The organism is Hahella sp. HN01, from assembly GCF_018986435.1.
GTDB lineage: Bacteria > Pseudomonadota > Gammaproteobacteria > Pseudomonadales > Oleiphilaceae > Hahella.
On sequence record NZ_JAHMIN010000006.1, the window covers coordinates 57,486 to 115,156 of the forward strand.

A 57,671-nucleotide genomic window follows, 5' to 3' on the forward strand; every position below is an offset into this window, starting at 1 on the left:
GTGGACCTGACCGATGCCGCTTTCGCGCAGATTTCACCCCTGGAGGCGGGGCGCATTCCCATTAGCTGGGATTATGTGGCCTGTGATTACCCCTCGCTGCAGTTGTATTTCATGGAAGGATCGAGCCAGTGGTGGACGGCGGTACAGGTGCGCGAACAACGGTATCCTGTAACCAGTCTGGCGTATCGGGAAAGCGGCTCAACCAGCGCCTATAAGGAGATCGGCAGAGAGGACTACAACTACTTTGTCGAACGTTCAGGCATGGGGACGGGTCCTTTTGATTTTCGCATCACGGATATATACGGACACGTGTTGGAATTGGGCGACATCGCGCTGCAACCCGGCGCGCCTATCAACACTCAGCAGCAGTTTCCCAGCAATGAAGTAAAAGGCATCGTATCCAGAGCGGGCAGGGGACAGTCGTTTTCCAAGTAAGATGAATTGGGTTCTGAAACCTAGCCGTTGAGTTGTCGCCAGGGCGTTTTCTCATTGGAAGGCGGCGTCCTGGCGGAACGCCGGTGTTGGATACAAACACCGGCTGGATTTATACGACGCATTGCATTAGTATGCGCGGCGTCACTGGGGAGTAGCCTCTCTTCACCCTGAAGAGGTTTGCGTCAACACACTTGGCCCACAGGCCATGGCGCAAACGGTTCCATAACTTGGCAAGACCTTTGACTATGCCGCACCGGTTGGGCCGGGGCGTGGCGTAGTCATATGGTTAATCCGGCCCAGGAGATATCCCGAATGCAAGCTTTCCTGATTTCCACCGGCATCGTCGCCCTCGCAGAGATTGGCGACAAGACTCAATTATTGGCGTTTATTCTCGCCGCCAAATTCCGCAAGCCGGTCCCCATTATCCTTGGCATTTTCGTGGCCACCATCGTCAATCACGCCTTTGCCGGTGCGCTGGGCTCCTGGGTCACTTCTCTGATGACGCCGGAGATACTGCGCTGGGTGCTGGGCGTGTCGTTCATCGCCATGGCGGGGTGGATGCTGGTTCCTGACAAGTTCGATGAAAGTGAAGCCAAATTCGCCAAACTGGGCGTGTTCGGCACGACAGTCATCGCCTTCTTCCTGGCGGAGATGGGGGATAAAACCCAAGTGGCCACCGTCGCGCTGGCGGCGCAATACTCCTCTTTCTTCTGGGTGGTGGCCGGTACGACTTTAGGGATGATGATCGCCAACGCTCCCGCCGTACTGCTTGGCGACCGCATCGCCCATCGCATGCCGGTGCGGCTGGTGCACGGCGTTGCGGCGTTGATCTTTGTTGCGTTGGGGATTGCGACGTTGCTGGGCGCCGGCGCCAGCCTGGGCTTCTGAAGCGCCTGAAAGCATCAATTTGTGCGCAGGCTCACTCCCTGCAGTGATCCAGGTTGTGAAAAACGCGTAAATGAGATTGAATTGCATTTCGTGCGGGCTAAAATTTAAGCAGGACCAACGCCCGCACGCGCATCACGTGCTTCGTACTTTGTTTTCATGAAATAAGGAATGTTTTATGAACGCTCACACTGCACCCATCCGGCGTCATCGCTTGCCGTTACGCGCGGCTCTTCCAGATAGCCTGCGCTATTGCGGCTCATTCTTTTACTTCATATATCGCTGCGGCTCATTGTCCGTTAAGAAAGGTCTCACCGGCGGGCTATCGCCGTCATAGCGGGTCTCCCGGTGTTCGACTCCCGGAATGTCATGCGCTTGCAACAGCAAACCTCTAGGCTGCTTGCCGTCCGGCAATGCAGGCTCGCCTGTTGATTTCACTCGATTGGACTATGCAGGAAAGGCAATTGTCGCGGCGGCGTTCGGGTTCTAGGATGAAAAGTCCTTATTCGACAATGATTTATATTGAAGTAACGCTATTGATAGTCACATTTAATTACGCATCTCCTTAAGCCCATTCCTGACAGCGGGCGGAGTGCATTAAACCGATAACAACAGAAACTACAATGATCTTTCCCGCATCTCATTGGTTACGCGTTTTACTTCACCTCTGTGCGATCTCTTTGTTTACCGTCAGTCTGGCCAGCGGCATGCGTCTGGCGGCGGATGGCGACTGGCCATTGCAACAGTATTGGACGGCTCTTGCGCCGCAAGGCGACATGATTTCCTGGCATCTTGGCTCTGCGCTTGGATGGCTGGCCGTCAGTCTTACCGTTTTATTCGCCTGGATTAAAAATCGCGCTGGCGTAGCTCCAACCCGTCCTAAAGGGCTACTGATACGAGCGTTGTATCTCACCTTGCCGGTGCAGCTTCTCAGTGGAGCCGTGTTCTATCTGGGCGTCGGCGTGGGCGTGCTGGACTGGGTCCTGGCGATTCATTACTGGGGTGCGCTGGCGCTGCTGATCCTGATTGCCGCTCACCTGACGGAGCAACTGGCGTTGCGAGGCGGGCGGTTTTTGCCTGCGGTCTTTATCCCTCGCAAATTCTCTCAGGGTCTGGGACTGCTGGCTGTTTCCTGCGCTGCAGGCGCAGCGATTTGGTGGGGCGGCGGCGCGGACAGTCAGGAACTGGTGGTGGCGCCCTTAGCGGAAAAAGAGCGTATTCAGATTGACGGATCGCCGGATGAAGCCGCCTGGGCGACTGCTGAGCCAGTGACGGTCACTACCTATCAAGGCAACGACTACCATACAGCCGTCCCGGTTGAAGTGCGCGCCCTGGCGAATCCTTACACGGTGTATTTCTCTATTAGCTGGCCGGATGCTCATGCCGATTACAGTCATCTTCCCCTGCAAAAGACGGAGACCGGCTGGAAGGCGCTGCATGCGGGGTTCGAGAAAGATGACGAGCGCGTCTATTACGAAGACAAGCTGGCGGTGATGCTATCCAACGGCGGCGGATTTGGCGGCGATAACAGCATTCATCTGGGCGGACATCCTCTGGAGGGCTATCCGGCCAGTCGCTCCGGGCGCGGTTATCACTACACGACGGACGGCTCCATTCGCGATGTCTGGCACTGGAAGGCGGTGCGCGGGGGCGACATGGCGGTGCTGGATGATGATCACTTCGGTAAACCGGAAGCGGCCTGCGCATTTTGTCCCCGTTACAAGGCGGGTTATCAACCCGATCCGGTGGAAGACGGCGGCGTGCGTCAGAACTGGGACTGGTTCCGCACCAGCGGCGTGACGCCTCTGCGCATTCCGCGAGAAGGACCGGGCGTTACCAAGGAGGATAACGCCATGACCTGGTATGGCTCGCGCACCTACCGGGCGGAACGAGACGAGACGCCGGTGGGCGGCAGTCTGCCCTCGGTGCTGTGGATGAGCCATTACGAAGGCGACCGGGGAGATGTGCGCGGCCGCGCGCAATGGAAGGGCGGACGCTGGTATCTGGAGCTGGCGCGCGCCCGCGAGACGGGGTCGCCCTTTGATATTCCCATTGAGGATGGCGTGTTTATGTGGGTGGCGCCTTTTGATCATGCGCAAACCCGCCATGCCTATCACCATCGACCCATTCGCTTGAGGGTGCGGCCATGAGTCAACGACAGCGCACCCAGATAATTTCCGCCATTGGCGTCAGCATCCTGGCGCCGGCGGCGATGATCGTGGCCATGACCGTTAACGGCGGGCAGGACGCCGGCGCTTCCAGCGAACATGCGCAACGTCGCATACAGGCGGAACTGGCGCGTTGGCGCAAGCTGGATGCAAACGGCGCGGAGGTGGCGCCCAAGGTGGGGCCTTGGGCATGTGTGGCGGACGCCCGCAATAACGTGATTTGGGAAGTGAAGAGCTGGCAGGAAAATGTCCATCACTACAAATCCAGTTTTTCCTGGCGGTTGAATGACCGCGGCGAAACGGGGCGGGGCAGTTGCATTCTCGGCGACCATATTCAGCCTTGCGACACCGATGATCTGATTGCGGCGCTGAATCGGGTTCGATACTGCGGCGTCGCCTCCTGGCGTTTGCCGACCATTGAGGAATTGCGCTCCTTGATGGACCGGGAAACCTATCCCGGCCAMCCCATGATTAACGCCTACTTGTTTCCCCGAACCGCCGTTGGGCCCTATTGGTCCTCCACGATGCGGGATGGAGAGGGTAGCGATTTCAGCGTCATGACATTCAATTTTTATCAGGGAAGTGAACAGGCCTTGCCTCCGCGTACGGCTGCGTGGGCGAGACTGGTGTCTTCCATGGAGCAGTAGCGGAGATGAGCAAGGGAGCGACGTGGGGAATATCCGGCTGCGGCAGGCCGGACGTCGCGATGTCTTAAACTACCTGGAGAAATCTACAACCGATGAATAACGATAAACCCATAATCGCCGTGCTCGCCGGTTTAACCCTGGCGGCGACCGGGTCCACTGCGTTGGCCGCGCCGACGCAGATTCGCGTGGTCTGGGACCACGATCCCGCCCATGAAGCCATTGTCGCTTTTTCCGAGGGTTCTGGCGGATCACCCTATCTTCTGTGGGGCGACAGCACGGATGAGAACAGCTGGGAGAATACTGCTTACCAGAAGAACTATACCTTCGATGGTAGCCTGCGCAGTTATTTCGTGCGTCTGACGAACCTGCAGCCCGACTCTAACTACTATTTTCGCGCCTGTGACAGTAAAGGTTGCGGCGAGCGTTTCTGGTTTACCACGGCGTCGGACAACGCGTCGGACCTGACCTTTATCGCCGGCGGCGACTCCCGCAGTAACCCGACGGCGCGCCGTCAGGGTAACCGTCTGGTTAGTAAAGTGCGCCCTCAGTTCGTGCTTTTTGGGGGCGACCTTACCGACGACAATCGCGCCAGCGAAGTGGACGAATGGCTGGATAACTGGACCGAAACTTACTCCAACGATGTCATCGACGGGGTGGATTACAAACGGGTGTATCCGTTGGTTCCAACAGTTGGCAACCACGAGGATAACGATCAGACCTTTATCTGTAAGGTGTTCGGCGTGGACGCCAACAAAGATGGTTCCTGCTCTCTCGACGATACCTACTTCGCTTTCACCATCGGCGGCGGACAAGCTCGTTTCTACACGCTTAACACGGAGTTTCGGAACTCTGGATATGAAGCGGAATGGCGCGAGCAGATGGACTGGTTGAAGGCGGATCTGGCCTCCGACGGCTCCAGCGTGACCTGGCGCATGACCCAGTACCACAAACCGATGTTTCCTCGCACGACATCGAAGCCGTCCAAATACGACAAGATGTACGAATGGGCGCAACCGTTTTACGCCTACAAGATGAACCTGTCTTTCGAGTCGGACAGCCACCTGGTGAAATACACCTGGCCGGTGGTTCCGGACAATGGCGGTTATGCGCAGGCGTCCGCCGGCACCTTGTATGTGGGCGAGGGCAGTTGGGGCGCGCCCACGAGGTCTGCGGATCGTTATGCAAACTGGATTATCGATCAGGACAGTTTCGCGCAACTGAAAATCGTGCAGTTCTCTGGCGACGAGGTGCTGGTGCGCACAGCGCGTTTTTCCGGAGAGGGCGATGTGACGGTGCTCTCCAAGGCGCAGCGGGACGCCGACCCTCTGGCGCTACCATCCGGTCTTAACCTGTGGAAGCCGCAGAACGTCGGTGAAATCATGACGTTAACGCGGTCCGGCGACGGCCTTACCCAGGTCAAGGGCGGCGGAGATGATCCTGGTCCGGGCGACCCAGGCGATGGCGATTCCACAACCTTGGCCGCGACGCAAGACGTGACCGTAGGCAGTAACGGCTTCCATAACAACGGCGATGAAGTCTACGCAGACGGCTCCGACAGCGGTCAGGAACTGCGCGCGCTGTTGTCCTGGGACTTGAGCGCGATACCTGCCGACTCCAGTGTAGACTCCGTGGAGCTGGCCCTGCAGGTGGTCAATAGCTCAGGCGGTGAATATGGCGTTTACGCTGGCTCCGCGTCCTGGTCGGAAAATGGCGCGGACTGGAATGACGCCTCTACCGGCGTCAAAGTAGGAAGCGTTACGCCTTCCAGCAAAGGCGGCGTGAGCATTAGTCTGAACGAGGAAGGCCGTCGCCTGGTGGAGGGCTGGATCAACGGTCAAGAAGCCAATAACGGGTTGATTATCGCCAGCATGGGCACGTCCGATGGCGTTGATTTTGTCTCCAGAGAAGGCGGTCAGGCCGCCAAACTTATTGTCGCTCATCAAGCCGGTGATGACTCTTCGGGACGGGGCGCCAAGTCGTTTTCCTCCGATCAGGACGTTTCGGTCGGCTCGCAAGGTCGTCGACGCAATAGCAGTCGTTTGGAGGCGGACGGCAGCGACGGGGGGCAGGAACTGCGCGTACTGATGCATTGGAATCTGAGCGACTTGCCAGCGCAGGCGAAAATCACCAGCGTGAAAGCTGAACTTTCCATTGTCGACCCTTCCAGCGGCTCTTACTCCCTGTACTCCGCCAAAGGAGACTGGAGCGAGAGCGCCGCCCAATGGAGCGATGCGGAAACCTCCGGCGGCAAAGTCGCCACTTTCACCCCGTCCAACAATGGCTCGCTGTCGGCTAATTTGGGCGCGGCTGGCATAGAACTGGTGCAAAGCTGGCTATCCGGCGCGCCGAATAACGGCCTGGTGTTGTCTTCTGACGGAACCAGCAACGGCGTGGACATCGAAAGCAGAGAGAGCAGCCGCGCGCCCAAACTGATCGTGGAATATGAGCTGTAAGGAGCGATACGGTTTAGGTTAGCCGTTGAACTCTCTGTTATCTAAAAGGACGGCGTGGGTTGGGTCGCCGCGCCGTCCTTCGTTATAATTTCGTCCTTTACCTTATTTGAATAACCAAACGGGTATTCAATTTCTGGCGTGGCGACTCGGTTCGAGTGGTTCGCCCAGCCAGCGCACAAGGACGGAATGATGACAAACGCATTGAATAAAAGACTAAGCCTTCTGCTGTTGATATTGGCGTTAAGCGGATGCGACATGATCGACGGGCTGAAGGAAGAGTCAGACCAGAAATTCGGCGACCAGCATTTCAAAACCGCCATCGCATTGATCGAACTGCACAAGGTTCGCACCGGCGCCTACCCTGAGACGTTCTCTGACATTCAATACACCGGGGATTGGGATGCGATCGTCGCTCATAGCGTCAGCTACAAAAAGCTGGAGGAGGGCTATGAGCTGAATATCGTCCGAGGCTGGGTGGGAACCCCGGAGCTAAGTTATCCCGAAGACTTTTGGTCTGGACTGGGCGTCCGCAAGACCAATGTCAGCGGTCTCACGAATAATACGCCCTGATTCTGCCGCTGGCGGAGCCCACATGCTTCACCAGACGATCCCCAGTTTTCTTAGCTGTCGCCGTGGACCAAAGCGTCAGCAACTGGTCGACGCTACTCATATTGTCGGAAATGGCGCGGTGATGCTTGGCGATGCCGAAACGGGCCATCATGTCGCTGAGGCAGCGTTTCAAATCCATCATATCGCCCACGAACACTTCAGGCTGATAATTGGGCGGAACATCAAAAAACTGACTGATGGTGGGGTCGACAATCAGCTTGCTGGGTAGGCGCAAGTGATAATGCATGGCGTTCAGCGCATACAGATCGCAACGCTGATCCGTATCCACAAAAATCTTTCCGGCCAGCGTCTCGCATTGCGCAAGGCAACTGCCGTGCTTCGCTGACGCTGTATTCTGAAAACCTTTAACTTTCAATGATAAATCGTACATCTTAGCTACCTGTATGACCGCCCCGTAGTGACTAAAACGGGTGTAAATAACGTATAAAAACGGGGCCGGGGATTATTGCTTGGATTGGAGCTGGGCTCAAGCCTTCTAGAAAGAGATTAAATGAAATAAATGAGTGTCACCCATAATGAATTTAGTCTGAATAGACTTAAACTTATTTAAATTAAGTGACACAATATGTCGTTCTTGTTGGCATTGTAAATAGGAGAGTGAGAACTGAAGTTGTGAACGATTAATGAACAAATGGCTATGCTTTTATTAATTTAAATGGAATGATTCGGTGAAAATTTTATCACGTGCTTTGATTTTGTTTACTTGGCTAATTGGCTCAGTATGTAGTCTGTCAGCATCAGCTAATGTTAGTGGTGATGTGAGAGGGGTGACGTTTTTCTATTTGGATGGTGTACATCAGGACTTTCCATGGGTGTTAAATAACCAGTACGACCCGGAAGTCAGGAGGAAAATTGACAGTCTCTTGAATGAATATCATAACGCTGGAGTTAATTGGATACGAATTTTAGTTGACGCTGACCACTATGGTAAGGCGAATGAGAATCCGGTTCCAAGCCTATCATTGATACAAAAGGTCAATGATTTTATGAGGATAACTCGGACTGGCGGTCAAGCTGATTGGTTTACCATAGAGTTGGTTTTAGATCCTTATACGATCAAGATGGAAGATGGTAATAAGGATAATGGCAAGATGCAGGATAAACATCCCTATGACAGAGACAAGCTCTGGTATAAGACTTGGCTGGATAATTTAGACTACACGAACTTGGGGATGGTTGTAATTGGTGGCGACCTTTCTCCATGCTCTGTCCAGGGATGTGATCAACCAGGTGAGATATCTGAAAGTCATGCCAGCTGGATTAAGGAAATGTGGTCATGGAAAGAGCAGTACTATCCAGAATTGAATTCAACTTATGAAGTCATCGGTAATGAAGAGGGGATTAATGACCCAAGGCTGATTAGTATATTGGCGACTTGGATTGAAAAAAATACCCCAACTGTTCCAGTTATAGCGGCTTCAATATACATAGACTTGCCAAGCGGCTCACATTGGGTCGATTATGCTGAGGTTACGAATAATACTCTAGAAGCATATCACTCCGTGACTAATAAGCCTTTATGGATTGATGAGTTTGGAAAGAACATTCGTATGGACTCAACGACTGCTGATCAAAAAGCGGCTTACGAAGGTTTTTTGGGTGCTTCAGTCTGTTGGCGTAAAAATAAATATGCAAAGTTTGCCTGGGTCGGTGGGAACGATTATCCGTATAAAGATAATCGCTGGTATGGGCTTGTTTCTGGGTTCAATAGTAACGACGAACCTGTAATGAGGCCGGCCTGGAGTGTGCTTTCTCAGTATTATAATCTTCAACATTGCCCGTAAGTAAACGACTAATAGAAGCTATATACTTTGATAGTCAGAGAAAATAAGGGCGTAGTGCTGAGATGCAATAACTTCCGCTATCCAAGGAGAGAAACGGAATGCTCGATAAGTTGGAGTTTATTCTCAACCGTATCAGGGAGCGGCTTTGGATCAAGCCGTTGATTGTCTGTTTGCTTTCCATTGCGGCGGCGCTGGCGTCCAGGGGGGCGGATTCGTTTGGCGCTGAGATGGGGTGGGAGCAGTGGACGCCGGAGGTGTCGAAGGAATCCTTGATTGAGCTGTTGAAGATCTGCGCCGCCAGCATGCTGGTTATCGCTACCTTGGCGGTGGCTTCCATGGTGTCCGCCTATGCGTCCGCCGCCAGTACCGCGACCCCTCGTACGTTCGCGCTGGTGATCGCCGATGATGTTTCGCAGAATGCGTTGTCCACCTTTATTGGCGCCTTTATTTTTAGCATTGTGGCGCTGGTCGCGCTGATGAACGGCTATTACGGCAACAGCGGGCGATTTGTGCTGTGCTCCATTACGCTTGCGATATTGTCGGTGGTGATCGTCACCTTCGTGCGTTGGGTGGATCGCATCGCCCGTTTGGGGCGTCTGGGTTCGGTGATCGAAAAAGTTGAGACCGCCACGTCGCAGTCGCTGAAGCGTCGACGCGCGCAGCCCACCATGCGCTGTGCGGAAATCGAAGGCTCCTCTGGTGACGGGCGCCCGCTATATACCCGGCAAGTCGGCTACGTCCAGCATATCGAGTGCAACAAACTGCAAGCCTGCGCAAAGAAATACGATGTGCATATTCGGATTGCGGCGTTGCCGGGCGCTTTTGTTTCTCCCAGCATTCCTATCGCCTTTATCGTTGGGGGCGATAAGGAGCTTGAGACGGATAAGTTCGAGAACGCCTTTGTCATCGGGCGCAACCGAATATTTGATGAAGACCCCTGCTTTGGTTTGACGGTGCTGTCCGAGATCGCTATTCGCGGATTATCTCCCGCGGTGAACGATCCTGGAACGGCGCGGGACATTGTCGGCGCCATGGGGCGTTTATTCGTGCAATGGATGTCCCCGGAGGAAAAGACAGAGGCTGCTGAGAGCTGTGAATTTGACCGCGTGCAGGCGCCTGAATTGTCTTTGTGGGATATGTTCGACGATGCGTTCACCGCGATCGCCAGAGAAGGGGCGGACGCGCCGATAGTACACATCCGGCTGCAGGAAACGCTGTATTCGTTGGCCCATTTTGGCGACGGGTCCATGCGCGATATGGCGGTTAAGCATTCCCGATTGGCTCTGGCCAGGGCGGAGCAAACCCTGACGCTGGAAGAAGACCTGGAGGCCGTGCGCAATACCGGTTTATGTTGTGAACTATCGTCTGGGGACGGTCAAAAGCGATAACCTCAAGAGGCGATTTGAATTGTCATAAAAAAGCGCTAAGTTCCTCAATGCAATGGAAATTCATTGTGCGCCCAGGATAAGAAATTACAAGGAAATTGAAGGAATGAAACTCGCTAAATTACTGCCTTTTACTCTCGCCGCACTCTCTGCTCAGGCTCTTGCCGCTCCTCCCCAAGTTGTCGCTCGTTTTGAGTCGGAATCATTCTATGACGATGACGCCGGTAAGAACTCCGACGCGGACGATCCCGCCATTTGGGCGCACCCTGAAGATCCCGCTAAAAGTCTGGTTATCGCCACCTTGAAAGAGGGCGGCCTCGTTGTATTAAACATGCAGGGACAAACGCTGCAGCACATTGACGCGCCATTGCCTCCCAGCGCTGGCGATGCGCCCGGACGCTTCAATAATGTGGATCTGGTATACGGTTTAAAGAGCCGCAAACATGAAAACGATTTCGCTGTGGTCATTGATCGCGGCGCTGACAAGCTGCGTTTCTATCGCATCAATCCAGACTACAACGGTGAGGATATTGCGCCGTTGACGGATGTGACCTCGCCAGACGCCCCCTGGATTTTCTCCGATGATCAGGACGAGGTGAACGAGCAGCGCACGGGCTATGGCTTAGCCGTATCCAAACGGAAAAAGCACAAGGACGGCTATGCGGTGATCAGTCAGCGTAAAGACTCGGATTTGGCTATTGCTGAGTTCAAGATGACCAAAGAAGGTCTCATGACTTATGAAGTGGATGATTTGACGGACCTGCCCGATGAATTTGAGTTATCTGATGATGTGGAATGGACCCCCTGCCAGGACGATGACGACCAGGACCCGCAAGTGGAAGGCATGGTGATCGACGAGCGCAATCAGGTGCTATACGCCGCACAGGAGCAAGTGGGCGTCTGGCGCATCCCCATGGATGATCCTGATGAGACGGAGCTGGTGGATGTAGTGGCGTCCTATGGCGTGCCTTACACGCGAGAGTGGGATGAGCAGGAAGAGGAATTCGTCTGCACGCTGTTGTGGGATCAGGACCCAGGACATGGCGGTCAGCACCTGAAGGCGGACGTCGAAGGGCTGACGATCTATTACGGACCAGGAAAATCCGGCTATCTGCTGGCCTCCAGTCAGGGGGGCGACCGCTACGTCGTCTATGATCGGCAGGGGAGCAACGCCTATGTGGGAGAATTCGCCATAGTCGACGGCCCTTATACGGACGGAACCCAGGAAACCGATGGCGGCGCTGTCATCAACGTCAATATGGGACCTGACTTCCCCTATGGCCTGTTGGTTGTGCAGGATGGCGACAACACCCCGGATGAGCTGGATGACGAAGGCAAAAAAAGGGATAACACCAACTTCAAGTTCGTACCCTGGCAAGACGTCGCCAACAGCCAGTTCCCGCCGCTGATGATAGAAACGGATAGCTGGCATCCACGCCGGAAGCACCGGTTCCCCCATTGATCGACTGAGCAAAGTCGTCACGACGACCGCAGCCCTGAATCTGCGGCCGTCGGCTGAGTTGGATCAAAAAAGAGGAAGAATTTGGCGTAATCGAATAGGGAATGATGACGGGTTGGGCTAAATTTATTTATACGGCTCATAAAAGCCGCGATAGCGTGTTGAAGTGAGCTGCGCCAGGAGTTACCCCGTAATCAGATAAGGCAATAAGACCTGGAGGAGAGAGGGCGAAGCATGTGTTCGGCGAAGAATAAAAGTGTTTCCAAAGGCTTCATTCCCCCGCCAATACCTGATAATGAAGCGCTGCGTCTAAAAGACCTTGAAAGCCTAAAAATTCTCGACACGGATGCTGAAGAACGGTTTGATCGCATCACCGCGCTGATTGCGGATGTTTTTGACGCGCCCATCGTGCTGTTGTCTCTGATTGATCGCGATCGGCAGTGGTTTAAGTCTATTCATGGTCTCAATGTTCCCGAAACTTCCAGAGAGGTTTCATTTTGCGGTCACGCCATCTTTGAGCCCGAGGCCATGGTGGTGGAGGATGCTCACGATGACCCGCGCTTCTGCTTGAATCCCCTGGTCACAGGCGAGCCCAACATCCGCTTTTACGCTGGCGCGGTAATCAGAGGCCCGTCGGGCCTGCCGGTCGGCACCTGCTGCCTGATTGACAGAAAGCCACGCAAACTGACTGAACGTGACCGAAAGCGCTTGGTGAACTTCGCAAAACTGTTGGAGAGCGAACTGTTGCAGTCCGTGAAACTGACGAGGCTGCAGCAGGAAACGGTGATGTCCGCGTATTTTGACCCGCTGACCGGACTGCCTAACCAGCGCCTTTTTCTGGACCGTCTCGAACAGCGTCTCAAGATCGCCGGCAGCCTGGACTCCGTCACCGTCTGCGTTGTAAATATCTGCCGTTTCTCCAATGTCATCAACGCCTGGGGGAAAGATAACGCGAATAAAGCGCTGGTCGTTATTGGCAAGAGGATCAAGGCGGCGATAAAAAACAAAGGATCGGTCGCACGTTTGTCCGGAGATCGTTTTGCGGTTTTCACCAACAAATCGAAAAGCGCTCGCTATGAAAGGACCCCGGGGCATTTGCGCGATCCCATTCCTTTTGAATTGAATGATTTGTTTAACCAGCCCGTGGATGTGGGCGGCGTCGAACTGCATCTGGAAGCCAATGTGGGCGTCACCAGCTATCCTCATGACGGTGAGGACGCTACTTCATTGCTGGAGAACGCCGCCAGATGCTCCAAATCCGTCGGGGCGTGCGCGCACGTGCAGTACTACTCACAAACATTGTCCGACGAAGCCTCAAAAGCATTCGCCATTGAGCAGCGTTTGCGCTCAGCGATCGCTAACCAATCGCTTCATTTGCACTATCAGCCGATCATTGATCTCAAATCAGGACGTTTGCAGTCGCTAGAGGCATTGTTGCGTTGGCGGGATGAGGCGCTGGGAAATGTCTCTCCCGCAGACTTCATTCCCGTGGCGGAGGCGACCGGCGTTATCGCCGAGATAGGACGCTGGGTGGTGGAAGAAGTGTGTTCACAACTGGCGACTTGGAAACGCCAGTATCCAGATCAGCTGGTTCCGGTGACGATCAACTTGTCCACCATCCAGTTAATGAGATCGGAGACGGCGCAGGAAATTGAGTCAATCGTGACGCGCGCTGGCGTGGATAGCGCGCTGATTCAGCTTGAAGTCACAGAAAGCTGTTTTCTGAAAGACTTCGATAGCGCCCTCAGCAATATGAAAAAGATGCTGGAGCTCGGCTTCAAATTTCTGATCGATGACTTCGGAACCGGCTTTTCCTCCCTCAGTTATCTGAACAAACTGCCGCTGCATAAACTGAAACTAGATCGCAGCTTCGTGTCAGGAATAGATCACTCTGACAAATGCAAAGCGTTGGCGAAACACATTATCGCCCTGAGTCAGGAACTGGGACTGATTGTCGTGGCCGAAGGCGTCGAGGACGCCGCACAGGCCCGTATACTCACCAGCATGCATTGCGACCAGGCGCAGGGATATCTGTATAGCCGACCATTACCGCCGGTGGAGATTTCGCAGCGATTTTTTGGTGTATGACGCGAGTACTTTAAGAGAGGAAAATGGCTTCCTCTGAGAGGGATTCTGTTGAACCAGAGCTCTGGGAGGCCCTTCGACAAGCTCAGGGCGAACGGGGTGGGGCGTTGCTTAGGAAGTCGCTCAGTATATTTCCTTCCTTTCTGGTGAAGGACGCTATTCGAATGCCGGATTGACATCACAACAACCAAGACTCCGTTCGCCCTGAGCCTGTCGAAGGGCTGGCAGTACCCCGCGATACAAGAAGTGTTACTGATCCAGGGGGGGGAATAGATTCCACTGAAAGGGGGCTCTATTGGGACTAGCGCTCTGGGAGTCTCTTCGACAGGCTCAGGGCGAACGGGGTGAGGGGAGCGTCTTTAGCTCAGCCCGATTAACAGCATGCGGTTGTCTATGACTTTCTCTAATACTTTGCCCATCGTTGTCTGTGTATCCCCAAGAAAAGTTTTCCAGCAAAGGCTAATGGCCAAGGTCAGGAGTGACCGCCGTCTCGGCGCGCTCAAGAATTTGTATGGTGCAATCCGGGTTTAAGTCGACCTTGTAGGTGATTTTCTCAATGCGTTTTTCGCGGGCGATTGAGACGACGTAACTCCATGTGGACGTCGCTTTTATATTAGTGATCTCTCCATCGCTCACACCGGCGTAGCGCTTTTTAAGGTCTTCCAGGATGAGCGTGTAGGCGCCGAGGGACTTGTGTATGGCGCTGCAGTTCTGTGTCGAGGTGGAAGCTGTGTCGTCTTGCGCTAACGCCTGCGGAGCAAAAAAGGCGACAGATGTCGCCGCCACCCCTTTTCTGAGTCCGTGTGTGATCATTTCTGCTTCGCCAACAGTTGTGTCATGGCCAAAGCTTTTCGTTGCAATAGCGCTGCGTCGTCCACAACTCATCGCTCCAAAATTCCTCGACTTTTCGTCTGTCGTTAATCGCCCAGTGGTAATGTCGGGTGGGATAAACGCTGTCGTCATAGCCAATGCGAACACAGCGACCGGTAATATCCGCATCCTGCGCGGCGTCATAGAAATATTCAGCGTTATCAGTTGTCGCAGGAAGGATGTCGCTTTGCGTCAATGCATTGAACTCGTTGATGAATCGATTGCAGGCGTCTTCAATTTCTTGGTCGACTTTCCAGATGTATTGGTATTGAACCGGTGAAACGCCGGGCGCGCATCCTGCCGCAACCGCCCCATATAAGACGCAGCTTTCACGTAGTGCCGCAATAAGCAAGGGCTCCTTGGATAAAGAGGCGATGCCGACCAGTGAATAATCGTCTTTCTCCTGGGCGATGTTCGCCGCCAATTCCGTCAATGTCGCCAACGCCCACTCATCAGGGGGCAGCGCATTTAGTGCGTAGTAGAGGGGATCATGTCGTGAAGGCAAGAGCCCGCTATGGTTGGCTCCAGCGCCATAAATCGCCGCGTTGCAGACTTTCAGCAACTGACGGTATTCAGGCATCTCTTCCACCTTGTCTGCGGAGTGCGCTTCTTGTTGCTGTAAAGAGCGCATGAACTGAAAGTACTCTGTCAGTGCTTCTGTCTCTGCATAGTAACCCTCTACCGGCCCGCTACATGGCTCTACATCCAATACCTTCGCCACCGCTTTGGCCGCTGGCAGGAGCGTATTCACTTCAAAAGACTGCATGCGCTGACGATACAACTCGTCCAGGGCCAGAATCAGGGTGCGGTTGTCTACGATGCATTCGATAGTGCGTATTTCGGACATAAATACCTTAGCTTGGCGGATGAATATACTTTGACCGGAGAAAGCAGGTTAAGTTAGCTTCGAACTTCTTTGGGGAGTTTGCCAGAGAGGAACAAAGGAGAGAACACTAAATTGAGCAGGTGGCCTAAACGTTTATTCATGACTTGTATGAAAAACAATCTGCAGGGAACATCCAATGGCGCTATGAGTGAGTGAAGCGCAAGAATGATGATAATGATTATGAAGAGAAGGACTTTATATGCCCAATCAAGTCAATGAAGCGATAGAGAGCCACTATGCCCGCCAAGATGTGGGGAGCCTTATATTGGCGGCGCTGGAAGGCGCGGGGAAAGATCTGCATCGTCTTACGCTGGAGGATCTGGCGCCGATGGACGCGTTTCATCTTCGTGGCCGGGCGGCGACGCGTGAGTTGGCCGAGATTGTGTCGCTGGACGCGAGCAGACGTGTGCTGGATGTGGGGTGCGGCATTGGCGGAACCTCGCGTTATCTGGCGCGGGAGTATGGTTGTCGCGTTACGGGCATTGATCTGACGGAGGAATACTGTCGCGCTGCGGCCATGTTGTCCGCCAGAGTGGGTCTTGAGGCGTTGACAGAATTTCGTCAGGGGGACGCTGCTCATTTGCCGTTTGAGGATGAATCCTTCGATATTGTCTGGACCGAGCATGCGGCTATGAATATTCCAGATAAATCTCGGCTTTATCATGAGATTCACCGGGTTCTCAGACCAGGAGGCTCCCTGGCGATTCACGACGTTCTAGCTGGTCCCACCAGTCCGGTGTTGTATCCAACGCCCTGGGCGCGTACGTCTGACACCAGTTTTCTGATCGGGCCGGGTACGCTGCGCAACCTGCTTGAAAGTGCTGACTTCACTATTTCAGTCTGGGTGGACGTCACAGAGGCGGCGCGTTCCTGGTTCGCCGCGCAGCTCGAAAAGATACGGAAGAACGGGCTTCCTTCGCTTGGCGTTCATGTCCTGATGGGGGAGGGGTTTCGGGCTATGGCCGAGAATCAAGGGCGTAACCTGCAAGAGGGACGCATAGCCCTTGCGCAAGTAGTCGCAAGGAAATAGAGGCTTTTGATTGTTGAGTAGGCGCATCCCTGCGCCTGGCTGTTAACGGGGCAATCCAGTGACTTCGTCAATAATGTTTATTGCGTCGGCAACGATTTCGCCGCGCCCCGAGGAACCGTAATCACCCATAACTCGCTGGCGTCGATGGAGCCTGTGGAACAGCTCTTATGGTAGACGCTTGAGTTGGAACTGCCTGAGTCCACATAAAGGCAGTTGGAATTGCTGCGGTTCTGCAATTGCACTGCGCCAGTAGAAGTATAAATCGGCGTGAAACGTTGATGATCGGAGTTGTCGCAAGCCTGCGTATAAACACCGGAATAATCACTGTCTACATGCAGACATACATCTGTGTAATAAGCATTTCTAAAACGCAGTGAACCGTCCGTAAGATATTCCGTCCGCCAGTTGATGCGTTCGAAATCGCTCCCCGTATATTCATAAGCAGGGTAAGTAAATACATAGCCTGCGCCATTATGATAGTTAACTAATAATTGTCCGGTATAAACATTCTCTAAGGCCGCATTGACATAATCTTCGGCGTGAGTGGTTTGCGCTATCGCTGCGCTGATGATAAGTGCAGGTAGAATTCGAGATAACATATTTAATAGTCCTGATTATTTAATTAATAACGTTGAAATCTGACAGGGGTATGGTCTGAAGAAAGTTGTCCGACCAGAGAGGCGATACCCAGTAGCGCCCGCATTAAATTGGCGCTGCCTGCGATGGAGCCGGTGACGGCGTAATCGAGGTTGCCCCCGCTGCGCTGGGTGGCGGAGCCTTGATTGACCAGATTGATATTGGCGTGAACCACCGGGTGGTTGGTCGCCAGTTGCGTATTCAGCGCCTGAGGACTGCGGTTCCAGTCGCCCATGATCATGAAGGGAGCGTTGTTGTTCGCTGTAGCGAAGTAGTTATGCACAGTGTTCACGATCAGCGCGGCGTCCGTTCCCCCGTTGGCGGAAGCGTGAATGGAGAAGTAAGTGTCTCCAGCGGCGCCCACTTCAACGCCCAGAATGGGGCGGGCGCTGGGGTAAGGGGCGGGAGGAGGAAGGATAATAACCCGGTTGGCGCGTTCTTCCGTGACGATGGCGACATTAACCCGGTTGGCGCCAGTGTCGTTGCGTGAAAAATAGATCCAACGGTAATCAGGGCGAGAGCGCGTGCCAATATTCCAACGGTATTCTTCAACCGGAACCTGAACGGCATGGGGATTATCCAGTCGCGGCGGGGKAAGTTGCGGCATTAGTTCAGCGGAATCAGGAACCGAACCAGCTTCCTGAATCGCCAACACTTGTGCGCGATCAGAGCCGCTCAACAACTGGCGGATGCTTACATTCCATTTACTTTCCGATGCATGGCTGGAGCCCTGTAAGTTCCAGGTAACGGCGACTCGATCGAATAGTGCGGCATGAGAAAGTGGAACAACCAGTAACGTTAATGTCCAAAAGGACAGTTGTTTAAATATCCATCGATAAACCTGAATAGGCATTAAAACATCCTCTATTGTGATATATCTTCTCGTTTTGAATGCGAATGCCATCGCATTCGAATTAATTAAACAACGCATTTTGACTTTGGTTCCCTGTTTTTTATTAAAAGATTCTCATATAAAGGATATTTGACCTGATTTAAATGAATGGCTGGCTAAGTGTTTTTATAAGGCCACCTATAAACGTGATGGAGTGATAGAAAAAGATGACTTTTCTGTGTCCGGCGACAGACTGTAAAAGTTGTCTGGAAGACTATGAGTTGTCATTTATATTGCGATGAAAAGTAATGAGTTGTAACTTGTTGTACGCTTTAAATATGTACCTAAGGATGGTTTGCATTGAAACTGAAACTATTTGGCGTGTGTCTGGCGCCGCTCGTTTCTAATTTCATACTGACAGGAGCAATAGCTGTGACGGAAGAACGGGGTATTCAGGTGGCTGAGGAGGCGCTGCAAGGCGTGGTGAGAACTAATCTGGATTCGCCGCAGCCGACCTCGGCGCAGCTGGAGAGAAAACGCAAATATACGGCTGAGGTGAAAGCGCTGGGCGGCCCAGTGAATCAGAATCTGCCGGTAGTGGAAGATGCTGCTGCAATTGAACCAAGAGAGAAGGCCGACGTTGCGCGCAGAGCGATTGCCGTGGCCATTGCGGCGGTCAAGGCGGAAGGCATGCCCCATGAACAGGTGCGCGGGATTATCGACAATTGGGGCGCGGAATCCTATTTCTCTCCGGAAGAGTTGGCGTTTGTGAATACAGCGACGCCATCGGAAAAAGACCGGAGCAAATTCAGCTGGCGCTATGAAGGGCTGGACGTATTGTTATGGGCGTTGGGTTATCAAGAGGCTTTGCCGCCGCCAGATCAGATATGCGATGTTGAGTCAGACGTTGGCGTCATTGTCAGTCATCCAGGAGACGCTCTGGCGACACAAGCGCAGCTTCGCTCTATGGATGAGATGCTTGATATGGCGGACTTTTATTATCGTCTGCATTGGGCGGCGATTGAGCTTCGCATGAAAGGCGCAAGCAATGCCGCCATTAATGAAGAAATCATTATGGAACGGCATTACGCGCTTAATTGGCTGATTCGTTATATGAATCAGGACTGGGACGCTATTACCACTGACACCTGAGCGGTCAGATCATTGTGGTTGAAACAGGTCGTCGCCCAGTTGGTCGATGGCGGTTTTTACCTTCATCAAGGTAATTTCATTGCATTGTTCTTTGCTGGGGATCTGGTCGGCGCGGATGAACTGGTGTTCGCGAATCTCGCCGTCGATCTCTTTGCGAATAATCGCGCCGACGCCGTAATTTCCGCCCAGATTACGCGGCTTCAGAATTATCTGGAAACCTTTGTGTTCGATAATATCTTCTGGCTCAGGGGCTTTTTCGCCGCCGAACATGGATTTAAAAAATGAGCCCAGGCCCATGCTTTTCTCCTGTTTATAACAAGGTAATGAGGACCTATGAGGTCCCGCTCAGTCGCTTATTGTGGCGTAAGCGCGGGATTTTTCAAATGGATGAGGTTCTTGTCCAACTTCCGGCGCTTAGAAGTATTAAGTCGGAGGATCTATTTGTCCGACAGGACGGGATCAGCGGTTGGCCGAGTGGGAGAGGCCAATCGAGTGGGTAAAATCACAAAAGGATGATGACTTTTTGACCGATTGATACATTTATTAATAATCTTAAAGTAATCAATTAAGATCGCCGTGGTATTATAAACAAATGAATGTTTGTTCTGGACGACAAACAGGGTAATATAAATCGGCCTCAAATTGTCTTGATGCGCCGCCTCCACTATATTGAACGAAACCTGTCCACTGTCGGATTTCGACCTCCCGGACAGCTTTTCAATTAACTCGATAGCTAAAAACGATTACTCATACATGCAGTTAAAGATTTTAAAAGATCTGAAAAAGCTCAGCCCACGGGAAGTCTCGCAACGCTTGTCAGAAGCGCTGCAGGAAATGGACTCAAGCATGAAAGATCGCAAACAGGACGACTTCAAGCGGAAACTGGATCAGTTAATGGAGGAATACCACAAGGATATATCCGACGTGATTGATATTCTGTCTCTTAACGAAATTCATAAATCAGATTAAATAAAGTTCCCGCGCGTAACCGTCTCTTTCACGAGCAGTCTTTATAGTGAGCAGTAGAATGATGGCAGACGCCGAGTCGTCCGCCGTACGGTGTTACTTCGTCTTTAAGTTATTGCTATCATATGCGCCGGCTGAGCCGCCGCACTGCGTCTGCACGCCCGAATTATCCGCCGCCCGGGCCAACAAGTTTATTTGTCTGTTGCTGTCGTATCACAAGCCCGGCGCGTATTTGCGCTTCCTATGATGCGCATATGTATATTAATTGATCAGCAACAGAATCCAGCATCAACATAGCTAAGGATTAAGAGAGAAAATAATGAATCTGAATTTAACCGCAATGCCCACAACAATTGATCTGTTGCATTTGGGATTGGCTGTATTCGCAATTGTATTTCTGGCGGCGTGGCTGAGCGCCAGAAAAAATGCGAAATCACAGAGCGTCGCGTCGCAGCCTGCGCCGCAACCGGTTGAAAAACCCGCCGAACCGGCGCCGGAAGTCAAACCGGAACCTGTTAACCCCTTTAAAGATTCAACGCCGGATTCAGCTCTGCAGTTATTGGCCCTGTTACAACAAAACGCCCGCTTTATCGACTTCCTGAAAGAAGATCTGGCCGGTTTCAGCGATGCGGATATCGGCGCGGCGGCGCGCGTCGTGCACGAAGGCGGGCAAAAGACCCTGAACGAATACTTCACTCTTGCGCCGCTGCGTCAGGAGGAAGAAGAAACTAGCGTCACACTGCCGGAAGGATTCAACGCCTCTGAAGTGCGTTTGACCGGCAATGTCGCAGGCAAGGCGCCATTCACCGGCGTGTTGGTGCATCGCGGCTGGAAGGCGGTGGACGTGAAGCTGCCGAAACTCGCCAAAGAACATGACGCCTCCATTATCGCGCCGGCGGAGGTCGAACTATGAGCGATATGAACGCCGATAGATCGCCCCGTTATAGTGTGGGCATCGACCTGGGCACCACCAACTGCGTGCTGTCCTACATTGAACTGACCGATGAAAGCGGTCAGGCGCTGGACGAAGATCAACTGCGCCAGGACGTAATGACCGTGCCGCAACTGACCCGTCCGGGCAGTGTGGAGGAAAAGAAGCAACTGCCGTCATTTTTATATCAACCTCATGAATCCGAGCTGGGAGAAGGGGAGTTGGCCCTGCCCTGGGCGGTCAGAGCGGATGCCCTGGTGGGCGGCGTCGCCCGTGAACTGGGGTCGAAAACGCCGATGCGTCTGGTGGCGAGCGCCAAAAGCTGGCTGTGTCATGGCGGTGTCGACTGCCGTTCCGATTTTCTTCCCCTCAACAGCCCGGAAGAAGTGACGCGCATTTCTCCTCTGGCGGCGACCATTCGTTATCTGGAGCACCTGTGCAACGCGTGGAATCATAAGCACCCGGGCTATCCGCTGAATGAACAGGACGTGGTGGTGACGGTGCCTGCGTCGTTCGACCCGGCTGCCCGGGATCTTACCGTAGAAGCGGTGAAAGCCGCCGGTCTTGGCAATCTGACTCTGTTGGAAGAGCCTCAAGCAGCGGTTTATAACTGGATCAAGGCCAGTGGCGGCTCCTGGCGCGACCAGGTTGGCGTTGGCGATATCGTGCTGGTGGTGGACATCGGCGGCGGCACCACGGACTTGTCCTTGATTGCGGTCACCGAGCAGGACGGCGGACTGGAACTGAATCGCGTCGCGGTGGGCGAACATATTCTGCTGGGCGGCGACAACATGGACCTGGCCCTGGCTTATCGGGTGAAGAACAAGCTGGCGCAGGAAGGCAAAGAACTGCAGCCCTGGCAGATTCAGGCGATCGTACATGGTTGCCGCGACGCCAAAGAAGCACTGCTGTCGGATCAGGACGTGAACGCGGTTCCGATTGTGGTGCCCAGCCGAGGTTCGAAACTGCTGGGCGGCTCCTTGCGCACGGAATTGACTCGTGAAGAAGTACAGCAGACCCTGGTGGAAGGCTTTTTCCCGCAAGTCGGCGTTCACGAACATCCGAAACAGCAAATGCGTCGAGCGCTGACACAAATCAGCCTGCCTTACGCCCAGGACGCGGCGGTTACTCGTCATCTGGCGGCGTTTTTGAGTCGTCAGCACGCCGCCGCCAACGAACTGTTGGCGCAAAATGAAAGCGAATTTATCAAACCCACCGCAGTGTTGTTCAATGGCGGCGTACTTAAAGCGCCGGCTTTGTCCTCGCGTCTGATGAAGATCATCAACCACTGGCTGAGCGACGCTGGCGCGCCTTCCGCAAGATTGCTGCAGGACAGCGATCTTGACCTGGCGGTAGCCTGCGGGGCGGCTTATTACGGCTATGTGCGCCGTGGACGCGGCGTACGCATTCGCGGCGGCATCGCCAGCGCCTATTATGTGGGAATCGAGAGCGCCATGCCGGCGGTGCCTGGTATGGAAGCGCCGATGGAAGCCCTGTGCGTCGCGCCTTTCGGCATGGAAGAAGGCTCAGAAGTGAAAGTGGAAAGCCAGGAACTGGGCTTGATCGTTGGCGAACCCGTGCGCTTCAAATTTTTTGGCTCCACGTTGCGTCGCGATGACGAGCCGGGCATGGTGCTGGACGCCTGGGGTCCGGATGAACTGGAAGAGTTGCCGGAAATCCAGGCCTCGCTACCGGCGGAAGGGCGTCGTCCGGGAGAAATCGTGCCGGTGCGTCTGTCGGCGCGGGTCACTGAAGTCGGCACCCTGTGTCTGGAGGCCATTCCCAGAAACGGCGATGCAAGATGGCAGGTTGAGTTCGACGTACGCGAGGGCTGAGAGTGAAATATCTGGTAGGGATAGATTTGGGCACCACTCACACGGTGGTGGCCTATACGGACATCTCAACAGGAGCGGAAAACGCCGTTCCCAAGTTGTTTGAAATCGAGCAGTTGGTGGCGCCGGGCGAGCTGGCGAAAAAGCCCATGCTGCCGTCTTTCCGCTACCATCCGGCCCCCGGCGAGATTGCGGAGCATCATCTGCAACTGCCTTGGCGCCCTCAGGCGTTACCCGGTGAGATCGATCAGGTTGTGATCGGCGAATGGGCGCGGGAGTTGGGCTCCAAAGTCGATGGCCGACTGGTGTCCAGCGCCAAGAGCTGGCTGTCCCATCCCCAGGTGGAGCGCACTGCGGACATTCTGCCCTGGGCGGCGGCGGAGGACGTGGTCAAAGTGTCTCCACTGCTCGCCAGCGCGAGCTACCTGCATCACGTCAGACAGGCCTGGAACAGGGAGCATCCGCAGGACCTGCTGGAACAGCAGGAAGTCGTCATCACGGTGCCGGCGTCTTTTGATGAAGGCGCCCGTTCCCTTACTCTTGAAGCCGCACGTCTGGCGGGCTTGCCGGAAGTTCTGTTGTTAGAGGAGCCGCAGGCGGTCGTATACGACTGGTGCGCGCGTAATAAAGAACAGGCGCAATCACTGTTGCAGGACGCCAGACTCTTGCTGGTGTGCGATGTTGGCGGCGGCACCACAGATTTGAGTCTGATCAGCGTGGCGGCCGGGTCCGGCGATCAAGGGGAGCTGACCCTCAATCGCGTCGGAGTGGGCGACCACCTTATGCTCGGCGGCGACAATATCGATCTGGCGCTGGCCCATATAGCGGAACAGCGCATCGCCAGCGCGCGTAAGCTCAGCGCAGCCGCGCTTTCCCAGCTGATCCAGCAAACCCGAAAAGCCAAAGAGTTACTATTGTCGCCGGAAGCGCCTGATGCCGCTTCCGTGACGGTGCTGGGCGGCGGCGCCAAGCTGATCGGCGGCGCTAAAAGTTGCGAGCTGACCCGTGAAGAAGCCCACCATATCGCCGTGGACGGCTTTTTTCCTCTTTGTGAATTCAGCGAGCGTCCCGCCAGGCGACGCAGCGCGGTGGTGGAGTTTGGTTTGCCCTATGCGCCGGACCCTGCCGTCAGCAAATACATTGCGGAATTCCTGGCCCGTCATGAGCAGGCCTGCCGACAGGCGTTGAAGACCAGTGAAACGGCTGCGGCGGTTCCCGACGTGCTGTTGCTGAACGGCGGCGTATTCAACAGCCCGTTACTCAGTGAGCGGGCGCAGGCGCTGTTAAGTCAATGGAATGGCGCCCCGGTTAAGCTGCTGGATAATGCCCATCCCAATCTGGCGGTGGCTTTTGGCGGAGTGGCCTACGGGCTGGCGCGTAAAGGCGCGCAGATCAAAATCGGCGGCGGCTCGGCGCGCTCTTATTTTCTGATTGTGGAGGCGTCCACTGACGCCGCCGCAGACAAGAAGTTTGGCGTTTGCTTATTGCCCAAAGCGACGGAAGAAGGCGAAGAAATCCGTCTGCATGGTCGTAAATTCGCGTTGCGTATCGGACGCCCGGTGCGTTTCCACTTGGCGTCCTCAACGGGCGACAGGACATTCAGCGCGGGCGATCTGCAGGAAATGAACGATGACGACTTCATCTTCCTGCCGCCCATGGTGTCGGCGTTGAGCGCCGATGCGGAGGACAGCGGCGCAGAAGTTGAAGTGGAACTGAGCGCGGTGCTGACGGAGGCCGGCGCGTTACAGGTCGAGTGCGTGGGAATCGCCGGCGGCGACGCCAGCCCACAACGCTGGCGGCTGGATTTCCAATTACGCAAACAGACGCCGGTGGAAGACAGTAGCGCGCAATTGCCCGCCAAGTTCGCTGAAGCGGCGGGCAAAATCGAAGCGGCCTACAGTTCCAACAAAAAAGGCGGCGACTCCATCAAAACGCTGCGCAATGATCTGGAAAAGCTGCTTGGTAAGCGCGACCAATGGGATATGCCCACGCTGCGCGCCGTTTTCGACAAGTTTCTGGAAGGCTCAAAAAATCGTCGCCGTTCCGCAGCGCATGAGCGTATCTGGCTCAATTTCGCAGGATACTGCCTGCGTCCCGGTTTTGGCGATCCCCTGGATGACTGGCGGGTGCAGCAAGTCTGGAAAATTTATCAGCAAGGGCTGCAATTCGATAAGGAAGGGCAGCTGTGGAGCGAATGGTGGACCTTCTGGCGTCGTGTCGCTGGCGGGCTCAACAGTGAGCAGCAGCAGCGCGTTTACAAAGATGCGGCGGTCTACATTAATCCGGCCGCATTGCGTAGCCGCAAGCTGGTGGCGACGCCGGCGTTCAAGTCCTACGAGGACATGGTGCGATTGGCGGCGGCGCTGGAGCGCTTGCCAGTGGAAACCAAGGTCGAAGTCGCCAAGTGGCTGTTACAGCGTCTGCAGAAACCCAGCGAACCTGTTGCAAGCTGGTGGGCGCTCGGACGCATCGCCTCGCGGCAGCCTTTCCATGGCAGCGCGCACAATGTGGTTACTGCAGAGACAGTGTCCGGCTGGTTGCCGCAGTTGCTCAAACAAGACTGGAAAAAGAATCAGGAAGCGGCCTTTGCTACGGTGATGCTATCGCGCATGAGCGGCGATCGCGTACGGGATCTGTCCGAAGCGGACCGCAAGGCGGTTGCTGCGGCGTTGAAAACCGCCAAGGCGCCGGCGGTCTGGGTCGACATGGTGTCCCAGGTGGTGGAGCTGGATGAGGCGGAAACCAAGCGCGTATTCGGCGAAGCGTTGCCCTCCGGGCTCAAGCTGTTGGCTGAATAGGCGACAGAAATCTGTCAGGGTCGACGTCGCCAGTTTGTAGCGGCCAGTCTGTAGGAAAGTAAAAAAACCGAGGCGCCCACCCTGGCTCATTAACGCCTCGGTCGCTGGGAGGCTCTCCTGCGATCGCAGACGCCAGGAGAAGCCGCCGTAAGCGGAAAGGGGGAGTCAGAAACGGGGTAAGCGCTTCTGAAACCGCTGTCGGACAGGGATAGTATCTCCAGAGCGCTCGGATACTTCTGTGTAAAATTGCGCTTTTATTCCGCTGAATATCCCCATTACGACTTTATCGGTTTTTGCTAACCCCGCAATTTTCCCAAATCCCGGATTTTCTKCTTTAATTCATAGAAATACTCCTTCCAGAATCCATCGCAGTTCGTGTTTTACGACGGGTCCTCCGTGCGGAATACGATCGGGATACTGGCCGAAGCTCCGTTTGACGACGCAAGTCGTCTCCACTCACCAAAAGGAAGAGCTATGGCGCAGTACAGCACAGAAAACATCCGCAATATCGCGCTTTTGGGACACGTCGGCTGCGGCAAGACGACCTTATTGGAAGCGCTTCTGGTTAAATCCGGAGAAATCCCCAGCGCCGGCAGCGTTGAAAAAGGCGCCACTCTCAGCGATTTCGATCCCCAGGAAAAAGAGCTGGGGCATTCCCTCTACACCTCCGTATGCAGCCTGGATTACGACGCGGCGCATATTAACTTCATCGATACCCCCGGCTATCCCGACTTTCTTGGGCGGACATTGAGCATATTGCCTGCGGTGGACTCCGCCGCGCTGGTCATCAATGCGCAGGCGGGCGTGGAAATGGTGACGGAGCGTCTGATGGCGGCGGTTAAAAAGCGTGAGCTTTGCCGCATGATCATCGTCAACAAGATAGACATGAACGATATCGACTTCGCCCAACTCATGGAGAGCATTTGCGAAGCCTTTGGTCCTGAATGTCTGCCGATCAACCTGCCGGCGGAATCCGGTCATGGGGTGGTGGATTGCTATTTCGCCCCGGACGAGAGTCGCGCCACGGACTTTTCATCCGTAGAGAAAGCGCACAGTGCGCTGGTGGATCAGGTCGTGGAGGTAGATGAGAAGTTGATGGAGGTGTATCTGGAGCAGGGACAGGAACTCAATCCAGAGCAGTTGCACGATCCCTTCGAACAAGCCTTGCGGGAAGGGCATCTGATTCCCGTCTGCTTCGTGTCGGCGCAGACCGGCGCCGGCGTGGAAGAGTTATTGAAGGTGATTTCCCATCTGATGCCGACGCCTCTCGAAGGCAACCCGCCGCAATTTTTGAAAGGCGAGGGCGCCGAAGCCAAGAAGGTGGCGGTGGAGCCGGACCCGGGCAAGCACGCTATCGCTCATGTGTTTAAAGTCGCGGTGGACCCTTACGTGGGCAAGTTGGGCGTGTTTCGGATTCATCAGGGACGCATCTCCCCGAACTCGCAAATGTATGTGGGCGACGCCCGTAAACCTTTCAAAGTCGCCCATCTGCTGAAACTGCAGGGTAAGAAAACCCGGGAGACCGCCTATGGCGTGCCGGGAGATATTTGTGCGGTGGCGAAGGTGGATGATATCGAATTCGACTCCGTGCTGCATGACTCGACGGACGAGGAGCAATACCACCTCAAGTCCATCGACTTTCCGCCGCCGATCTGCGGCATCGCCATTGAACCGGTGCGCAGAGGGGATGAGCAGAAACTGTCGGACGCCTTGCAGAAGGTGTGCGCGGAAGATCCCAGTCTCAAGCTGGAGCACCGCGCTTCGTTGAATGAAACAGTGATGTACGGGGTCAGCGACTTGCATCTGCGGGTTGTGTTGCAGCGCATGAAGCAGCAGTTCAATGTGGAGGTGGTCACTCATCCGCCTTCCATCGCCTATAAAGAAACTATCTCCAAGCCTGCGGAAGGACATTTCCGTCATAAAAAGCAAACCGGCGGAGCAGGGCAGTTTGGCGAAGTCTATCTGCGGGTGGAGCCTCTGGAGCGGGGCAAGGGCTTTGAATTTGAAAACAAAGTGGTGGGGGGCTCCATCCCCTCTCAGTACATTCCCGGCGTGGAAAAAGGCGTGCGCCAGGTGCTGGAAAGCGGCGCGATCGCCGGCTTTCCGTTGCAGGACCTGCGGGTGACGGTGTACGACGGCAAACATCATTCGGTGGACTCCAAGGAGATCGCCTTTGTCACCGCCGGCAAGAAAGCCTTTCTGGATGCGGTGACCAAAGCGCAGCCGGTGGTGTTGGAGCCCATGGTGAGGCTCAGTGTAACTGCGCCAGCGGCCAGCGTCGGGGATATCACTGGCGATATTTCCGGTTCCCGGGGCATGGTGACGGGCAGCAACGCGCTCAGCCGCAACAGGGCTGCGGTGTCGGCGTTGATTCCACTGGCGGAGCTGGACAATTATCAGTCCAAATTGAAATCCATGACTGGCGGAGAGGGCGCTTATACGCTGGAATTCAGCCATTATGATTACGCGCCGCCGAAGCTACAGCATGAGTTGATGGATCGATACAAACAAAAACAAAGCGGCGGATGAGCCGCCTGACAGGCGCTTAGCCGGAGTGGGCGGCGTTACTGAACGGGGGGAGACGACAAGCGGCCTTGAAATCCACGGCCGCAGGGCTATCTTTTGGATAAGGGCTAACGGGAATCAGAGTCTCTTTCATGACGACTATCTTGCAAGCTGATGGATTCGAGGATTGCGCCACGATCGAGGATCTCTCTGAGTTCACGGTCTTAATTGTCGACGACTCGCCTCTCAATCTGGATGTGGCGGTGGCCTGCCTGGAAAGCCGGGGCTACCGCACTCTCTCCGCCGAAAATGGCATGCAGGCGCTGCAAATCGCTGCGCAAAACCAACCCTCCCTCATTCTTCTGGACGTGATGATGCCGGAAATGAATGGGTTCGAAACCTGCCGCAAGCTGAAGAAACTGGATGGCTGCGACGATATTCCCGTGATTTTCATGACGGCTCTCAGCGACGTTAAAAGCAAAAAGGCGGGTTTTGACGCAGGCGGCGTGGATTACGTCACCAAGCCTTTCCAGGTCGAGGAGCTGGCGGCTCGGGTGCACACCCATATCGCTCTCAAAGTCGCCTATCAGCAACTTAAGGACAGTGAGCAGCGCTACCGTAAATTAGTTGAGACCACCCCTGACGCCATTCTCGTGGAAGGGGAAGACGGCATTGTATTTCTGAATTCCGCAGCGGTGGGCATGCTGAAAGCGGATAACCCGGACAAGCTGCTGGGCGGCGCGTTGCTGGACTTTGTCGCGGAGGACCAGAAGGAATACGCGGCTATACAGCTAAAACAGGCTTGTTCGATGGACCGAAGCGCCGGCCCGCCGGAAGTCATGCTGTTGCGACAGCTTACCGGGGGCCGCGTTGAGGTGGAGGTTAATTGCATTCCTATTACCTATCACCGCTCGCCTTCTCATATGTTTGTGTTACGGGACATCACTGAGCGTCGGCGTCAGGAAGCGGCGATTGAGTTTCAGGCGACTCATGACGCATTGACTGGTTTGCCTAACCGCAGCCTGTTCCTGGACAGAGTCACCCAGTCGATCAATCACGCGCAGCGTAACGAATCCCGTTTGGCGCTGATCTTCATCGATCTGGATAAATTCAAGCTGATCAATGACACCCTGGGGCATAACGCTGGTGATGAGTTGCTGCGGATCATGTCCAAGCGTTTGCAGGATTGCACCCGTAGCTGCGATACCCTGGCCAGGTTCGGCGGCGATGAGTTCGTTTTGCTGGTGGATAACCTGGAAAGTGAAGGGGATCTGACTCATCTGGCGGCGCGTCTGATCAGCTCCGTCAGCGCGCCGGTGTTGTTGCTGGGACAGAGTCATTCGATTACCTGCAGCCTGGGCATCAGCAGTTTTCCGGAAGACGGCGACAACGTGGAAGCGCTGATGCGTCATGCGGATATCGCCATGTACCGGGCCAAGGAGTCTGGACGTAACGCCTATCAGTTCTTTACTCACCAGATGCAGGATCGCCTTAACGAGCGTCTGAAGCTGGAAAGCAGTCTGAAACAGGCGCTGGAGAATGACGAGTTCGTCTTGCACTACCAGCCTCAAGTGGATTTGAGCACGGGCAAGATCATTGGGCTTGAGGCTTTGATCCGCTGGCAGTCGCCCACCTTGGGGCTGGTGCCGCCGGGGGATTTTATTCCTGCGGCGGAAGAGGGGCGTTTGATCTCCGCTATTGGCGAATGGGTCATCTTCGCCGTGTGTAAACGTCTGGAAAGCTGGCGGCGGCAGGGTCTGAAAATCGTGCCGGTGGCGATCAACATTTCCGCTTTGCAGTTCATGGAGCAGAAAACCGAGGAACTGGTGAAGCAGGCTTTGAATCAATACATGGTGGAGCCGAAATACCTGGAGTTGGAGCTGACCGAGTCTCTCTCCATGTTAGACCCGATCACCTCTATCTCTTTAATGCAACGGCTCAAGGATATTGGCGTGTCCCTGTCCATTGACGACTTTGGCACCGGGTACTCCAACCTCAGTTACCTGAAGCGCTTTCCCGTTAACAAGCTGAAAATTGATAAATCCTTTGTGTCTGGCCTGACCAATAACCCGGACGATTATTCCATCGTCAAAGCCATTATCCGCATGTCCCAGAGCCTGGGCTTAAAGACGATTGCGGAAGGGGCGGAAACGGCGGGCCAGATCGCCCTGCTGGCGGCGGAAAACTGCGATGCGATACAGGGCTTCTACTTCAGTCGCCCGCTGCCTGAAGAACAGATCTGCGCCATGCTCAAAGAGCGTCCGCGCCTGGACATCAGCGAGTTTGGTCGCAGCCGGGACAGAGGCGCGGTGCTGGTGGTGGACGATGACGCTAATATCCTGCGCAGCATCAAGCGCATTTTGCGAGATGAGGCCTACGAAGTGCTGGTGGCGAGCAATACGGAAGACGCCTATGAAGTGCTGGCGCGGCGCGAAGTGGCGGTGATCGTTTCCGATTTGCAGATGCCAGGAGAGAGCGGCGTGCAGTTTTTCTCCAAAATCAAAACCATGCATCCGCGGTCATTGCGCATTCTGCTCACGGGGCACGGCTCGTCGGAGAGTCTGGAGCGGGCGATCAACCAGGGGGAAATTTACCGTTATATCTCCAAGCCCTGGGACAATACGCATTTGCTGGATACGCTTAGCGCCGCGTTCAAACAATATGAAAAAGGCGTCGGATGACGCCTTGATCTTTATCTGCCCGCCCTGTCTGCTCTGATTCCGATCCGTTCCCTGTTTTAACTTTTCCCGGTGAGAAGTTTTCGTTGACGCCCGCCTATTTGGCGCTGCGGTCGGCGATGCGCGCTTTGGCGGTGGGCAACCAGCGCGCCAGTGACGCGTACAGTTGCTGGATATTGAAAGGTTTGGCGAGGAAGTCGTCCATCCCGGAATCCATGCAGCGCTGCTGGTCCCCTGGCAGGGCGTTGGCGGTCAGCGCCACTATCGGCAGGCGTCGGCTGCCGGGGTGGGATTGCTCCGCGGCGCGAATGGCCATGGCGGTTTCGTAGCCGTCCATAACCGGCATCTGGCAATCCATCAACACCATGTCGTAGTGGTTCTTGGCCAGGCGCGTCAGCGCTTCGCGACCATTCTCGGCGATGTCAGCGGTGATGCCGATCATATTCAGCAGCTCTACCGCATATTCCTGATTGATGGGGTGATCTTCCACCAACAAAACGCGTCCGCTAAGCGGCGGATTCTGAGTGCGGCCAGTTGCGCCTCCGCTGGTTTTGGTGGTTAAGGTGGAGACGCCGCTGGTGGCGGGATCTTTTTCCAGCCACACGGAGAACCAGAACGTGGAGCCTTCGCCGGGACGACTTTCCACGCCCAGCTCGCCGCCCATCAGTTCCACCAGGCTCTTGGAGATGCTCAAGCCAAGTCCGGTGCCGCCGTAGGTGCGGGTGGTGGAGCCGTCAGCCTGAGAGAAGGATTCGAAGATCTTTTCCTGTTTCTCCAGGGGGATGCCAATGCCGGTGTCGCTGACCGATATTTTCAGCTTCATGTTGCGGGCGTCTTCATCGCTGATTTCCACGATGATCTGAATGCTGCCCTGCTGGGTGAATTTAAGGGCGTTGCCCACCAGGTTGGTGAGGATCTGCCGCAGGCGGCCGCTGTCGCCGATCAGGGTCTCAGGAATGCCATCGCTGAGGGCGCAACCCAGTTCAATGTCCTTGCTGTGCGCCCGGGGTGAGAAGATATCCACGAGGTAGTTGAGCAACTCCGGCAGCTTGAACGCGTGATTATCCAGCTCCAGCTTGCCGGCTTCGATCTTGGAGAAGTCCAGAATGTCGTTGATGATATTCAGCAGCGACTCCCCGGAACTGACGATGGTGTCCAGGTATTTGCGCTGCTTCTCCGATAATGGCGTATCCGCAAGTATGCTCGCCATGCCCAGCACGCCATTCATCGGCGTACGGATTTCGTGACTCATTCTGGCCAGGAACTCGCTTTTCGCCTGATTGGCCTGTTCCGCGGCTTCTTTCTCGCGACAGGCTTCCTTGATGTTCTTTTTCAGCTCCACTTCCATGAAGATGAACGACTCCGCCAGACGTCCCACCTCATCGCGAGAGCGCACCGCCAACGATTGAATCGTGCTGTTCGGCTGGTCGTCCTTGAGGAAATCCTGTGACGGCAATTGTTTGGCGTAATTGGTGAGGAAGTCCAATGGCCGGGAAATGCGCGACACCCAGATGAAGGCCACGAGAATGCTGCCAATGAAGAAAAAGGCGATGACCAGACTCTGGCTCTTCACCAGATTTTCCGCCGGCGCGGAGATTTCCTCGACCGGCACCACCACGGAGAGGTACCAGTCGAAAGGTTTGAAATAGCTGACGTAGGCGACTACCTGCCTTTCTTCATCACGTTTGGAGCCGGCCACAAAGGGGTCCTGGTAGTGATACACCACCTGGCCGATTTGCTCTTGCGCCGCAATTTGCCCGATCAACTCGGCCAGCAGATCCCGCTGCTCGCCATTCAACGGCTTGGGCGCGTCGCCTTCTTCGCCATTGCCGGGCGGCGGCACCAGCACTTCGCTCTGGCCGTCAAACAGATAGGCGTAGCCAGTGTTGGCGACTTTGATGTCAGGGAACGTCTTACGCAGACTGTCGATAATGGCGCTCATCTTCTTGCGGCTTTCCGCTTCGACGTACTCGAAGTCCACCATGGCGACGAGGGTCAGTTTCCAGTCGGGCAGGGGAAGGAAGTAGCCAATATGGCGGCTGTCGCGGTCGCTGCCGGGTTTGCGCCAGTTGAAGATGGCTTTGTCCCCGGAAGAATCCAGATTGTCGTCCGCCATGGTCTGGTAGATGACGCGGCCTTTAAAATCCCGCAGTGAAGTGATGTACGTCGCTTCCACGCTGGGGTCCGGGTGCGCCATGACGCCGCCCTGGCGGTTGAACACAAAGACCTCCACTTCGCCGAAGCGCACGTCCCGCAGCCACTTGAACGCCATGGCCTCGGCCTCTTCCTGGGAGACCTTGCCTGATTTGTACAAATCCCCGTACACCTTGAAGGAGGACTGCGCGATTTCCGACACGCTCTGCAAGTCGCTTTGCAGATTGGAGAGGATTTCTATTTTGTCGCCGGTCAACTGATCGTAACCGGCTTTGATGTTCAGCTCGACCAGCTTTAATACGTTTTGCGCAGAGGATTCTTCAGCATGAAGCATCGCGCGTCCCACGTCACGATGCGTGAAATAAAGAATCGACAGCGCCGCTATGGACATGATCAACAGGATGAGAGAAATGATCCTGGTTCTTAGCGAGTAAAAACGGTAGCGGCTGAAAAAACGGCTGTTAGCTCGAACCATGTTTAATCGGGAACCTGTATTTCTCGAAAGATTTCGTCTGCAGCGGCAAGCCAGTCTGCGCGCAGGTAGATGCCAATGACTTCCGCCGTCTTAAGGTTAAGGGATATATTGGTCTTCTCCTCAAACAATTGTTTCAGGGCTCTGGGGCTCGCCCCGTTTATAACCTGACCCAGGCAGGAAGCCAGGTAATTACCGACGGATTCGAAGTCCGGCCGCGACATACTCATCAAAACGCCATATTTTACTTCTTCCGAGCCCAGTTGGGAAAAAGTGGGCAATTTATGCTTATTGGCGATCTTAACTATTTTCGGAATGCTGCGCTCATTTACGCCGCCTTGCATGGTAATGTACAGCGCGTCCACCTCCGGCGCCAGCTTGTCGATGCATGAAAGTACGCTTTCCACCGCTTTGCTGTTGTCCGGAATATCGCTTAGGGTATAACAACTTACCACTTTGAAGCGATTCTCCTTGGCGACTTTTTCGATATTCTCCAGCGCCGCATAGGCGCGCCCGTCCACCGAGTTTTCGTAGGCCACCCCGAGGCGCTTGAAGCCCACCGCTTCGTGAAACACCCGCAGTTGCTTTTCGTAACGCTGGGGCGACACCCGGGCGAACACGTGATCATAGCCGGAATCTTCGGCGCTTTTGATGATGCCGGACTGAATCGGATCGCTGGCGGAAATCACGAAAATGGGGGTGTGGTGGCGATTATTGGCCAAATCCTGACCCGCCCAGGTGCCCATGGCGAAGACCAGATCGATATCTTTCTGCCGGTTCATCCTGTCGATAATATCCGCACGAATTTTCTCCCTGGAATCCTGTTCCCAGTCTGCGGAGTAGTAGGCGTCGTCCAGAAACGTCAGGTACTGACTTTTGGCGTTATGCGCCAGCCAGGTCCAGAGCGTGCGGGCGTCTGCCTCGCTGCTTGGCAGCTCCACGGGTTCGATCCACCCCAGCGCTATCAGGCCGCGGATGGTGGCTTCAAGGTAGTCGTGATAGTTGCCATGGGGGCCGCCTTCGTAATAAGCCAGACGCCATGGGGCGTGAGCGGGCGGATTTTGCGCCTGTGGCGTATCAGGCGGGTGCGAAGCGGCGGCAGGAGGCGTCATGGCGAGCAGGAGAGTGAGTCCCAGCACGCCTGTGAAGCGGAAGACAATCCTGATGATCGAATTGCGCATGAGATGCTCCATCTTGCTGGCGCCCGCTCTGAGAGCGGGCGGTTACGCTTATTGGGGCGTTTCGACCTCTCTGTAAATCTCGTCGCTGGCGCCGAGTAACAACAGGGAGGGGTTGAACCCGATGATCTCTGCGGTCTTCAGGTTAAGCGCCATTCTCGCCGGTTCTTCAAACAACTGGGGCAGTTCGTTGGGCTTGGCGCCATTAAATATCCTGGCCATGGTCTGCGCGTGGAACTCGCCAAAATACTTGAAGTTGAACTGCGACAGACTGGCCAGCACGCCATAGCGAACTTCTTCGGAACCGGACTGGGAGAACGTGGGCACGTTGTATTTTTGAGCGGTTTTCACGATCACCGGCAAAGTCTTGCGGGTGACGCCGCCCTGTTCGGTGATGTAAATGGCGTCCACTTTCGGCGCCAGCTTCTGGAAGCAGTCGATGACGCTGTGCTCCGCCATGCTGACGTCGGCGATGTCGCTCTTGGTGTAGCAGGGCACGATGGTGAACTTGAGCTCTTTGCTCAACGCCTCGATGGTGTCTACGGCTGCGTAACTGCGGCCGTTCTGGGTGTTCTCGTAGGCGATGCCGAGCTTTTTGAAACCGGTAATGTCATGGAATACCCGGATATGGCGATCATAACGGAAGGGGTCCATGGTGGCGTGCAAATGGTCATAACCGGAGTCGTCGATGCTTTTGATGATGCCGGCGGAAAGAGGATCGCTGGCGGAAAACACCAGCGTCGGCGTGCTGTGCTCGTTGTTGGCCAGATCCAGCCCCGCCCAGGTGCCCATGGCGATCATCAGGTCGATGTCTTTCTTTTCGCTGAGCCGCTTGATGATGTCCGTCTTCATCTGGGCGCGCAGGTTGTCGTCCCAATTGGCGTTGTAGTGGGCGTCTTTGACGAACTCGATATAGTCGCTCTGGGCCGACTCAGAAAGCCAGCGCCATAGATCGCTGGTCTGATCGCCCTTTTGGGGAGGGATGTCCGCCTTTTTGATCCAGCCCATATCCATCAACGAGCGCACGGTGACGATCAGCTCCCGTTGATAATCCGGATACTCGCCCCCTTCGTAGTAGCCAATTCGCCAACGTTGACCCTGATTGGTCGTCGGCTCCATGCTGAACTTCGAAGCGGCTTCAGCCTTGGCGGATGTGGCCGCAGTGGCGACGCTGGTGAACAGCGTCAATGTCAGTGATATCAGAGCGACCAGATAAAGTTTTATCCTCATTCGCTGTTCTCCTTATGCTCCCCAAACTCGTTTTCGCAATTATAGTTCCCTAACACCTCACTCGCTTTGACTGCTTTACTGCGCTACTGCAACTTTTCCATATAACCCTTTGTTTCTATTGCGCTCTTAATGGCGCACTATCAGGCATTCTCAGACCTTTGGGCGTTCTCAAGCCTCAATGGTCACCGGGACGCCCGCCAGGCGATGTCGACATTCACCCGCGAGGGTGGCTGCCCAGCCTTCCGGCATGGCCCCCTGACCGGTCATCACGTCCGCCGTCGTTTCCAGCAACGAGGCGATATGCGCCTGCTCCACGGTCATGGCGCGAATGCGCGCCACGGCGCTGGCGTCCAGCCCGCCGGCGGCGATGATCTCAACCGGACCCGCCGGCACGTAGCCATCGTCGCGAGTGCGGGTGACTACGGTTTGCATGCCTGACAGATAGAATCCTGTGAAGGCCTGGGCGATGGCTTGAAAGCGGGCGTCTTCGCCAAAATGGCGTTGTAGTGCGTTCAGCACGCCGCGTTGCATCCGAGGAAGGTAGGAAGCCTGATAGTAACCGCCGGCGCAGGTTACGCCGCGGGCCAGGGCGATGACAAGAAAATTCGTGAATAATGAAGGCAATAGACGACCTGAGTGAAGTTCCTGCAATAACAAACCGGCCGTCAGGGGAACTGCATAATCGCTTTGTTGTCCGTCCACTGCACGCAATGTCGCCGCGCCTCCGTCTTCAGCCGTCAGGCCGAGTGATACTCTGCGCCCGGCGTCGTCAACGCCCCAGAACAGAAAGGTGCCGGAACCGTTGACTCCCTTAAGTTCAGCGTCCAGAGCCCGCAACAAAGGCTGCTCGAAAAAGAGAATGGAAGCGAGACTATCCGGGTTAGCCAAGTCATATTCCAGAAGCATAGTCGCTATTTTTTCCATTTCCAGATAGACCAGCGTTGGCGCGGATACGTTGGCGGCGAACAGACGGCTCCAGACACGCTGGTTCAGCATCACCGCCTGATCCGAGTAATCCGCGGCGGCCATCACCGCCTCCGCCTCGTATTCCTCTTGCAGCAGGCTGAGAGCGGTCTCGGCCAGTCGGGGGGCGTCGTTGCTGACGGCGCGTAGGCGTTTCCGAGCGTTTTGCAGCATGGTTGCGTCCAGGGCGGGGGCGCGGGCGACGATGGTGCGCTTCAGGCGGTCGGGAAACAGGGGTATTTTCAGCGGAAAAGCGCCATTGGCGGCGCTTTCGGCGAACTTAGCCTCAGGATACAGCAGCATTCCCCGGGGATAGGTGAGATTGTTGAGGGGAATATTGGCGCAGGCGAACACGGGCAGGGTAGTCGCCCCCGTGGAGAGTCCAAACAGCAGCGTGCCTTGCACGGACTGGGCGAAATAATCCACGCCGTGATGATTGGCGGTCAGGGCGACGGGATGACTGAGAATATCCGCACTGACCGCCGTGGCCACCGCTTCGCCAAGCAGGGGCGAGACATAGCGTTGCAATACGTCCGCCAGATCCTGGCGAGGCTGAAAACTGCTGGGGGCGATGCGAAACCCGCTACGGGTGTAGTCACAGACCGGGGAGCGGGCATGCGCCTGCAGTGCGCCGTCGACGACGGGAAGACGCGCGCGAATCTGGGTCAGCAGCGAATCGGTCAGGCTGCTTTCCGACAGGAGTGATTCCATGATGAAGAGGTCCTTATGCGGTTTTGCTGCGGCTGGAAATAGCGCTCTGGCTTTGACGGGAGGGCGACTGCTGCGACTTGGGCTGCGCCGGCGCGGCGCTTTCCTCGGTCTTGCTGCTGTCGCCGGCGGGCGTCTCCCGCGCAGCCAGTAATTGGAACAGAATGACAGTGATCAGATACGCGCCCCCCAATACCGCCACGCCGTGACGGATATCAGACAACCCCACTAGCCCGGCGAACAACATCGGGCCAAGCATCTGACCGATACGGCTGGACGCCCGGAACAGGCCGAGCGCTTTGCCTTCCCCCAGTTTTTTGCTGACGTCCAGATGCAGGACGTAGGCGCTCTGGGAGGACAGCACGAAACAGTTGGATAATCCCAGCAGAATGACGGCGCAGGAGGTCGCAGCGACGCCCTGCAGGCCGATAAAAGACAGAAACGCGACGCTGCCAAGCAATCCGCCAATAAAAATGGGAATTTTCTTGCTTGGCATACGATCCGCCAGTCGTCCGACCAGAGGACCGAGAAAGGTCATGCAAAGCCCGAACAGCATCAATATCTGCCCGATCTTGGCTTCCGGCGCGCCAATGCGGCTCAGATAGACCGGCGTGAAGTAGTGCATGAAGCCAATGGCGGCGATGGCGGCGGGCAGGCTGCTGAGCAGACTGACGGCGATCACATTACGATCCCCCAGAAAGCGCCAGATGCTGATTTCCCCACTATGAGTTCCGGGGCTGGCGGCGGCCTTGGGCGCAGCGGGGCCGGATACGCCCCGTCGCAAGTAGATGACCGCATAGGCGACGACGGTGAACACCAGCAACGCGCCAGTAAGGAACACCGCCTCGTAGCCAAAGCGCTCGGCGATCAGGGCCCCGGTGGCGGCGCCGCAGATACTGCCTGAATAAAGACCGGCGAACAGATGCGCCAGCCCTTGGGTTTTAGTACGGGTGTCGGTGTGACGCACGACGAAGCCCTGCGCCGCCAGCAACGTCAGGCCGTAACCGAAGCCCAGAATGGCGCGGGACAATACGAACTGCAGCGCATCCGGCGCCTGCCAGGAGTACAGACCTCCCGCCAGCGTCAGCAACAGCCCCACTGCGAAGGGCGGTACCCAGCCTTTGCGGTCCAGCCAGGCGCCGGAAACAAAGATGGCGACGCCAACGCATAAAAACTCCACCGCAACAGGCAACCCGAGCGCAAACTCTCTGGACACGCCGGGAATGACGTCATAAAGCCGCTCCATGTGCAAAGGCAGTATCGACATGGACAGGTCCACGCCGAATAGAAACAGGAAAATCGCCGGCCGCATGGCTTTGTACAGCTCAGATGCCGCGGGTTGGGGCGCAGAAGGCGCAGTGTCAGGGGGATGTGAGGGCTCCGCCGGCGTGCGCCCGGCGAACAAAACCACAGACATTTCCACTGCGATCAGCAAGGCGATCAACATGATGGTGGCGTTATCCGCCACCAGCGCAATGAACTCCGCGCCGCTGTAGGCTGCGTCGCCCTGCGCCGAGGTCAGGTCAGCCTGAATGGAGAGCCAGGCGGTGACGAACAATGCTCCATGGGCGCTGGCGGCGGTGAGAATGCCGGCCCCGGCGCGTGCGAGTCGGGCGAAACGACGGGCGCCTTTACTGTCGCCTTCCTCAATCGAAGTGTTGGCGACGCGATTGAGCAAAACCAGCAGCAGCGTCATGCCCGCCAGTACGGCGAACCCCGCTGCGAATCCTCGCGCCAGACTTTCCCACACTTGACGTGCGCGCTGTTCGCCATTGGCGGCGGTAACGGCCTTGTCCAGGGTCACCATAAGGGTGACGTCAGAGTCTGGCTGCGTCGAAGAAAGAATGATTTCGAATCGATCCTGGGTGGTTGCGTACTTCAGTTCGTCGCCAGGAAGCCGCTTTAAGCGGTAAGCATTGGGAAGGTCGGCGCCGATCTGGCTGGCGTCAGTGCTCAGGGTGACGACGCCATTCCGGGCCAGAGCAAGCTCCGGCCCGGCGAAGGAGGACGCATCGCCGGTCTGTCGGCCCATATTCTGGACGGCGGCCTTGAACACGGCGGAGGCGCGCAGTTTTTCCGACAACTCGGTTTGACGTTGACTCAAATCCTCAAGATCTGTCGTATTTTGGATACGGATCTCTTTGATTCCCGCGTCAAACAGCGACGCGGACAGAAAGTGCTGCTCGTGCAAACGCTCGAACACAACATAAGAAAGGAAAGCGCTGAGGGGCAGTGTGAGAATCAGCAATAGCGTCATTCTTGCGGAAAACCGCATCGGGTTTAGCGCGTCCATTTAGTGACGGTCCTCATAGCTAAGTGTGGCGATCGTAACTCATTGAAATACCTCCAGGCTACTACGGAAAAATCAGATTACTGCTTAGTCATCAAACGCTTACGGATGATGGACGAATTCGCCGCCTCCAGGGTGAGCTGCTGTTTGTATAAGCGCGCTTCGCTTTCCGCCATCAGGTACTCGTTGGCGGTTGGCGCCACCACATTGATCGGCTGCATACGGTATTGGCCTTCAAACAACATGTAAGGCTTGGTCGTCAGCACCCAACCGTTTTCCGTCTGCTGAATATTGATCACCGCATCGGGATCTTCCTCCCGGCAGCGGATAGGCAGCAGGTTGATGTTGGTGATCGGCATGGAGAACAACTGTTGCACCACGTAGGCCACCGCCAGAGCGCCGGTGCTGCAGGCCAGGGTCTCACGATTGATGCCGCGTTCGAAGCAACGGTTGGAGACGGAGTCCAGGTTGTGGATACGGGCGAAGTTGACGCTGACGCCTTCAGGGAAAATGTGTCGGCAGCGGCTGTTAATAAAAGAACCGATGCGATGCACCAGCCAGGCGCCCAGACCGCGGCGTCTGTCTTCCGGCGCATGACCTTCAGGCGTGGCGCCGAAAATGAAGTTGGCCAGCTCAGGCACTGAGAAGTCATGATCCGGGAAAATCACCAGATGGGGTTCACCGGTGAACACCAGATAGCCTTTAATGGTCAGCGTGGATTCATCCGTATAGGGCTTCAGATCGTCGCGACGGAACTGAATGGTGAGTTCCTCGATAACGTCGATCGTGTCGTCCAGCGGATGCAGGCTGTCGCGGTTGACCAACTGGGTTGGCGTATGGCGAGGCATGCCCAGGTTAACCCAGCTGCCGTCGTAACCGAGGCTGCCGATGGAAATAATGTTGGGCGTTGACAACGGGATTTCAGTGGCGATATTGGACACTGTCACGCCGTGCTTGCGGCGCAAAAAGTCAGCGATGCATATCAAGCCATTGCCGCAGCAGGCGGCTTCTTCGCCGTTGGGCTCAAACATTCTGAAAACATAGTCCGCAGCGGATAAATCCGGCTTTGCGTCCCAGTAGTTTCTATCCTTAGCGATCGCGTCCAGCGTCCGTGCATTTGATCGTTGCACTACCAGCAGATTGTCGCAACCAATGCCAAAAGTCGTGCTTGTGGCCTTGGGAGCGAAAGCCGACCATTCCATTTCAGCCAATACGCTGTCCTCGGTAGCGTCAACAATAACGAAGTTATTGCCGCAGGAAGTGTATTTGACGAAGGGAACAGTTTTCGCGGCTACGTCTGCTGTTTCGTTCTTATCTATGAACATCTGGAGTGACCTCACTTGGTGACAAACAGTACAAATCCGCCATAGAAAATAGCATGGTCTAAATTCTTCGCCATTGCATAACGGCGATAATTGGAAATGATTAGTAAACTTAGATTATTAACTGTGATCGCGAAGGGCGCGAGGAAGTGATGGAAGTTTTGTGAGACATGTATTGTCAAATTCTGATACATAAGACGATTCAGCTCCCTATCTGTGTATCCGGACGGGGGATATTGCTTGCAAATTTCCACACAGGCTTACAGTCATTTGCGTTCGCTCTGCTATATCTTAGCGGCCTGCTGACATTCTGCAGTTGTGAGCGGTAAGCTAATTTTTATTATGATTATCGGCGACGCCCGCATAGCCGAAGGAGTCTGACATGCTGAGCTTGTACGCTAAAGATTCAATGGTGGATTTTTTAGTACAGAAATTGGACTACAAAATTCGTTGCGCGCTTTCCCCCTTTCCGGTGGCGAAGGAGTACAAAGCGCACCTGGACACCTTGAACAGGGACGGTTGTGTGGTATTCGAGGAATACTTTTCGCCGGAGCAGGTGGACGAGTTCCTGGAGGATATAGAGGCCGCCAAGAGACGTCAGGATCTTACCCTTGTCGCCAATGGCCACATCGATACGGGTATTTCGCGGGTTTATGATGTCGCCACTGTGGCGCCAATGACCCGTAAGATTTTTGAGGACCCGATGATCCTCAGCCTGATCAAAGGCTATTGCTCCAGTAAGTGTGAGCTGCTGAAAACGTTCTATGAAGAGAAGAGGGAAGTGGGGACATCCTCCCAGTCCAACCACCACCACTTTGACGACTGGCGTCATCGCATTAAAGTGTGGGTGTACCTGACTGATGTAACAGAAAACCAGGCGCCGACTACGATTACCCTGGGCAGCCACAAGAACCATTTATGGCGTTACTGGCCGGAATACAATTACTTTCTGCACTTCCGCACGGACGAAAATAACCGCTACACAGAAATGACCGACTATTCCGGCATGTTCTGGCCCCATGAAGCGGCGACGATTCGAAAACTTTGGAAATATAAAGAAAAGACCATTACTGGCAAGAAAGGGACGATGTTTATCTTCGATTCCCGCGCATTACACCGCTCAACCGTATTGAAAGAAGGCGAACGCAAGATTATTACCGGTTATTACACTTATAAAGGTCTGGGCCTGTAGCCGAACCGAACCGTCTAAAAGACAAGTTCAGGATAAAGAAAGCGACGCGATGTAACACAGGAACGCGAAGCGGATAAAACGGGTAATTAAGACCAGGCGCTGAAAAAAAGCCGCTCCCGACAATGAATAAGTAGCAAACCGTAATGCGTCGGGAGCGGTCGATCGAAATCGTTGAAAGGGGCTATTGCGCGGAGACAATCTCTCCTTTGCGGCGTTGAACTTTAAATTCGCCTCTAATGTCGCCTTGCGCGTACCTGACCCAGCCGGTGTCGATGGCGTCGACAGTCGGCAGCTCCCGCACGAAAAGGTCCGCAGAGTCTTGTGCGCCAGCCAGTACGGCGAAATCGCCTTTTCCCACCACGTTCAGCCAGATCCCGCCATCGGGATTAACTTTCATCAGATTGGGCGAGTTCTTTTGCGGCCTGATGAAATCATGAGACCCGTCGCCACTGAGGTGATAGGTCGTTCCGTCCACGGTCATCGCCATGCCTGGAAGCAGATCGATACGCAAGTCCAGCGGATACTGATCCTGTGTCAATGTACCGACAGACATGCGCAGCTTGCCGGAGAAGTTGAACGCCTTGCCGTCGATGTTGAGCGCGACATTATCATAGGTGGCGCTCACCTCATCGGTATTGGGCGTCCACAGGGTTTCCGACCACATTTCCAGGTCGCGGACGCCGCTGACGAACTCAACGAGGCCATCCACTCCGACGTTCAGCACACAGCCGTGAAAGCGCTGGCTGTAGAGTTTTTTCACCCTGCGACCGTCGTTGCGTTCGCCTTTGTAAGTGATGTCGTAATAGCCGCCGTTGGGGCAGTTGGTGGTGACCTCCGTCTGTATCCCGTCGGGGAGATCCGCGGACGCGTTCTGCATGGCGGAGAAGCTATACAGACGACTCTCGGCGATGGTCACATAGGATACGTGATACGCCTTGCGCGCCAGGGACGCCAGTTCGTTGCGTTGACTGTCTTCGGAAGAGGAGGCGGAGCCCCCTCCGCCGCAGCCGGAGAGCATGGCCATGCCTGCAACGAGACTTATTGTGCGTAGGAATAATCTCATGGCTCACCGCCTCAAATTTTAATTAGAAGTCATTGAAATGATCATTGAGACGAGAGACGACAGAGCGCCCGCCCAGGCCTTTATTGGTGGTGAAAATCACTCTTCCTTTATCCATCTCGAATAGAGAGTCGCGTTCAACGCCAAATACGCCGGTTTCTCCCTCTTTAACGCCTGGATAGACCAGCACTTGTTTAAGTGAAAGACTTTCCAGCAGGATGCTGCCGTCGGTTTTCACTTTCATGAGGTTTGGCAAAACACCATTTGGCTTGATAGTGAATTGGACAGGAGAAAGGCTCTTATGCATATCGTTCAAAGTGAAAAACGCTTCAGAAAGGAGCGTGACGTTACCGCCAAGAGTAACTTCCATCTTGAATGGATAGTTACCGTCTTCATTGGTGCGAGAGACTTTGGTCGTAATAGTGCCCGAGTACTCCAGCGGCAAACCATCGATAGTGACGTTGACGTCGTTGTTGACGGACTCTGTCGTCAGTTCAAGGACGTCGCCCTCTGGCAGTATGAACGAAATGTCGCGGGAGCCGCTGACGTAAGTGATGGTGTCCATGAGGCCATAGTCCATAGAGCAGCTGTAAAACTTCTGCGTAAATGTGCTCGTTTTATCCTTAAGCGACTTGAACTCCGCCGTGTAATAACCGCCTTTGGGGCAGGTGACGGTTTTCGCGCCATCTAACAGACCAGGCAGCTTGTTATCTCTTAGCTCAACTGCGTGGAAGCTGTACAGTCTCGCATCCGCCAGGGGCACGTAAGTGATAGCGTACGCCTGTCTGGCGAGTGAGAATTCATACGCACTGATTGTGTTATTTGCTGTTGATCCATTACCCGATGAGGAGCCGCCGCCCCCACCGCCACATCCTGTGAGCAAAGCCAAAACCGATACCAAAGCAATGCTACGTGTTTTCATTCGTTATAATTTCCAGAGAACCAAAATAGAGATGTATACCGCGCACTAACCGCGCAGCCCTTGTTACCAGGGAGTTGAACTTTAATTACCTTTCTGTAACACATCCCATACGTAAAATTACTAAAACGTTTAAGCTGGTATGCGCTATGCTTATTGAAAGAAACGAGAGGTGGAAAGGCTTTCAAGTTATGAAAGCGTTTCCTTTTTTATAAATTTACACTGTTAAGTTTTATATTAAAAATGTGACCTGTGTCGCAAAAAGTGATGGACGGGATTCAACCAAAGGATTAATAATCTAATCATATGGAGTAATGCCGTTCGAAGATCTTGGAACAACCAGGAAGCGCTTTTGCGGTTTACAAGGAAAGGACACCATGAAAACAATATCGCTATGGCTCTTATTGTTATTGGCGTGGGACGCGGAGGCGGCTTATGTCACCTCTACGGACTCTGCGGAGTACGATCTTAAACGCCCCCTCGAAAGCATGAATATCAAGTATGCCTATGAAGAGCCGCAGCTTGATCGCTTGCCAGCAGGCAAGTGCGGAATCGGCGGTGGGCTATACGTCAACACAGACTTCTGCAAGACCTCCGACCTTGCGTCGACTGGCGCTGCGATCACGGCGACAGAGTCGGTGTCAGGCGCCTCGGCGTCCGCCAATCCGACCGTGGCGGCGGTGTTCGGGCTCAGCCTTATCGGCTTGGGATTATTGGGTTTGGGAGCGCTGCAAATACGGTCATAAGAGATAACAAACCGTTTCCCTAATTTACCAAATCCTCGCTTACTATCCGGGGACTGAGGCCTAGACTTGAATCACAATCAGGTGAAAGAGGGTGATTCTATGAACGGCGCAGTCCTTTTGGTTGATGATGAACCCGGGGTGACTCAATCCCTGACCCGTCTACTCCACCGACGAGGTTACCGCACTCATTCCGCTCATGATGGCGTGGCTGCGCTGCGGCTTATGCAGCAGCACGATTTTGACGTGGTGATCACTGACTTCAACATGCCCTACATGAACGGGGTGGAGTTTCTGCAAAAAGTCGGTCACAAGTACCCACGCATCGAGAGAGTGTTGATGAGCGGGTTAAGTGAATTCTCCATGTTGCGGGACGCCGTCAACAGCGCCCGCGTCAGTACTTTTATAACCAAACCCTGGGACGATGAAGACCTGGTGCGCGTAGTGACCCAGTCGTTGCGTTCCGCGGCGGGACGGGAGGATGCGCAGACGTTTCGCGATATTCTCGACAACGCCAGGGAAGGGGTGGTGGTGATCGATCGCAGCGGCGTGGTGACCGATATCAATGAAAAGCTGTGCTTCTGGCTGGGGTATGAAGCCCATGAGCTGATTGGCGTGGCTTCTTCCACCATGCGGTCGGACCAGCAGCCGCGCGAAGCCTATCAGGCGTTGTACGCCGATGTGGTGGACCGGGGATGTTGGGAGGGGGAGCTGCATCTGCGTCGCAAGGACGGCGGTTCACTGAAAACCGAGACTCTGATCAAGCCTTTCCGGGACGGAGACGGTTGCATCGAACGCATTGTCTTCTACGTCTTCCCGTCGGAATTTCAGTAAAAGTCACACAGGACAATAACCAAAACCGGGACAGTAAGTCCCGGTTTTGTCCATAGCAGCCGGTGGGAGCGTCATTTTAGTATCTAGGCTCAGTTGCAATTAACGCCTGGTAACTTCTATGACGATACAAGCGCCGCGTAAGAAATTCATTTGGGTTTGGCTGTTATGGCTGGTTGGTTTTTATAGCATCTGGGCGTTCCTGGTGTTCGGCCTCGATCAATGGAGGGCGGTGACGGAACACTGGCCTATCGCTCTGGCGATGGCGCTGGGGAGTTACGCCGCTGGTTCTACGCCCATGGGCGGCGGCACTGTTGGGTTTCCTGTGTTGGTGTTGTTGTTTGATATGCCGGCGACCTTGGGGCGGGACTTCAGTTTCGCCGTACAGGCGATCGGGATGACCAGCGCCAGCATTTTCATACTGGCTCGTCGCCAGCCTCTCGCCTGGTCTATGCTGTTCGGCGCTATGTTTGGCGCACTGATCGGCACGCCTTTGGGAATTTTCTTCATCGCCCCTTATGTTCCTGGCTTGTTGATAAAAGTCGTGTTTGCAGTGATCTGGGCCAGCTTCGGCATTCTGCATCTGTATCGTATTCGTGAGATCGCTGGCCATAGTGGCATGACCGAGTTCGACGAGAACTGGGATTTTCGTGTCGGCGCCATGCTTGGCCTGTGCGCTGGCGCATCGGTCGCTTCCGTCACTGGCGTTGGCATCGACATGGTGATTTATAGCGCACTGGTGTTGCTGTGCCGCGCGGACCTCAAGATCGCGATTCCGACCTCCGTTGTGATTATGGCGTTCACTTCCGTGCTGGGCGTGGTGGTGAAAAATCTATCTACTGGCATGCAGCCGGGCGTGTATGAAAACTGGCTGGCGGCGGCGCCGATTGTCGCACTGGGGGCTCCTTTGGGCGCCTACATCGTAGATTTGATTGGGCGTAAACCGACGCTGTTGTTCGTGGCGGTGCTGTGTGTGGGGCAGTTTATCTGGACCTGCTCCGTAGAGCGTCACACCCTTGGCGTGGCTGGCGTTCTGATGGCGGTGGGCGCAGTGGGCGTCTGTCTGTATGGCTTTGAGCGTCTGCGCGCCTGGGGAGCGGTTCTGGTAGGAGAAGCCAAGGAGAAGCAGGCTGCGAAGACTCGTTTGGCGTATCTGGCGGAAATGTCCGGACAGTCTTTGTCTCAGAACCCTTATCCGCCACAGGGGCGCCCGGTGAAACAGGTGGAAGCGGCGGACGTAAGCTAAGGCGACTCTTCATAGACGGACATCATAGACAATCTCGTGGACGCACATCATCGACAATCCAGTTCTACATAATAGAGCAAACAAGCGGCCGGAAAGCCTCCTGCCGCTTTTCCCTGTTTCCATCAATGAAATCGCCGGATTGTTTAGACCGCTTACTTTGACTTGGCGTTATTGCGCTCCTACCTTTAGTTAATCAGGGCCATAGATTTTGCCTGTTACAGGGTGATCTCCGGCTCCGTTTCAATTGCAAAAATCAGATCGCCCGGGATTGGCGCATTACCCTGGTTAGGGGAACCTTCGATGCGTTACAGGCTGTTGTTGTCGATTTTTATGCTTGCCTTGATGACCTCTCCGCTACAGGCTGAACCGCGCCTGATCGCCGGCGAAGCGCCATTATTCTGCTATATGGAAAGAGATAAAGTGCGCGGCGTGGCCTGTGACCTGTTGCGTGAGATGGCGCAGCGAGTGGGGCACTCAGGGGAAATTGAGTTGATGCCTTTCAAGCGGGCGTTGCATGAGACCAAAAATACTCAGGATGCGCTGATGGTTCCGGTGGCCCGCACGGACGAACGAGCGCCGGATTACCAATGGCTGACGGAAATACTGCAGGAAGAGTTTCTGCTGGCGGCCTTGCGTGAAAGTCAGGCGGACATTTCCAATTTTGATGCGGCCAGGAAGCTGAATATTGGCGTATTGATTGGCGGCGCTGCTGCTCAGATCATCAAGGATCAGCATTTGGTTCATGTGCAGGAAGTCTACACGGAAGAGCTGAACGTGCGGAAACTGGCGGCGGGGCGCATAGACGCCTGGCTGGGCTCCTGGAACGTCATGCGGCAGGCGCAGCGGGATCTGGGATATCCTGACGATGCACTACGCCGCGGAGCCGTGGGCATTCGGGTGCGCATTTATCTGGCGGGCTCGCCAGGGTTGGGGCCGTTGGAAGCGGCGAAGTGGCTCACCGCCTTCAAATCCATGCAGGACGACGGCGTATACGCCCGTATTCTGGAACGCTATCGCTACCAACAGCCCTCGCAGCAGTAGGCTCGCGGCGATCTCACATGTGAGACTGCAGGTAATTCTGCTCGCCCACTTTGTCCATCAGATCCAGCTGAGTCTCCAGCCAGTCGATGTGTTCTTCCTCATCTTCAAGAATGTCCTGGAACAGGTCCCGGCTCACATAATCCGCATGTTTTTCACAGTAAGCGATGGCGGCGCGCAGGTCTTTGGCGGCGTCCATTTCCAGGCTGAGATCGCAGGACAGCATTTCGCGCACGTTTTCACCGATGCGCAACTTGCCGAGTTTTTGTAGATTGGGCAGGCCTTCCAGAAACAGGATGCGGTTAACCAGATTGTCCGCATGCTTCATCTCGTCGATGGACTCTTTGTATTCGTGCTCATTCAGTTCTTCCAGACCCCAGTTCTTATACATGCGGGCGTGCAGGAAATATTGATTGATGGCGATTAGCTCGTTGCCCAAAACAGTGTTCAGATGCGTGATGACTTTCGGATCGCTTTTCATCGTCGTAACCTCCCTCCCATTGATCCTCAGGGGATAAAAGTCGACGCCCCTGAGGGATATGTCTCGTTGATCACGGTTTGATCATTATAGGCTAGTTGTCGCCATGCATAAAATGTAACCAGCTGATATATAGACAAAAACAGTGGTATATTTGATTCTCATTCGTGTTAGGTTTCTCTTTTGTCGAAATCCGAGTTGGAGAGAGGAGTAAGAGGTTTCAGGGATATGAAGATATGGCTGTTTGTCTGTCTGGTCACGACATTGGCGCATACCTCGCAAGCCGTTGCTGCATCGCCAGCCATGGGCGAACTGACGCTGGATAAACAGGCGACATTGTCTGAGCAGACGATGCTGGATGAGCAGACGATACTGAATGAGCAGACGATGCTGGATGAACAGACACTGGCAGCAGCGCTGTCCAACCAAAAGACGCGACCATTTAGCGGCGTTGCGGTGATCGCGCAAGGAGAGCGTATTCTGTACAGCTACGCCCATGGCGCGAGTACGCCTATCCCCCTTAACAGCCGCTTCCTTATCGGTTCGTTGAGTAAGCAAATCACCGCCGTTCTGACGCTGCAGCAGGCGCAAGCTGCAGCGCTCCGATTAAATGCGTCTCTCGCTGACTATGGCTTGTCGCTATCAGAGCCCTGGTTGCAGCAAGTGCGGGTAGGCGAGTTGCTTAATCATACGTCCGGCGTCACTCGTCCTGGCGCGCCTCTGAAATTTCAGCCCGGCGACAGCTTCGCGTATTCCAATTATGGATATGAGATTTTGGGCGAACTGATTGAGCGGGTCTCCGGACGTTCTTATCGCGAGTTGGCGACGAAATTGTTTCAAGGTTGCGGCATGACGGAAAGCGTCGTTCCAGAGGCGAATAATGCGATCTATCCCGACGGATTGGCGCAGGGCTACAGCGAGGACGAGCAAGGCGGTTTGGCTGCGGCGGATATAAAAGGCTCTTTTCAGCGTGCGCCGTCTTCGGGCGTCGTCTCTACGGCGATGGATTTGGTCCGCTGGAATCAGTGCTTGCATGATGGCGTCGCTTTGGCTCCGGAGTGGTATGGGAGGATGACGCAAGCGTCAGCCACGCGCAGCCACCGCTGGGGAGAGCTGGGATACGGGTATGGCGTGCAAGTGTCGCGACAGGGTCCGCGTGAATACAGTCATAGCGGTTATGTGCCGGGCTATATCTCAACTTTGTCTTACTTCCCGGAACGCAAAATCAGTTTGGTGGTATTGGAGAATGTCTCCTTGTCGGTGCGTAACATGGGCAGGGTATTTCATCACCATGACCAAGTGCGCAGCCTGTTAATGCGGGCGTTGCAAGCGTCTCCAGCTACCGTGGCCACCCAGGAGAGGCAGTAAACCCCGTGTCTGTTTGGTCTCGGACACAAGTGTGAGCTACTCTTTGATTTAAGTGGAAAATTTGTGGATCTGTTGTGTTTAGGGAGGTGAGCGGCGCGAAAGTGGGAATGTAGGGATAGGTATCAGAAAATGTCAGTCAACAGGAGTGATAAGGATGATGCGTCAAATCATGTTAATCGCAGCCGCGCTTATACTGTCCGGGTGTGAGTCCATCGCCAAAAATTATCTGCCCGGTGAGTTGATTCTGCCGGCGAAAAATTCCTCATCCCATCCCTATATCACCGATGAAGGGATGATCGACTTGTCTCAGTTGAACCTGAAAAGCAACAGTAAAACCTATCGCAATCAGGTGATGTCTCAAGCGATCGCGCTATCCGATAGAAAATGCACCCTGCACAAGGCTGGCATTATCTCAAACGCCAACGCCTGGAACGTGGGCACGGGCTCGGCCGCCATGTTGTTCTCAGGAACCGCCTCCGTGTTGTCTCACGCCAAAACCGCCGGCAATCTGGCCGCAGCCGCCACCGCCACGTCCGGCATTCAATCTTTAGTGAACAAAGAAGTCTACGCAGACGCCCTGGGCACGACCATACTGCGCTCCATCGACGTGGCCCGCTCCAAACACAAAGCGGTACTGGAAGCCGGTATGAAAAACACCACCGCGGACTACCCACTGTCCCTGGCCGTCCTGGACATGCAAGCCTACCACGACAGCTGCTCCCTCATGGCGGGCCTGGTGGAAGTCACCAAAGCCTTCGAAAACCGCAGCCCCTCGCGTAATGAGTTGAAAAGGGATATCAATTACCTCGGCGAAAGAATCGCCTCAATCAGAGAAGCGCAACGCAGCGGCGTCACCCTGACAAAAGACGAACAAGACAGCCTCGACGAATTCACCCGCGTGCTTAAGATGAAGGAACTACAGTATGTCGGGGAGGGTGGGGCTTCTAAGGATTAGTATGTCTATTATGGGAAAAATAGAGGGTATAAAGAGCGATGAAGCTGCTTGAATTTATTGACAAGGTAAAGAAAAGGCCGGGAATGTATTTATACGGCGACAACCCGCTTAATTCTCTTGAAATGATGATTTACGGCTATGAAGTCGCGTTAAAAAATCATGCTATTGAAGGCGATTTGTGTAATTTTAGGGCTGAATTTAATAACTATTTATTTAAGGCGTTAGGCTGGAGCACGTCGCGAGGATGGGCCAATGCAATAGTCGCCAATACGGCATCCACAGAAGAAGCGACAGAAATTTTCTTTGATTTGGTCGGCCGGTTTGTTTTATTGAAGTATGGAATCAAAAGTTCGATCTATGATGGCTGAAGGTGAGAGTGGTTTGAGGTAGGAGGCTGCTTTCAAGCCAGAATCTGGCAAAGAAGTTTTGTTATTGATCAGAGTGTGCAAATTGTCTCAATTGTTTAAGGGATTTAACTTGGATTATAGTTTGTGAAAATTGCCACAGAATTTATTGTTCTTCACAAAGATCAGAAAATGCCTGAAGAAGAGATGTTTTGCGCCTCTCTTTGGAGGGCAGATGATACTGATTCAGATGGAGACTATTATTACTATAATATTAATGGCCGTTGGACAAGTCTTTCCATTACTAAGAGAGAGCCAGATGGGAAGGAAAGCTCTTTGTCCGTGAGTGTTTATTGGGAATTTGATCGGCTTTATGAGCCTGCTATTTTAGAAGATGATGACCTGAAGCGCTTTATAGATTATAAACATCAGGGTCGATATGCTGATGTTAAGGCTATTAGTGACATAGAGAAACTTGGTGTAACATCTCTCTCGTTTGAAACTTACAGCTTGGTTGATTATGAGGAGTTCTTGCGTACGGTCTATTTTTATCTGGACTATACAAAAGGTATATTGGTCAACTTTAAAGGTTTCAATGCAGAAAGATTTAAAGAAGAATTTCTTTCTGAAGAATGATGCTGTCATCAGTTCTGTGTATTACTGCTGGTTTGTTAGATACAGCTAACTAGCTATCATCTAGATAAATATCGAGAGTGAAATGAGCGCCAGACACCACGGCTCCTGCCTATGCGGTGAAGTACGATTTGAGATAGAGGGCGATTTTGAAAGTTTCTATCTCTGCCACTGCGAGCATTGCCGCAAAGACACCGGGTCGGCGCATGCTTCAAACTTATTCTCTACCACGGCGCAATTGGTGTGGCTGAGCGGAGAAGAGCAGGTCAAAACGTTCACGCTGCCAGGAACCCGGCATTGCAAAAGCTTTTGTTCACACTGCGGCTCAGCGTTGCCGAATATTCAGATGAATGGCCAACTCCTGGCCGTTCCCGCCGGCAGCCTTGATAGCAAAGTCACGATAAAACCCAATGCGCATATCTTTGTCTCCAGCAGGGCGGAGTGGGATGCCGAGTTGGAGACGGCGCCGATGGTGGAGAGGGCTCCAGGATAAAAGCAGTGTTGACGTTGCATGATGTTGTAAGAGCCTGGCGCTGAAGCATTGATATGAAGTCAAAAATCTTATTTTCAGTAGTTATTATCTTCGTGGCGGCTATAGCCTCCTTTTTCATTCTGGCGATCCGTGATCCCGTTTTTCTGGCTGGGGGCAGTGACGCGTTGGACGTGGTCGTTACCCCAAAACCCATAACTCAATGGATTTCTGTAAGCCTCTTTTGTATGGCTTTCTTCTATCTCGTTTTCTCAAAACCTGCCCTTAGCATTTGGGGCAAGTTTGTTAAGGTGGGTTTGGGAGCGACCAGTTTGATGTTGCTGGTATCCAGTGGTCATACCTATACGATATCCGGCAAGGCGCATGCCTTGATTGATCAATGGTATGGCGTTTCGGTGCAGTCGCTTGGGTTTAATCCTACGGAAGGAGTTCAGGGCATCCGTTATGAAAATGGCGGCTTGTTTGTTTATCTCCTGAAAGAGGGAGAAGTGAAGCAAACTATTCTGACTGGGCCAATATGGTGGGGGCTGAATGAGGAAACGGTGCTGTCCGCATTGGAGCATTCGGGTGTGCGTTCATACGAATAGGCCCGGCGGCATTCACTCAAACGTAGGATCATTAAACCTACTAAACAGTTCCTTTAGCTTCCCACTCTCCATCAAACGATCCATCTCCCTGTCCCAAATCTCCGCGAATTTTCGTCCTTCGTCGTCGTATCTGAATCCGAGGTAGAATTTTGCGCCTGGGATGACGTCTTTCTGGATGACGACGCGGTGGGCCAGGCGGGTGTCGATGACGGCGTCGACGAGGCGTTCTTCGTAGTCGAGGATGTAGTCGATGCGTCTGAGGTCGAGCATTTTCAGGGCGGCGTCTATGTCGACGAATTCGTGGACCTGGACGGGAACGGTCAGGATGCCGCTTTGGTCGAATCCAGAGTTGGGTTCCCAGGAGACGCGTTGTCCTCTCAATTGCTCCTGGCCGATCCAGTGATCTATTTTGCCCTTGAGGTGAGCGATGGAGAGGCTGCCCACATAGATGTGCCAGCGTGGCAGGTAGATGTCCCGCATGCCTTTGTAAGCGCCGGGAAAGGCGTCGAAGTTGAGTTTTGCGGTTTGTACGTTGGCCTGGCATCGTTTGGGAGGCATGTAACTCACTTCCACAGAAACGCCGTTGTCCTCGTAAATAAGCTTCCACAATTCGTGATATAACCCCGTGCCATCCGGGTTGGTGTAGCCCTCCCAGATGGGGGTGCAGATGCGAATGGTGGAGTCGGCATATAGAGGTAGGTTTACGCCAAGTATAAGTAGTAAGGCGATCCAAGAAAGGCTCGGAGGGGATGACAGCCGTCTATTTGGCATTGGGATTCCAATTTGCTGTTACCAATATTTGTTGATGAAAAGGTATTGGCTTGATGAAGTATAGCAGCGGTAAATTGATGGATCGTGGTCAAGACTAACTAGAGAATTAATCCCTAGTTAATTAGGTGCTATAGAGGAAGCCGAGAAAAGTCAGCTTTTTAAAACTCTATCTAGAGCGCTTCGTAGGAATAATTCTAAACCAGCTCTAGTTCTTCAAGCCTTATAGCCATTGCATCCACTGAGACGTTGAACTGATCAGCTAATGAAATAAATTGGACTCTGTTATAACGCGTAACTCTAGCTAAGTATTGGCTCAGGTCTCTACGGGTTTTCAGTTTGCGGGATATCTCCTCAAGGCTTTGAGCAAGTGCGAATGCGCTCGTGTCATTCAACCTAAATTCTTGGGTTAAGAATCTCTCCTCAAATGCTTTTCGAATTTGTTTCTCTGGCATTAAAAAGAACGCTGCAAAAGTATCTGCTTCATATTCCATTGGGGCTTTGGACGCCCCGCCGCCACTACCATCCAATGCCCGGTCGCGATGAAATCCTACGCCTTCGTGAAGGATAGCGTGCCCGAGTTCATGTGCGGCAGTGAAATTCCTGAAATTGGGTAGAGGCTTCCGAGAAATAGCAACCTCTAAACTAATGGTATCTATTGAGCCGGCAACTTCGCATAACTCTGCGCCATCTGGTTTATATTGGCCGAGCGTATCTTGCATGTTCACTGAATACCCAAGACATTTGAATGCCACTATTGGATCTAAAATGTCGATGGGGGAAGTAAGAGTTTGATCTGGGAAGAGTTGAGACCTGTTGCGCCACATCTCGGCTTGTAGATTACGGGCGAACCTCTCTATATCCGTTTTGGAAAATCTTTGGCCTTTTCGTTTTCCATTCAAAATTATGTCGGATGATATTGAAAAACTGGGCTTCTTAACGGAGGAAATTGCACTGAAGCCCCCTTCATCATCAAGGTATGCGTAAGGATTTTTTAGAAGACGGCGGCTCTCGCGTATCTGATCGGCAAGGGATTGATCCATATTCACTCCGAAAAGTCATCTGCTCAAAAAATGCTCAGATCAATATATGGTAGATAGGAGTGTTAATCAACAATACATATTGAATTAGCCATCATCTAAACGGAGGCGTAAAAAAACGCCCCCGACAGGCGAGTGCGGAAGGGCCCGGTCGGGGACGAAGGGTTAAATCGGTCAGTCGCGTCGTCTTTCGGTCAAGCCGGCGAGGTAGTTCATGACGAAGTGGGCGGCGACTTCTGCGGTGTTGGAGGCGTCGTCCAGGGGCGGGCTGACTTCCACAATGTCCAGCCCGATGGTTTTGGTTTTGCGGGCGATTTCATAGAGTGCGTCGGCCACTTCATACGCCATCAGGCCGCAGCCGTTAGGGACGCTGGTGCCCTGGGCGAAGGCGCGGTCGAGGCAGTCGATGTCCACGGACACGTAGACGCCGTCGGTATCGCGGGAGGCGTGGGCGATGGCTTCCTCCAGCGTGTTACGCCAGCCGTCGCGGCGTATCTCATAGGGCGTGCGCACCATGACGCCGGCCTGTTCCGCCCGCTCCATATATTCCCGCGAATAAATCGGCGCGTTGACGCCAAGCTGTACGCTGCTGGCGTGGCTGTACACGTCTTGCACCGTATACATCCAATGCCCCGAATGCTCCTGACCTTTCACCGGGGGACGGGAGTCGAAGTGGGCGTCAAACACGATCAGACCGAAACGCTGACCGCCGGAACGTTTAAGAAGTCCGCGCAGTATCGGATCAGTGACGGAATGATCGCCGCCCAGGAATACCGGCATGGTCGAGGGCGGCAGGGCTGTGACGGCTTCTTCGATGCGGGAATAGGTCTGGTGAATGTCATTGCTGACGGGCACCGGCGCGCCGCGACGAAAACGCAGGGACGAAAGGTCCGCGCGTTTGTCCGTGCAATAAAGACTGAAACCGTTCAGCGCTTCCAAAATGGCTGCGGGTCCGAATCGGGTTCCGGGTCGATGGCTCACTGCGAAATCGAAAGGAATCTCCACAAAGGTGATCAAGTCTGAACCGAAGTCGGCGCCGGCGGCGTCCTCTACATCCTTGACCCAGGCTTCGGACACCCATTTCAGCGACTGATCGTTGACAACTCTCTCGTACATGGCGGCTTCCTCATCACACCGGTTGGATTGTTTGCGTTTTCACCATGGCCCCCTTGCGCGTCAGCTCCACGTGGCCAATGCCGACCGCCTGTTTGGCCCTTTCCACCACTGCGTCGTCGCCGTGTTTGGCGCGCCAGCGTTCGTATTCTTCAACCTTGCGGTTCATGGCGGACAGGTCGCGGCCTTGCCATTGGCGCTCCCGCACCAGACAAAAGCCGTTTTGATCCGGCGTGCGGATTTTTTCCGCATAGGCGGAGTTCCATACATTTTCCAGCGAATCCTGACGCAAATGGCCGACCAGTCGCGACAGACCGTTGCAGTCGTACACTTCGCCAAACAAATTCACGAACAGGCCGCAGTTAACCTGCCGGCAGCGATATCCGCCGCCCATGGGACGACTGGGGGAATAGATCAGCCCGTATTCCTCTTCGTCGATTTTGCGCATCATCTCAATCAGGTCATTGGCGCGCTCTTTCTCCAGCAACAGGGATTTATGATCCGCCATGCCTTCGGGGATCAGCGTCATGATGTAGCTGTGCACGTTGTTGTCCCGGCACCAGCGAAACAGGTCCGCCACATCGCCCAAGTCGTGAAATTTCGGCGTCACCACTACATCGATGGCGAGGCGGGTGGGAATCGACTGGTTGAAACCCCGATCCAACAGCAGACCCATGGCGCTGCGCGCTTTGTCCCCGTAGCCGCGCACGCCCACCATACGATCCTGCACGGCGGTGTCGATGTTGTTGTACTTGAGGAAAACGGATGCGCCCAGTTTATAGAGGCGATCCGCTCCGGCGGCGTCCAGATGGTAGCCGCTGGTGAACAGTACGGTGGTCATGCCCAGACTATGAATGTATTCGACGATCTCCCAGAAGCCGGGATCGATCATCGGCTCGCCGGCGCCGGGAAATTCGACCGTTGTGGCGCCCAGGCGGCGCGCCTGCAGAATAATGTCCTTGCGCTCCTCCGTGCTCAGCTCTATCCGGTCCGGCACATCGCTGTAGCGGTCCGGGGTGCGGTCGCAATAGAAACACTTCAGCTTGCATTCGCCGGTCATATCAATGTCCAGGTGCAACAGACGATTCTCCGCCTGAGCCCGGCGAATCGTCTCCTGGCAGTAATCCGTACCCACCGCCCACAGGTTCTCCAGCCGGCTCTGCGCAGCCTGGATATGCGGGAGGGATTTGCGGTCCACATCGGGGGAGAGACGCAGACTCGGAAGATTATCAGTCCGCTCTTCGGCGGCGTCGATCAGATGTACGTTCAACAGCGTTGAGTGATTCTTATCCATGACTGAATTCCTTTTTGATCCGTTTGCGTTACTGCTATTCCATGAGGCGTATCCCTTTCGTCTTCAGCGCCGTGAGCCCGTGGCGGGCAATTGGCGGCTGTGGATTTAGTAGGCGTTCTGAGTGGGTTCTTGCAGTGTCCCTGAGGACTCGTCCAGTTCCTTTTTCGCTTTGTTTTTCTGGGACGAGGACTGGGCGTTTTTTTCTTTT

The 57,671-nt window shown here is 54.5% G+C and carries 49 protein-coding genes and 1 riboswitch (2 of these 50 cut by a window edge); of the genes, 29 read left to right on the plus strand and 20 right to left on the minus strand.

What is annotated here, in order from left to right:
• The 6 genes from KP814_RS07635 to KP814_RS07660 form a co-directional block, all read left to right on the plus strand.
• A protein-coding gene (locus KP814_RS07635; RefSeq protein ID WP_216736203.1) for an expansin EXLX1 family cellulose-binding protein crosses the window boundary here: on the plus strand, positions 1-435 show its 3' portion. It extends 315 nt beyond the left edge of the window; only the last 435 of its 750 coding nucleotides appear in the window; its start codon lies off the left edge, out of view; it ends in the stop codon at positions 433-435.
• A 134-nt stretch (positions 436-569) separates the two neighbouring features.
• A riboswitch (yybP-ykoY riboswitch) is annotated at positions 570-740 on the plus strand.
• 7 nt (positions 741-747) lie between these two features.
• Positions 748-1,323, plus strand: a complete 576-nt coding sequence (locus KP814_RS07640; protein ID WP_216736204.1) for a TMEM165/GDT1 family protein — start codon at positions 748-750, stop codon at positions 1,321-1,323.
• Between the two features lie 620 nt (positions 1,324-1,943).
• Entirely contained in the window at positions 1,944-3,470 is a 1,527-nt protein-coding gene (locus tag KP814_RS07645; RefSeq protein WP_216736205.1) for an ethylbenzene dehydrogenase-related protein, read from the plus strand.
• Complete coding sequence (locus KP814_RS07650) at positions 3,467-4,135, plus strand: DUF1566 domain-containing protein (protein WP_216736206.1); 669 nt, start codon at positions 3,467-3,469, stop codon at positions 4,133-4,135. The genes KP814_RS07645 and KP814_RS07650 overlap by 4 nt, the downstream gene beginning before the upstream one ends.
• A 92-nt stretch (positions 4,136-4,227) precedes the next feature.
• Positions 4,228-6,588, plus strand: coding sequence for a DNRLRE domain-containing protein (locus KP814_RS07655; RefSeq protein WP_216736207.1), 2,361 nt, complete (start codon positions 4,228-4,230; stop codon positions 6,586-6,588).
• Between the two features lie 189 nt (positions 6,589-6,777).
• Positions 6,778-7,158 carry a hypothetical protein gene (locus KP814_RS07660; RefSeq protein WP_216736208.1) on the plus strand — a complete coding sequence of 127 codons (381 nt, stop codon included), beginning with the start codon at positions 6,778-6,780 and terminating at the stop codon, positions 7,156-7,158.
• On the opposite strand, the gene KP814_RS07665 is transcribed toward KP814_RS07660, so the two are convergent.
• Positions 7,139-7,588: a hypothetical protein gene (locus KP814_RS07665; RefSeq protein ID WP_216736209.1), complete on the minus strand. Its 450-nt coding sequence runs from the start codon at positions 7,586-7,588 to the stop codon at positions 7,139-7,141. The genes KP814_RS07660 and KP814_RS07665 overlap by 20 nt on opposite strands.
• A gap of 298 nt (positions 7,589-7,886) precedes the next feature.
• Between KP814_RS07665 and KP814_RS07670 the strand changes: the two genes are divergently transcribed.
• The 4 genes from KP814_RS07670 to KP814_RS07685 all read left to right on the plus strand — a co-directional run bounded on the left by KP814_RS07670 (position 7,887) and on the right by KP814_RS07685 (position 13,934).
• A complete protein-coding gene (locus KP814_RS07670) occupies positions 7,887-9,002 on the plus strand; it encodes a hypothetical protein (protein WP_216736210.1) in 1,116 nt (371 codons plus the stop codon).
• A gap of 98 nt (positions 9,003-9,100) precedes the next feature.
• Positions 9,101-10,390, plus strand: coding sequence for a DUF2254 domain-containing protein (locus KP814_RS07675; protein ID WP_216736211.1), 1,290 nt, complete (start codon positions 9,101-9,103; stop codon positions 10,388-10,390).
• A gap of 103 nt (positions 10,391-10,493) precedes the next feature.
• Positions 10,494-11,849, plus strand: coding sequence for a phytase (locus KP814_RS07680; RefSeq protein ID WP_216736212.1), 1,356 nt, complete (start codon positions 10,494-10,496; stop codon positions 11,847-11,849).
• A gap of 231 nt (positions 11,850-12,080) precedes the next feature.
• Positions 12,081-13,934 carry a bifunctional diguanylate cyclase/phosphodiesterase gene (locus KP814_RS07685; RefSeq protein WP_216736213.1) on the plus strand — a complete coding sequence of 618 codons (1,854 nt, stop codon included), beginning with the start codon at positions 12,081-12,083 and terminating at the stop codon, positions 13,932-13,934.
• 456 nt (positions 13,935-14,390) lie between these two features.
• Here KP814_RS07685 and KP814_RS07690 read toward each other — a convergent pair whose 3' ends face one another.
• Together KP814_RS07690 and KP814_RS07695 are read right to left on the minus strand one after the other, a co-directional pair.
• A complete protein-coding gene (locus tag KP814_RS07690; protein ID WP_216736214.1) occupies positions 14,391-14,744 on the minus strand; it encodes a hypothetical protein in 354 nt (117 codons plus the stop codon).
• 22 nt (positions 14,745-14,766) lie between these two features.
• Entirely contained in the window at positions 14,767-15,648 is an 882-nt protein-coding gene (locus tag KP814_RS07695; RefSeq protein WP_216736215.1) for a hypothetical protein, read from the minus strand.
• Positions 15,649-15,886: 238 nt separating this feature from the next.
• Between KP814_RS07695 and KP814_RS07700 the strand changes: the two genes are divergently transcribed.
• Positions 15,887-16,717: a methyltransferase domain-containing protein gene (locus KP814_RS07700; RefSeq protein WP_216736216.1), complete on the plus strand. Its 831-nt coding sequence runs from the start codon at positions 15,887-15,889 to the stop codon at positions 16,715-16,717.
• Positions 16,718-16,794: 77 nt separating this feature from the next.
• Here the strand turns inward: KP814_RS07700 and KP814_RS07705 are convergent, their stop codons facing one another.
• Positions 16,795-17,316 (minus strand): ricin-type beta-trefoil lectin domain protein, encoded by a 522-nt coding sequence (locus KP814_RS07705; protein WP_216736217.1) that lies wholly within the window; start codon positions 17,314-17,316, stop codon positions 16,795-16,797.
• Between the two features lie 23 nt (positions 17,317-17,339).
• Positions 17,340-18,206, minus strand: a complete 867-nt coding sequence (locus tag KP814_RS07710) for a cytolethal distending toxin subunit B family protein (RefSeq protein ID WP_216736218.1) — start codon at positions 18,204-18,206, stop codon at positions 17,340-17,342.
• A gap of 339 nt (positions 18,207-18,545) precedes the next feature.
• On the opposite strand from KP814_RS07710, the gene KP814_RS07715 reads away from it, so the two are divergent.
• Complete coding sequence (locus tag KP814_RS07715) at positions 18,546-19,337, plus strand: DUF4272 domain-containing protein (protein ID WP_216736219.1); 792 nt, start codon at positions 18,546-18,548, stop codon at positions 19,335-19,337.
• Between the two features lie 9 nt (positions 19,338-19,346).
• Here the strand turns inward: KP814_RS07715 and KP814_RS07720 are convergent, their stop codons facing one another.
• Positions 19,347-19,634 carry an HlyU family transcriptional regulator gene (locus KP814_RS07720; protein WP_216736220.1) on the minus strand — a complete coding sequence of 96 codons (288 nt, stop codon included), beginning with the start codon at positions 19,632-19,634 and terminating at the stop codon, positions 19,347-19,349.
• A gap of 456 nt (positions 19,635-20,090) precedes the next feature.
• Here KP814_RS07720 and KP814_RS07725 point away from each other — a divergent pair, with 456 nt between their 5' ends.
• From KP814_RS07725 to KP814_RS07750, 6 genes are all read left to right on the plus strand, one after another.
• On the plus strand, positions 20,091-20,306 hold the full coding sequence (locus tag KP814_RS07725) for a hypothetical protein (RefSeq protein WP_216736221.1): 216 nt from the start codon (positions 20,091-20,093) through the stop codon (positions 20,304-20,306).
• 316 nt (positions 20,307-20,622) lie between these two features.
• Complete coding sequence (locus tag KP814_RS07730) at positions 20,623-21,216, plus strand: DUF2760 domain-containing protein (RefSeq protein ID WP_216736222.1); 594 nt, start codon at positions 20,623-20,625, stop codon at positions 21,214-21,216.
• A complete protein-coding gene (locus KP814_RS07735) occupies positions 21,213-23,069 on the plus strand; it encodes an Hsp70 family protein (RefSeq protein ID WP_216736223.1) in 1,857 nt (618 codons plus the stop codon). Before KP814_RS07730 ends, KP814_RS07735 begins: the two co-directional genes overlap by 4 nt.
• Before the next feature lie 2 nt (positions 23,070-23,071).
• Positions 23,072-25,864: an Hsp70 family protein gene (locus tag KP814_RS07740; RefSeq protein ID WP_216736224.1), complete on the plus strand. Its 2,793-nt coding sequence runs from the start codon at positions 23,072-23,074 to the stop codon at positions 25,862-25,864.
• A 474-nt stretch (positions 25,865-26,338) separates the two neighbouring features.
• Complete coding sequence (fusA, locus tag KP814_RS07745; RefSeq protein WP_216736225.1) at positions 26,339-28,393, plus strand: elongation factor G; 2,055 nt, start codon at positions 26,339-26,341, stop codon at positions 28,391-28,393.
• Between the two features lie 128 nt (positions 28,394-28,521).
• Positions 28,522-31,050: an EAL domain-containing protein gene (locus KP814_RS07750; RefSeq protein ID WP_216736226.1), complete on the plus strand. Its 2,529-nt coding sequence runs from the start codon at positions 28,522-28,524 to the stop codon at positions 31,048-31,050.
• A gap of 94 nt (positions 31,051-31,144) precedes the next feature.
• Here KP814_RS07750 and KP814_RS07755 read toward each other — a convergent pair whose 3' ends face one another.
• The 6 genes from KP814_RS07755 to KP814_RS07780 all read right to left on the minus strand — a co-directional run bounded on the left by KP814_RS07755 (position 31,145) and on the right by KP814_RS07780 (position 41,367).
• The gene (locus tag KP814_RS07755; protein ID WP_216736227.1) at positions 31,145-33,676 is read right to left on the minus strand and encodes a cache domain-containing protein; all 2,532 of its coding nucleotides are present in this window, start codon (positions 33,674-33,676) and stop codon (positions 31,145-31,147) included.
• 2 nt (positions 33,677-33,678) lie between these two features.
• Positions 33,679-34,854 carry an ABC transporter substrate binding protein gene (locus tag KP814_RS07760; protein ID WP_216736228.1) on the minus strand — a complete coding sequence of 392 codons (1,176 nt, stop codon included), beginning with the start codon at positions 34,852-34,854 and terminating at the stop codon, positions 33,679-33,681.
• A 48-nt stretch (positions 34,855-34,902) separates the two neighbouring features.
• Entirely contained in the window at positions 34,903-36,081 is a 1,179-nt protein-coding gene (locus tag KP814_RS07765; RefSeq protein WP_216736229.1) for an ABC transporter substrate-binding protein, read from the minus strand.
• Between the two features lie 168 nt (positions 36,082-36,249).
• Entirely contained in the window at positions 36,250-37,755 is a 1,506-nt protein-coding gene (locus KP814_RS07770) for a hypothetical protein (protein ID WP_216736230.1), read from the minus strand.
• 13 nt (positions 37,756-37,768) lie between these two features.
• Positions 37,769-40,045 (minus strand): MFS transporter, encoded by a 2,277-nt coding sequence (locus KP814_RS07775; protein WP_216736231.1) that lies wholly within the window; start codon positions 40,043-40,045, stop codon positions 37,769-37,771.
• A 77-nt stretch (positions 40,046-40,122) separates the two neighbouring features.
• Positions 40,123-41,367 (minus strand): diaminopimelate epimerase, encoded by a 1,245-nt coding sequence (locus KP814_RS07780; RefSeq protein ID WP_216736232.1) that lies wholly within the window; start codon positions 41,365-41,367, stop codon positions 40,123-40,125.
• A gap of 379 nt (positions 41,368-41,746) precedes the next feature.
• On the opposite strand from KP814_RS07780, the gene KP814_RS07785 reads away from it, so the two are divergent.
• Positions 41,747-42,556 carry a phytanoyl-CoA dioxygenase family protein gene (locus tag KP814_RS07785; protein ID WP_216736233.1) on the plus strand — a complete coding sequence of 270 codons (810 nt, stop codon included), beginning with the start codon at positions 41,747-41,749 and terminating at the stop codon, positions 42,554-42,556.
• A 181-nt stretch (positions 42,557-42,737) separates the two neighbouring features.
• Here the strand turns inward: KP814_RS07785 and KP814_RS07790 are convergent, their stop codons facing one another.
• Both KP814_RS07790 and KP814_RS07795 read right to left on the minus strand, forming a co-directional pair.
• Positions 42,738-43,619: a hypothetical protein gene (locus KP814_RS07790; protein ID WP_216736234.1), complete on the minus strand. Its 882-nt coding sequence runs from the start codon at positions 43,617-43,619 to the stop codon at positions 42,738-42,740.
• A gap of 22 nt (positions 43,620-43,641) precedes the next feature.
• Entirely contained in the window at positions 43,642-44,538 is an 897-nt protein-coding gene (locus KP814_RS07795; protein ID WP_216736235.1) for a hypothetical protein, read from the minus strand.
• A 374-nt stretch (positions 44,539-44,912) separates the two neighbouring features.
• Here KP814_RS07795 and KP814_RS07800 point away from each other — a divergent pair, with 374 nt between their 5' ends.
• The 4 genes from KP814_RS07800 to KP814_RS07815 all read left to right on the plus strand — a co-directional run bounded on the left by KP814_RS07800 (position 44,913) and on the right by KP814_RS07815 (position 48,396).
• On the plus strand, positions 44,913-45,281 hold the full coding sequence (locus KP814_RS07800; RefSeq protein ID WP_216736236.1) for a hypothetical protein: 369 nt from the start codon (positions 44,913-44,915) through the stop codon (positions 45,279-45,281).
• A gap of 99 nt (positions 45,282-45,380) precedes the next feature.
• The gene (locus tag KP814_RS07805; protein WP_216736237.1) at positions 45,381-46,112 is read left to right on the plus strand and encodes a response regulator; all 732 of its coding nucleotides are present in this window, start codon (positions 45,381-45,383) and stop codon (positions 46,110-46,112) included.
• Between the two features lie 118 nt (positions 46,113-46,230).
• Entirely contained in the window at positions 46,231-47,355 is a 1,125-nt protein-coding gene (locus KP814_RS07810) for a sulfite exporter TauE/SafE family protein (RefSeq protein WP_216736238.1), read from the plus strand.
• 300 nt (positions 47,356-47,655) lie between these two features.
• A complete protein-coding gene (locus KP814_RS07815; RefSeq protein ID WP_216736239.1) occupies positions 47,656-48,396 on the plus strand; it encodes an ABC transporter substrate-binding protein in 741 nt (246 codons plus the stop codon).
• A gap of 13 nt (positions 48,397-48,409) precedes the next feature.
• On the opposite strand, the gene bfr is transcribed toward KP814_RS07815, so the two are convergent.
• Positions 48,410-48,874: a bacterioferritin gene (gene bfr / locus KP814_RS07820; RefSeq protein ID WP_216736240.1), complete on the minus strand. Its 465-nt coding sequence runs from the start codon at positions 48,872-48,874 to the stop codon at positions 48,410-48,412.
• 225 nt (positions 48,875-49,099) lie between these two features.
• On the opposite strand from bfr, the gene KP814_RS07825 reads away from it, so the two are divergent.
• The 6 genes from KP814_RS07825 to KP814_RS07850 all read left to right on the plus strand — a co-directional run bounded on the left by KP814_RS07825 (position 49,100) and on the right by KP814_RS07850 (position 53,248).
• The gene (locus tag KP814_RS07825; RefSeq protein ID WP_216736241.1) at positions 49,100-50,239 is read left to right on the plus strand and encodes a serine hydrolase; all 1,140 of its coding nucleotides are present in this window, start codon (positions 49,100-49,102) and stop codon (positions 50,237-50,239) included.
• A gap of 154 nt (positions 50,240-50,393) precedes the next feature.
• Positions 50,394-51,194: a hypothetical protein gene (locus tag KP814_RS07830; protein ID WP_216736242.1), complete on the plus strand. Its 801-nt coding sequence runs from the start codon at positions 50,394-50,396 to the stop codon at positions 51,192-51,194.
• 38 nt (positions 51,195-51,232) lie between these two features.
• Entirely contained in the window at positions 51,233-51,562 is a 330-nt protein-coding gene (locus tag KP814_RS07835; protein ID WP_216736243.1) for a hypothetical protein, read from the plus strand.
• A gap of 123 nt (positions 51,563-51,685) precedes the next feature.
• A complete protein-coding gene (locus KP814_RS07840; protein ID WP_216736244.1) occupies positions 51,686-52,174 on the plus strand; it encodes a hypothetical protein in 489 nt (162 codons plus the stop codon).
• A gap of 82 nt (positions 52,175-52,256) precedes the next feature.
• On the plus strand, positions 52,257-52,664 hold the full coding sequence (locus KP814_RS07845; RefSeq protein WP_216736245.1) for a GFA family protein: 408 nt from the start codon (positions 52,257-52,259) through the stop codon (positions 52,662-52,664).
• A gap of 53 nt (positions 52,665-52,717) precedes the next feature.
• Entirely contained in the window at positions 52,718-53,248 is a 531-nt protein-coding gene (locus KP814_RS07850; RefSeq protein ID WP_216736246.1) for a hypothetical protein, read from the plus strand.
• 12 nt (positions 53,249-53,260) lie between these two features.
• Here the strand turns inward: KP814_RS07850 and KP814_RS07855 are convergent, their stop codons facing one another.
• From KP814_RS07855 to KP814_RS07875, 5 genes are all read right to left on the minus strand, one after another.
• A complete protein-coding gene (locus tag KP814_RS07855) occupies positions 53,261-54,019 on the minus strand; it encodes an ABC transporter substrate-binding protein (RefSeq protein WP_216736247.1) in 759 nt (252 codons plus the stop codon).
• Positions 54,020-54,213: 194 nt separating this feature from the next.
• Positions 54,214-55,059 carry an ImmA/IrrE family metallo-endopeptidase gene (locus tag KP814_RS07860; RefSeq protein WP_216736248.1) on the minus strand — a complete coding sequence of 282 codons (846 nt, stop codon included), beginning with the start codon at positions 55,057-55,059 and terminating at the stop codon, positions 54,214-54,216.
• Positions 55,060-55,230: 171 nt separating this feature from the next.
• Positions 55,231-56,172 (minus strand): agmatinase family protein, encoded by a 942-nt coding sequence (locus KP814_RS07865; protein WP_216736249.1) that lies wholly within the window; start codon positions 56,170-56,172, stop codon positions 55,231-55,233.
• A gap of 13 nt (positions 56,173-56,185) precedes the next feature.
• The gene (locus KP814_RS07870; RefSeq protein ID WP_216736250.1) at positions 56,186-57,463 is read right to left on the minus strand and encodes a radical SAM protein; all 1,278 of its coding nucleotides are present in this window, start codon (positions 57,461-57,463) and stop codon (positions 56,186-56,188) included.
• A 105-nt stretch (positions 57,464-57,568) separates the two neighbouring features.
• A protein-coding gene (locus KP814_RS07875; protein WP_216736251.1) for a DMT family transporter crosses the window boundary here: on the minus strand, positions 57,569-57,671 show its 3' end. Its footprint extends 869 nt past the window's final position; the window shows 103 of its 972 coding nt (coding positions 870-972); its start codon lies beyond the right edge, outside the window; its stop codon occupies positions 57,569-57,571.

What these genes read in the sequence shown, in the direction of transcription:
- KP814_RS07800 (WP_216736236.1), top strand. Translation starts at nt 44,913, where the DNA reads ATGAAAACAATATCGCTATGGCTCTTATTGTTATTGGCGTGGGACGCG.
- KP814_RS07825 (WP_216736241.1), top strand. Translation starts at nt 49,100, where the DNA reads ATGAAGATATGGCTGTTTGTCTGTCTGGTCACGACATTGGCGCATACC.
- KP814_RS07850 (WP_216736246.1), top strand. Translation starts at nt 52,718, where the DNA reads ATGAAGTCAAAAATCTTATTTTCAGTAGTTATTATCTTCGTGGCGGCT.
- KP814_RS07700 (WP_216736216.1), top strand. Translation starts at nt 15,887, where the DNA reads ATGCCCAATCAAGTCAATGAAGCGATAGAGAGCCACTATGCCCGCCAA.
- KP814_RS07750 (WP_216736226.1), top strand. Translation starts at nt 28,522, where the DNA reads ATGACGACTATCTTGCAAGCTGATGGATTCGAGGATTGCGCCACGATC.
- KP814_RS07860 (WP_216736248.1), bottom strand. Translation starts at nt 55,059, where the DNA reads ATGGATCAATCCCTTGCCGATCAGATACGCGAGAGCCGCCGTCTTCTA.
- fusA (WP_216736225.1), top strand. Translation starts at nt 26,339, where the DNA reads ATGGCGCAGTACAGCACAGAAAACATCCGCAATATCGCGCTTTTGGGA.
- KP814_RS07695 (WP_216736215.1), bottom strand. Translation starts at nt 15,648, where the DNA reads ATGTCCGAAATACGCACTATCGAATGCATCGTAGACAACCGCACCCTG.
- KP814_RS07780 (WP_216736232.1), bottom strand. Translation starts at nt 41,367, where the DNA reads ATGTTCATAGATAAGAACGAAACAGCAGACGTAGCCGCGAAAACTGTT.
- KP814_RS07665 (WP_216736209.1), bottom strand. Translation starts at nt 7,588, where the DNA reads ATGTACGATTTATCATTGAAAGTTAAAGGTTTTCAGAATACAGCGTCA.
- KP814_RS07735 (WP_216736223.1), top strand. Translation starts at nt 21,213, where the DNA reads ATGAGCGATATGAACGCCGATAGATCGCCCCGTTATAGTGTGGGCATC.
- KP814_RS07705 (WP_216736217.1), bottom strand. Translation starts at nt 17,316, where the DNA reads ATGTTATCTCGAATTCTACCTGCACTTATCATCAGCGCAGCGATAGCG.
- KP814_RS07640 (WP_216736204.1), top strand. Translation starts at nt 748, where the DNA reads ATGCAAGCTTTCCTGATTTCCACCGGCATCGTCGCCCTCGCAGAGATT.
- KP814_RS07785 (WP_216736233.1), top strand. Translation starts at nt 41,747, where the DNA reads ATGCTGAGCTTGTACGCTAAAGATTCAATGGTGGATTTTTTAGTACAG.
- KP814_RS07865 (WP_216736249.1), bottom strand. Translation starts at nt 56,172, where the DNA reads ATGTACGAGAGAGTTGTCAACGATCAGTCGCTGAAATGGGTGTCCGAA.
- KP814_RS07770 (WP_216736230.1), bottom strand. Translation starts at nt 37,755, where the DNA reads ATGGAATCACTCCTGTCGGAAAGCAGCCTGACCGATTCGCTGCTGACC.
- KP814_RS07685 (WP_216736213.1), top strand. Translation starts at nt 12,081, where the DNA reads ATGTGTTCGGCGAAGAATAAAAGTGTTTCCAAAGGCTTCATTCCCCCG.
- KP814_RS07760 (WP_216736228.1), bottom strand. Translation starts at nt 34,854, where the DNA reads ATGCGCAATTCGATCATCAGGATTGTCTTCCGCTTCACAGGCGTGCTG.
- KP814_RS07830 (WP_216736242.1), top strand. Translation starts at nt 50,394, where the DNA reads ATGATGCGTCAAATCATGTTAATCGCAGCCGCGCTTATACTGTCCGGG.
- KP814_RS07775 (WP_216736231.1), bottom strand. Translation starts at nt 40,045, where the DNA reads ATGGACGCGCTAAACCCGATGCGGTTTTCCGCAAGAATGACGCTATTG.
- KP814_RS07845 (WP_216736245.1), top strand. Translation starts at nt 52,257, where the DNA reads ATGAGCGCCAGACACCACGGCTCCTGCCTATGCGGTGAAGTACGATTT.
- KP814_RS07690 (WP_216736214.1), bottom strand. Translation starts at nt 14,744, where the DNA reads ATGATCACACACGGACTCAGAAAAGGGGTGGCGGCGACATCTGTCGCC.
- KP814_RS07720 (WP_216736220.1), bottom strand. Translation starts at nt 19,634, where the DNA reads ATGGGCCTGGGCTCATTTTTTAAATCCATGTTCGGCGGCGAAAAAGCC.
- KP814_RS07655 (WP_216736207.1), top strand. Translation starts at nt 4,228, where the DNA reads ATGAATAACGATAAACCCATAATCGCCGTGCTCGCCGGTTTAACCCTG.
- KP814_RS07645 (WP_216736205.1), top strand. Translation starts at nt 1,944, where the DNA reads ATGATCTTTCCCGCATCTCATTGGTTACGCGTTTTACTTCACCTCTGT.
- KP814_RS07755 (WP_216736227.1), bottom strand. Translation starts at nt 33,676, where the DNA reads ATGGTTCGAGCTAACAGCCGTTTTTTCAGCCGCTACCGTTTTTACTCG.
- KP814_RS07810 (WP_216736238.1), top strand. Translation starts at nt 46,231, where the DNA reads ATGACGATACAAGCGCCGCGTAAGAAATTCATTTGGGTTTGGCTGTTA.
- KP814_RS07730 (WP_216736222.1), top strand. Translation starts at nt 20,623, where the DNA reads ATGAATCTGAATTTAACCGCAATGCCCACAACAATTGATCTGTTGCAT.
- KP814_RS07855 (WP_216736247.1), bottom strand. Translation starts at nt 54,019, where the DNA reads ATGCCAAATAGACGGCTGTCATCCCCTCCGAGCCTTTCTTGGATCGCC.
- KP814_RS07805 (WP_216736237.1), top strand. Translation starts at nt 45,381, where the DNA reads ATGAACGGCGCAGTCCTTTTGGTTGATGATGAACCCGGGGTGACTCAA.
- bfr (WP_216736240.1), bottom strand. Translation starts at nt 48,874, where the DNA reads ATGAAAAGCGATCCGAAAGTCATCACGCATCTGAACACTGTTTTGGGC.
- KP814_RS07795 (WP_216736235.1), bottom strand. Translation starts at nt 44,538, where the DNA reads ATGAAAACACGTAGCATTGCTTTGGTATCGGTTTTGGCTTTGCTCACA.
- KP814_RS07765 (WP_216736229.1), bottom strand. Translation starts at nt 36,081, where the DNA reads ATGAGGATAAAACTTTATCTGGTCGCTCTGATATCACTGACATTGACG.
- KP814_RS07790 (WP_216736234.1), bottom strand. Translation starts at nt 43,619, where the DNA reads ATGAGATTATTCCTACGCACAATAAGTCTCGTTGCAGGCATGGCCATG.
- KP814_RS07725 (WP_216736221.1), top strand. Translation starts at nt 20,091, where the DNA reads ATGCAGTTAAAGATTTTAAAAGATCTGAAAAAGCTCAGCCCACGGGAA.
- KP814_RS07675 (WP_216736211.1), top strand. Translation starts at nt 9,101, where the DNA reads ATGCTCGATAAGTTGGAGTTTATTCTCAACCGTATCAGGGAGCGGCTT.
- KP814_RS07815 (WP_216736239.1), top strand. Translation starts at nt 47,656, where the DNA reads ATGCGTTACAGGCTGTTGTTGTCGATTTTTATGCTTGCCTTGATGACC.
- KP814_RS07680 (WP_216736212.1), top strand. Translation starts at nt 10,494, where the DNA reads ATGAAACTCGCTAAATTACTGCCTTTTACTCTCGCCGCACTCTCTGCT.
- KP814_RS07870 (WP_216736250.1), bottom strand. Translation starts at nt 57,463, where the DNA reads ATGGATAAGAATCACTCAACGCTGTTGAACGTACATCTGATCGACGCC.
- KP814_RS07660 (WP_216736208.1), top strand. Translation starts at nt 6,778, where the DNA reads ATGACAAACGCATTGAATAAAAGACTAAGCCTTCTGCTGTTGATATTG.
- KP814_RS07835 (WP_216736243.1), top strand. Translation starts at nt 51,233, where the DNA reads ATGAAGCTGCTTGAATTTATTGACAAGGTAAAGAAAAGGCCGGGAATG.